Below are 57,671 nucleotides of genomic sequence, written 5' to 3' on the forward strand. Positions count from 1 at the left end.
ATACCGATGTAACGCCCATTCGGCGTGCGTTGTTTGGCGTGGCCAATGGTTGCTCCCTTCATGGGGCCTTTCATGGCGCCAGGGCCGCAGCCGGTGCAAATATCCAAATTACGTAAGCCGAGTTGGTAGCCTACCTCTTTGGTGTAGTCGTATTCGCCGCGGCTGATTGAGTGCCCGCCCCAGCAAACCACTAGGTTAGGGTCTAAGCCTGCGTGCAATAAATTTGCGTTGCGCAGCATGTGGAAGACGGCGTCTGTAATGCCTTCTGTTGTGTCCACATTGAAGTTGGGGTTTTCGTTAATGGCATCGTTGTTGTAAATCACATCGCGCAGCACAGTGAACAAATGTTCGCTAATACCTTTAATCATTTTGCCATCGACAAACGCATTGGACGGCGCATTTTTTAACGCGAGTTTTATGCCGCGTTCTTGCTGAACAATACTGATATCAAAGCTGGCATAGCGTTCCAGTAGTTCTTTTCCATCATCCAAATCGTTGCCGGTATTGAGCACGGCGAGTGAGCAGCTGCGGAATAATTTGTACAAACCACTTTGGCTGGAATCCAGCAATTTAGCGACTTCAACTTTGGATAAAATATTTAATTGGCCGTTAGGCGAAATGATGGCGTCTATGGTGTCGAAACTATGATCGGGCGCAGTTTTATATGGATGATTATGTGACATCGAAACTCTTTAGCACCGCGAGGTGCGCTAGGGATTTAATTGGTTGAGAGATATTTCATCTCGTCATCAAATTGTAGTGTGTTTTACGGAGTTTTGGTCGAGCTTGGGCTGGTCGGGCCCAAATTTGTGCGGTGGTGGAAGTTTTTAGCGTCTCGCAATGGCGAAATTGAGTGAATACTGAGCAACTACAGAATGCGTTTGCGATGCAAAATCGTGAGCGACCCTATGACGGCCATAACCATAAAAAAGATAACCCACCAGAAGCCGGAAGGATCGTCCTGCCCCCAAGGTAATCCACCGGTGTTCATACCAAAAATACCGGTAATTAAATTAATCGGGAGTAGGGTTACAGTCACAATCGAAAGCACATAGAGGTTGCGGTTGGTGGCTTCACTCATGCGTCCCGCGATTTCTTCCTGCAAGAGGCGCGTGCGTTCTTGTACGAGTTCTAAATCCTGAATTGTGGATTCAAGATGTTCAACGGCTTGGCGCAGTTCAGAAATATCGTGTTGGCTCCAGCGTGCTATGTGAGGCAGTGCATGATGCAGGGCCTGCCGGTTCGCGCTTAAATGTCGCCGCAAACGCGCAAGCAAACGGCGAATGCGTCCAAGCTCGCTGCCTTGGTTGTGTAAATGCCCCGCAAGAATTTGGTCTTCGGCATCATCTACGCGTTCATTCTGACTTTTGATGACGGCGTGCATGGAATCCCCAATGTCGTAAATGAGTCGCGCAAACAAATCGATTGAGTTTGCGAAGCTCATGCCTCCGAACAATTCATGGCGCAATCTATCAACTGACTTGAGCGGATGGCCGCGGCCGGTGATGAGCCGCTCGTCATCCAGATACAAGCGCAAGACACCGAGTTCTTCCGGGTCTTCTTTGAAATCGTGAAATAAATCGCCAATGATCAATGCTAAGCTATGGTCAAAATTTTCGCTGCGAATATGAGCATCGCTGTCTAACAGCAGGTCGCGAGCATCCTGCGGAATTAGAGAGCAAGCGTTAATCCACTGAGTGGCACGAGTGTCAGCTAAGTTGAAGTGCAGCCAGTGAGGTTCGTGCGGAAGCTCGCTGCGTTTATCGGCAGCGTATAGAAAAAGTGGTTTGGGTTTTTCGGTGTGGCTTAAGCGAAATCCACAAATCAAACCGCCACTATCCGGTGTGTTAATACTGGGCGTGAAATGCATAGTTTCGCCAGCTTATGACATCCATGTAACAGATTTGTGACAAAACCAAGACGTGTTCCAAAGGAAATCTATGAATTATTTGCCCTGTGAAGAAGTGGAGTCCAACCCTGAGATTAACGCGAGTACAGCTGTGATTTGGTTGCACGGCTTAGGCGCGGACGGAAGTGATTTTGTGCCTCTAGTGGGTGAACTCCATTTGCCGAAGGATAAGAATATCCGGTTTGTATTTCCAAATGCGCCAGTAATTCCAGTCACCGTGAATAACGGTTATGTAATGCCCGCGTGGTACGATATTTTTGAACTGACCTTAGATCGTAAAATTGATACGCCGCAGCTACGGGCCAACGCTGAAAAAATTCACCAGTTAATTGAACGCGAAATTGAGCGCGGCATACCGAGTAACAAAATTGTGCTGGCAGGTTTCTCGCAGGGTGGTGCGGTTGCCTACGAAGCGGCTTTGAGTTATTCAAAACCTTTAGCTGGGTTGCTTTCTCTATCGACTTACTTTGCAACCAGTGCGAGCGTGCAAGTGGATGCTGCAAACAAATGCATTCCAATTTTTATCCAGCACGGATCGCATGATTCTGTCGTGAGTGAAGTTCTTGGTCAGCGCGCTTACCGCGATTTGTCAGATCGCGGTTATGCGGTTCGTTATGAGTCTTACAATATGGATCACACGCTTTGTGCAGAGCAGGTGGATGATATCCGAGCATGGTTGTTGGAACGGTGTTAGGTCAAACACGCCGGATCAAATGTATAACCACCGTTTAACCAATCAATTATTTCCGCACAAAAAGGATTTTGCGGGAATGCGGAATAACGTTTCAACAATTCTGTTTTTTCTTCCACACTCATTTTCGCCAGTCCTTTATCTTGAAGCAGCGATAAGTCCTGCAGCAAAGTCTGAGCTAGGTTTTCGCCACACAGAGCATCAGTAATCTCAGTAAATGTTTTTTCTGGAGCGTAATTATTTTTTTCGCGGTAAGCCCGTGTCAGGCTCGCCAGCGGAATTTGCGATAGCCATGCTTGGTTCATGGGGTTAAGTGCGTGGCCGGACACATTTTGTTGAATCTGGCTGTGCGATTGATTTACAGCACGCAATTGCAAGATGTTTGATTTTGCAGCGCTGTCATTTACGGGATAGTTGTCCCATAAAAAAGGTTTCCTTCCTAAAAGTGCTTCGACGCTATTGAGATGATTTACTGAATATTCAGCGGAGCAAACTTTTTCGCCCGTCCAAAAAATATCGATGTTTTTATCAATGTTCTTATTGAGGTCTTGCCAATAGTTGTCGGGCACCTTGCCAAACACTTTTTCAAGCACGGGATCAAAACTGTAGTAGGTGGGGCAAAAAATAATTCGCTTGGCGGTGCTCACCTCTGCCACTCGGTGCATGTAATCAATTTGCAAATTGGCAAGGTTGGGGATGTCGCCCCGCATATCATCAAATAGCAGGCAGAGTATGTCCGGTGACAACTCATTAATTTGCTTTACCCGCGTGATAAGTTGCGCGTAGCGCTCCGGCGATCGATCCAAATAAATTTCGTGCGGGCTCAGGCCTATACCAAAATCAATTTGTGCTTCGCGGTAAACATTTCGCAACCTAGACAACTGCTGTTTCGTCTCGCTTGGCCAATCTTGCTGCCAGTGTTTGCGCAAATAAATGTCGTCTTTTGGTGCGTAGATGTAAAAATTGAACTCATTTGGCGCAAGAAAATTTGCATAGCTTTCGCGATCAGCCCAAGACCAGCTGCGGCCAAAAAAACCTTCGATAATTCCCAATGCGGGCATGTCTGATTTGTTCACAAAATAGCCTTGTGTTTCGTTTATATTGTTAGCGAGTGTAAATTCTAAAAAAGCCTTATATACCAATGATTTTTTTAGCCGTATTTGCCCGTTTCAGGCCGGCACTTTAATTGACACCCCTAGACCATCTGCCTATCATAGCGGCCTTTTTGCGCCTTACCTATTTCCTTGAAATCGACCCTAAAAACGGTCTTTTGGAAGCGCAAAGCCTTATCCTTATCGCTCAAGGGGCACAGATCGCCTGGCGATGCATCACCACCATAATGGAAATCAACCAATGCGTGCTTGTTATTATCTTTCGGGAGCGATAAATGGCTAATCCACAAACCTTTTCTCGTCCAACTGATTTGCCTTCATGGAGCGCTCTTACCGCTCACGCTCAGCAGCTTAAAACCCGCCATATCAAAGATTTGTTTGCTGAAGATGACGAGCGCTTTAACAAATTCTCGATTGAACTTCCCCGCATTCTGTTTGATTACTCCAAAAACCTGATTACCGACGAAACCAAAGCCGCGCTGCTGGCTCTGGCGAAAGAATCTGATATTGAAAGCTGGCGCAGCAAAATGTTTTCGGGCGAGCACATTAACGCCACCGAAGACCGCGCTGTTATGCACGTTGCTCTGCGTGACAAGTCCAGCAACCCCATTATGATTGATGGCCTCGACGCTCGCCCCGCTATTGATGCGGAGCTTGAGCGCATGCGCAAGCTGTCTGAGAAAGTTCGCTCCGGTGAGTGGAAAGGTTATACCGGCAAGGTCATTACAGACGTTGTCAGCATCGGTATTGGCGGTTCAAACCTTGGCCCCTTGATGGTGACCGAGGCGCTCAAAGTTTACGGCAGCAAGTCGCTCAAAATGCATTACGTATCCAACGTGGATGGCGTGCAGATTGCAGAAGTGCTGGAAGGCTTGAACCCTGAAACTGTGTTGTTCGTGATTTCCTCAAAAACCTTCACCACTCAGGAAACCATGGCTAACGCTAAAACCGCTGAAAAGTGGTTTATGGCAGCGGCAAAAGATCACGGCGCTATCGCAAAACACTTTGTGGCGGTATCGACCAACCGTAAATTGGTGACTGCATTCGGTATTGCCGAAGAAAACATTTTTGATATGTGGGATTGGGTGGGCGGCCGCTTCTCCTTGTGGTCCGCTATTGGTTTGCCCATCGCTCTATCTATCGGTTTTGATGGATTTACCGATTTATTGAAGGGTGCATACGAAATGGATCTCCATTTCCAGCAAGCGCCTTTGGAAAACAACGCACCGGTTATGATGGCTCTGGTAGGTATATGGAACCGCAATTTCCTTGGCTACCCAGCGCAGGCATTGCTTCCGTATGATCAATGCTTGCACCGTTTCCCTGCTTATATGCAGCAAGCGGAAATGGAATCTAACGGCAAGCACGTGAACTGGGCTGGCGAACCTATCAGCTATGGCAGTGTTCCATTGGTATGGGGCGAGGTGGGTATCAACGGTCAGCACGCGTTCTACCAAATGCTGCACCAAGGTACAGACATTATCCCTGCCGACTTTATCGGTTCAGTGACTCCAAATATTCCAGTAGAAGGTCACCACGACGCACTTATGGCCAACTTCTTTGCGCAAACCCAAGCCTTAATGCAGGGTATTGATGCTAACCAAGTGCGCAAAGAGCTGACCGCTAAAGGTGTGAGCGCGGAGCGTATTGAAGAGATTGTTGAGCACAAGGTACACAAGGGCAATCGCCCAACGAATACCTTGCTTTTGCCGCAAGTGGATGCCAAAACCTTGGGTTCATTGATCGCGCTCTACGAACATAAGATTTTTGTGCAGGGTATTATCTGGCGCATCCATTCATTTGATCAGTGGGGCGTTGAGCTCGGGAAAGTATTGGCTTCTGGTATCCAGCCAGAATTGGCTGCAGACGCCAAGATCAACCCAGCGCACGATGCATCGACTCGTCATTTGATCGCGTTTTATAAAAACGCCAAAAAGTAACAGCGGCGGCCTCAAGGTCGCCAAGTCTGCAATCTAATGAGTAATGTCGGGGTCATACAGATCGCGGCATATTTAACCGGCATACAGTGTCGGTTAATTCCGGGCGGTGTCCGGCAATGAAATTTAACCGATGAAAGCATTGATCTGCATTTGTCGGTACAATGCTCCTTCACCGGAGCAATCTGTGGTATTCCAAGGTTTACGCCCTGATGCCCTAGTAATCTCCTCACTGGCGGGCTCGTGCAACCCGAAATGCCAATGAATGAAAGCAGACTAACAACAAGTGGTACGCCATGACTGATTCAAGACTTATCGAAATTACCAAACGAATTATCGAAAAAAGCCGTGATTCCCGCGCAGCCTATATGGCCAAAATACAGAAATCACGTAAGTCTGGCCCCTCTCGTCACCACCTAGGTTGTGCGAATCTTGCCCACGGTTTTGCGGCCTGTAACGACGCCGATAAAACCGCCCTCGCCGAAGGCCAAGCTCCCAATCTGGGTGTTGTCTCCGCCTATAACGAAATGCTCTCTGCTCACGTACCTTACGGTGAGTACCTCGAACCCATCAAAAAAGCAGCTCATGAAGTTGGTATGACAGCGCAAATGGCTGGCGGTGTGCCTGCTATGTGTGACGGTGTGACCCAAGGCTTCCCCGGCATGGACTTGTCCTTGTTCAGCCGCGATGTGATTGCCATGTCTACCGCTATCGCTCTGTCGCACGATATGTTCGATGGCGCATTGTGTTTGGGGGTGTGTGACAAAATCGTTCCCGGCTTGGCGATGGGCGCACTGTCCTTCGGTCAATTGCCCATTATTTTTGTGCCCGCTGGCCCTATGACGCCCGGTTTGCCCAATGCTGAAAAAGCCAAGGCTCGTCAATTATTTGCCGAAGGCAAAGTAGGGCGCAAAGAGTTGCTCGCGGCGGAAAGTGCCTCTTATCACAGCGCTGGAACCTGTACTTTCTACGGTACTGCCAACAGTAACCAAATGCTCATGGAAATCATGGGCCTGCATTTGCCGGGAAGTTCCTTCGTTAACCCTTACACTCCGCTACGCGATGCGTTGACTCGCGAGGCTGTTCATCAGCTAGCGCGTATTTCTGCGGGTGATAACTTCACTCCTATGGCTGAAATTGTGACGGAAAAATCCATCATCAACGGCATCGTAGGCTTATTGGCAACCGGTGGTTCAACCAACCACGCCATGCACATTGTGGCCATCGCCCGCGCCGCTGGTGTGATTATCGATTGGCAAGATCTGAGTGATTTGTCTGATATAATCCCGCTCATGTGCCGCATTTACCCCAATGGTTTGGCGGATGTAAACCGCTTCCAAGCCGTGGGAGGAATGGGTTTCCTGATGCGCGAACTTCTTTCCGTTGGCTTGCTGCATGACGATGTGAAAACCGTTATGGGCTCCGGCGGCTTATCGCACTACACCAAAGAGCCGTTCCTTGATGGCGACAAGTTGGTCTGGCGCGATGCTCCAGCCGAAAGTTTGGATGATTCCGTACTTCGCCCAGCGACCAAGCCCTTCACACCGGATGGCGGCATGCGTTTGTTGAAAGGTAATGTTGGTCGTTCGATCATTAAAGTGTCTGCTGTTAAACCCGAGCACCGCAAAGTGACTGCGCCGGCGATTGTTTTCCACGCACAGGAAGAGATGCAGGCTGCGTTCAAGCGCGGCGAATTGGAAAAAGATTTTATCGCCGTTGTGCGTTTCCAAGGCCCGAAAGCCTGTGGCATGCCTGAGCTGCATAAGCTCACTCCGCCGCTGGGTGTGCTGCAAGATCGCGGCTTTAAAGTAGCCTTGGTTACAGATGGCCGCATGTCCGGTGCGTCCGGCAAAATTCCGGCCGCTATCCATATGTCGCCAGAGGCTTTGGATAATGGTGCGATTGGTCTCATCCAAAACGGCGACATGATTGAGCTGGATGCTGAAGCGGGAACTCTCACATTGTTAGTGAGTGACGAAGAGTTGAAATCACGTCAACACGCAACCGCCGATTTAGCGGCGAGCCACCAAGGTATGGGGCGTGAATTGTTTGCACCTTTGCGTGCAACTGTCGGTAAAGCTGAGGAAGGCGCAACCGTTTTTAGTTGGTAATCTGTGCTTATTTAAAAAAGTATATGGTCGTCAAATGAGCGACATATTTTTTTGAGAAAGTACGAAAACTATTTGAATAGAAAATATTTAGACAAAAAGTATTTACAGGATAACCCTCATGCTTGAAGCCTTTGATTTTGTTCTGTTTGGTGGTGCTGGTGACTTGGCGCTGCGCAAATTAATTCCGGGCTTGTTTCGCGCCCACCGCAATGGCGAATTGCCTGAAGGAACCCGTATTATTCCAACCTTGCGCAATGCGCAAATGGTGCTGGAATACAAAAACAAAGTGCGTGATGCTGCACAAAAACATCTGAACAAAGATGAGTTTGAAGCAACGGCATGGGACAAATTCGCGACAATTATTTTCCCGGTGTTTATCGATATTTCCAAACTCGATGACAAGTGGACCGCGCTCGCAGAATTATTGAACAGTGGCGAAAACCGTCAACGCGTGTTCTATCTTTCAACGCCTCCTTCTGTGTTTAGCGATGCCTGTAAGCATTTGCATGAAAGCGGTTTGATTACCAAATACGCGCGCGTTGTGGTTGAAAAACCGCTTGGTTATGACGCCAAGACCGCTGACGAAATTAACACCAGCATTGCTGAATATTTCAAAGAAGAAGCGATCTTCCGTATTGACCATTACCTCGGCAAAGAAACCGTACAAAACCTCTTGGTCCTGCGTTTTGCAAACGGCATTTTTGAACACTTGTGGGATGCACGTACCATCGACAACGTGCAAATCACCATCTCCGAAACCGTTGGCTTGGAAGGTCGTGCGAGCTTCTACGACGGCGCTGGCGCACTGCGTGATATGGTTCAAAACCACATTTTGCAATTGTTGTGTTTGGTGGCTATGGAGTCGCCCAACAAAATGACAGCTGAGCGTATTCGTTCAGAAAAATTGAAAGTATTAGAAAGCTTGCGTCCGTTGACTGGCAACACCGTTAAATTCAATACGGTGCGTGGTCAATACGTTGCGGGTCAAATGGATGGCCAACAAGTTCCCGGTTATCTGGACGAGTTAGGTCAGCCAAGCAACACAGAAACTTTCGTTGCCATTCGCGCACATATTGATAACTCTCGTTGGGCTAACGTGCCTTTCTATTTACGTACCGGCAAGCGTATGAAATCGCGCTTTGCTGAAATTGTTATCCAATACAAAGATGTTGCTCACCGCGTTTACCCAGAAGCAGCGGGTAATCCAGTACCTAACCGTTTGGTAATTCGCTTGCAACCGGAAGAGAGCATCAAAATCATTATGAATTCAAAAGACTTGGGCAAGCATGAAATGCATTTGTCGCCCGTCGTGTTGAATTTGAATTTTGCTGAAACCTACAAAGATTTCTTTAGCGACGCTTACAAGCGTTTGATGTTGGACGCAGCCGCTAACGACCCAAGTCTGTTTATCCACCGCGCTGAAGTGGATGCTGCTTGGGCTTGGATTGACCCAATTATCGAAGCCTGGCAACGCCCAGAGAACAAACCGCACGGCTATATGGCCGGTAGCTGGGGCCCAATTGCGTCTGCGCAGTTGCTCTCAAGTGATGGCCGTAGCTGGTTTAACCTAGATGAAGTCGGTTCTGATTCAGGGGACAACCACTAATGCTGACTGAGCGTTTGTTTGAAAATCGTCAGGATATGGTTGCTGCATTGGAAGCGGAGTGTGTTGCTGCTTTAACGCAAGCGATCGAAGACCGTGGCGAAGCGACTTTTATGGTATCCGGTGGTAGCACTCCCGAGCCACTGTACAAAAGCTTGAGCAATGTCGATCTTGACTGGGAGTCTGTTTACATCGCTCTGGTTGACGAGCGCTGGGTAGATTTTGCACACGATAAAAGCAATGAAGCCTTTACCGTAAAACACCTTATCCAAAATAAAGCGGCTGTGGCTAATCTGATCGGTATGAAAAATACCGCTGCTACGGCACAGGAAGGTTTGGCCGATTGTGAAGCTGCCTACCAGCAGCTCGCGCAACCCTTTGATATCACCATCCTCGGCATGGGTAATGATGGCCACACGGCGTCCTTGTTTCCCCATGCGAATGGTCTTGAAGTGGCGTTGAATCCTGATTCGTCTGAACTTTGTGCGGCAATTGTTGCCCATCAGAGCGAAGTGACTGGTGCTATCACCGAAAGGATGACCTTATCACTCGCCGGTTTATTGCGTTCCCGCACTTTGGTGCTATTAATTACAGGCGATGAAAAATTAGCCGTGCTTCGCAAAGCCCAAGCGGGTACTGACGTTGCCGAGATGCCCATTCGCGCCATACTGCAACAGGATCGCGTGCCGGTTGTGGTTTACTGGGCGCCTTAAAGACATTTTCAGGCCGGATTAGCCGTTGCTAATCCGGTTTTTGTTTACGCATTAAACGCAAGAATTTCGCAAAGAGGAACACACAGTGGCTTTATCCATAGATCAAATCCTGAAAGTAGCGCCCGTAGTACCGGTAATGGTTGTTGAGCGCATTGAAGACGCCGTACCACTGGCCAAAGCGCTTTATGCGGGTGGCTTGAAGGTATTGGAAATCACTCTGCGTACTCCTTGTGCGTTGGATGCGATCACCGCGATGGTTGAAGCGCTTCCACAAGATGCAGTAATTGGCGCAGGTACTGTTATCACCCCTAAAGATTTGGAAGCGGCCGTAAAAGCAGGCTCTACCTTTTTGGTAAGCCCAGGCACAACGCCTGCGCTCATCGAAGCCGCTAAAGCAAGCCCAGTTCCTTTATTGGCGGGAGTTGCTACACCAACGGAAGCAATGAATCTTTATACTCAAGGTTTCACTCACCAGAAGTTCTTCCCAGCGGAAGCGGCGGGCGGTGTACCTATGTTGAAGTCCATCGGTGGACCCTTACCGCAAATCACTTTCTGCCCAACCGGTGGAATTGATTTAGCGAAAGCACCAAGCTACTTGGCACTGCCTAACGTAGCCTGCGTAGGTGGAACCTGGATGGCGCCAAAAGAATTAATGAAAGCCGGTCGTTGGGATGAAATCGAACGTCTGGCTCGCGAAGCAGCAAGCCTGCCGCGCTAATAAACGACAACGCCCAGTGGCCGAAACCTCTGGGCGAACTTATTTTAAAAGATGAATACCCCGAAGTGGGTACCACAATTGACTTAGGAGCAACAAATGACTATCAGAGTGGCAATTAACGGTTATGGTCGTATCGGTCGCAACGTACTGCGTGCCTTATATGAATCAGGCAAGCGCGAACAAATCCAAATCGTTGGTATTAACGACCTCGGTGATGCACATTTGAATGCTCACCTTACCAAATACGATTCAGTACACGGTCAATTCAACGGTACCGTGAAGTATGAAGGTGATTTCATGTACGTTAACGGCGATGCAATCCGCATTACCGCTGAGCGTGACCCAGCAAAATTGCCATGGGGCGAATTGAACGTAGATGTTGTTTACGAATGTACTGGTATTTTCACCAGCAAAGATAAAGCGGGTTTGCATTTGGCTGCCGGCGCTAAGAAAGTGATTATTTCTGCTCCTGGCACCGACGTAGATGCAACCGTGGTATTCGGCGTAAACAACAATGTGTTGAAAGCGACAGACACCATTATCTCTAACGCATCTTGCACCACTAACTGCTTGGCGCCAATCGCTAAAGTGTTGAACGATAACTTCGGTATCGTGCAAGGTTCTATGACTACCATTCACGCTTACACCAACGACCAAGTGTTGTCGGACGTATTCCACAAAGACATCTACCGCGCACGTTCTGCTACTCAATCAATGATTCCAACCACCACCGGTGCTGCAAAAGCAGTAGGTTTGGTATTGCCAGAATTGAAAGGTAAGTTGGATGGTATTTCTGTTCGCGTTCCAACCATTAACGTGTCTTTGGTTGACTTGAACGTATTGGTTGAGAAAGACGTTTCTGTTGATGCTATCAACGCTGCAATGCGCAAAGCCGCTGATTTGGAAATGCCAGGCGTGTTGGCTTATGTTGACGAGCCTTTGGTGTCTGTAGACTTCAACCACAACGCACATTCTTCAAACTACGATTCGCTGCAAACCAAAGTGTACGGTAAGTGGGTAAAAGTATTGAGCTGGTACGACAACGAGTGGGGCTTCTCTAACCGCATGTTGGATAACACCCTCGCATTGATGTCAGCTAAATAATAAAAGAGAAATCAATCATGTTAAGACGTACCAAAATCGTCAGTACCCTCGGTCCAGCGTCAGAGTCGCCCGAGGTTTTAGAACAGTTGATTCTTGCCGGTGTGAACGTCGTGCGTTTGAACTTTTCGCACGGCTCACCGGAAGACCACAAGCGTCGCGCTGAAATGGTTCGCGAGCTGGCCGCTAAGCACAACAAATACGTTGCTGTGTTGGGCGACCTGCAAGGTCCAAAAATTCGCGTTGCTCGATTTGCGCAAGGCAAAATTCACTTAAATGTCGGTGACAAATTTGTGTTGGATGCTTCGCTCGAGCGCGATGCGGGCAACCAAGATCAAGTCGGTATCGACTACAAAGAATTGCCGAACGATTGTAAGCCAGGCGATATGTTGTTGCTCGATGACGGTCGTGTTGTGCTGAAAGTAGATCGCATTGAAGGCACTCGTATCTACACCACTACTGCTGTTGGTGGTCCTTTGTCGAACAACAAAGGTATCAATCGTCAGGGTGGCGGTTTGACAGCTCCTGCGTTAACAGACAAAGACAAGGCTGACATCAAAACTGCAGCTGAAATCGATGTAGATTACCTCGCCGTATCTTTCCCACGCTCTGCCGAAGATATGAACTACGCGCGTAAATTGATGGAAGAAGCTGGCGGCCGCGCTGGTTTGGTTTCTAAAGTTGAGCGTGCAGAAGCCGTAGCGGACAACGAAACGCTTGATGACATTATTCGCGCCTCTGACGCGGTAATGGTTGCTCGTGGTGACTTGGGTGTTGAGATTGGCGATGCCGCTTTGATTGGAGTGCAAAAACGCATTATCGAGCGTTCACGTGCATTGAACAAAGTAGTGATCACCGCGACCCAAATGATGGAGTCCATGATCAACAGCCCCTTGCCAACTCGCGCAGAAGTGTTCGACGTTGCTAACGCGGTGTTGGATGGTACTGATGCGGTAATGTTGTCTGCAGAGACTGCAGCCGGCAGCTACCCAGTTCAAACCGTAGAGGCCATGGTGCGCATTATTTTGGGTGCGGAAGAACATCCCACTGCAAGTTTTGACAAGTATCGTATGGATGAAGAATTCCAATCCATCGACGAGTCAATTGCGTTGGCGGCCATGTTCACTGCAAACCATTTGGACGGCGTAAAAGCCATCATTTGCTTGACTGAATCAGGCAGCACTCCGCGCTTGATGTCTCGCGTTGGTTCGCAATTGCCTATCTTCGCATTCTCTCGCCACGTAAGCACGCAGCGTAAAGTTGCGCTTTATCGCGGTGTTCACCCTGTCGCTTTTGATACCGCCGGTGGTGTTCCTTGCGCTGAAGATTTTGCGCGCGCTATAGATTTGCTGAAGAAAAAAGGCGTGGTAGAAACAGGTGATTTGGTGATCGTATCCAACGGTGACACCACCGTATTGGGCGGCACCAACACCATGAAGATATTGCGTGTTTCTTAAGTTGTATTTATGCAACTGATGTAAAAAAACGGCAGCTAGTCTGCCGTTTTTTTATGGCCACTTTTTTTAAAGTGTTGCGACGTTTCTTATCTCCATCTAACAGATTTTTTTGCACTTGTTTTCCTAGGATGAGCTTATCTATGAATCAACTTTTCCGTCTTGCGTTAACAGCTTTGATCGCAATTGTGTTTTCACCCATTGTGTGTGCGCTTGACATTAAGGGTGAATGGCAGCAAGGCGCAGTGATCATTGGTCAAGTTCCCAAAGGCACGCAGGTTGAATACAAAGAACGCAAGTTGCAGCTCACGGCGGATGGAAAATTTGTGATTGGTTTAGGGCGCGATGCACCCAACAAAGCAGTCATCACTACCATTACCAATGGCAAGGTGCAGCAACACAGCTTTAGTGTAAAAGCTCGCGAATACAACATTCAGCGTGTTGAAGGCGTCCCTCAAGCCACGGTGGAACCAAATAAAGAACAGGACGAACGTATTGCCCGCGAAGCAGCTCTGGTGTCGCAAGCGCGCAAAGTGGATTTGCCTTTAGATTTCTTTGCACAAAAATTCCAGTGGCCGCTGCTGGGTCCCATTAGCGGTGTTTATGGCAGTCAGCGCGTTTACAACGGCATTCCCAAAACGCCGCACTTCGGTGTGGATATCGCCAAGCCGGTTGGTACCTTGGTGAAAGCGCCAGCGGGCGGCGTGGTGACCTTGGTTCACCCTGATATGTTTTTGTCCGGCGGAACACTCATCATCGATCACGGCCACGGTTTATCGTCCACCATGATTCACCTCAGCAAAATTTTGGTGAAAGAGGGCGATAAGGTCGAGCAAGGGCAAGATATCGCGCTCGTAGGGCAAACGGGCAGGGCATCTGGCCCGCATTTACACTGGGCGATGAACTGGTTTGAGGAGCGCGTTGATCCTCAGTTATTGGTTCCTGCTCAGTAAATGCAAAATCTACCTTTGGTACTAGCGTGTCGTTGCTGCGGAATTGTCGGAATTAGATTTGCGGCCTAAAAACGGCCTAAGTCAGCTGTATAACTCAGCCTATGGCAGCTTTAAGTAGAGACACAGCGAGCGTCAGCGGGTAAGATACCGCCCTTAGTTTAGCTATAGTCCCGAGCTGATTTATGATCGACAAAAAACTACTCAGCATTCTCGTTTGCCCTGTTAGCAAGGGCGCCTTGGAATACTTTCCAGAGCAACAAGAGTTAGTTTGCTGGACAAGCGGTTTGGCTTACCCCATTCGCGATGGCATTCCGGTTATGTTAGAGAACGAGGCCCGCAAGATAAGTCTTGAAGAAAAAGAAAAGCGCCTCGCTCAAAAAGATCAGCATCAGGCAACTAACGCCCATTAACTTGTAGTGGAAGATTTATGAAGAGCGCAGAAATACGCGACGCCTATCTCAAATTTTTTGAATCAAAAGGCCACACCATTGTTCCCAGTAGTTCCCTGATTCCCGGTAACGACCCAACGCTATTGTTCACAAATGCGGGTATGGTTCAATTCAAGGATGTATTCCTCGGCGGTGACAAACGCTCTTACACACGTGCAACCAGCTCACAGCGTTGCGTACGTGCCGGTGGCAAGCACAATGACCTCGAAAATGTTGGCTACACAGCGCGCCACCACACCTTCTTCGAAATGCTCGGCAACTTCAGCTTTGGCGACTACTTCAAGCGCGACGCCATCCTCTACGCATGGGAATTCCTGACCTCCAAAGATTGGTTGAACATTCCCGCCGACAAACTCACCGTTACCGTGTATGCCTCAGACGATGAAGCCTACGACATTTGGCTGAAAGAAGTCGGCGTGCCTGCCGAGCGCTTGATTCGCATCGGCGACAACAAAGGCGCGCCCTACGCGTCAGACAACTTCTGGGCGATGGGTGATACAGGCCCTTGCGGCCCCTGTACTGAAATTTTCTACGATCACGGCGCCGACATTTGGGGTGGCCCACCAGGTTCGCCAGAAGAAGATGGCGACCGTTTCATCGAAATTTGGAACAACGTATTTATGCAGTTCAACCGTACACCAGACGGCGTACTGCATCCGCTTCCAGCACCGTCCGTGGATACCGGCATGGGCCTGGAACGTATCTCTGCTGTTATGCAGCACGTTCATTCCAACTACGAAATTGATCTGTTCCAACACTTGCTGAAAGCCGCTGCTGATGTGACTGGCACCAGCGATCTGGAAAACAAATCCCTGCGCGTTATCGCCGACCACATCCGTTCCTGCTCGTTCCTTGTATCTGACGGCGTCACGCCATCTAACGAAGGCCGCGGTTATGTGCTGCGCCGCATCATTCGCCGTGCTATTCGCCACGGTCATCAACTCGGCCAAAAGCAACCTTTCTTCCACAAACTCGTTAAAGCCTTGGCTGAGGTGATGGGTGAAGCCTATCCCGAACTCGTTAAAAACAAATCGCAAATCGAGCGCGTGTTGCTGGCGGAAGAAGAACAATTTGAAAAGACTCTCGATAAAGGGATCAGCGTTCTAGAAGATGCGCTGACCAAAATTACCGGCTCCGAAATTCCTGGCCAAGTCGTCTTTACTCTTTACGATACCTACGGCTTCCCGGTTGATTTGACCAACGATATCGCCCGCGAAAAAGGCTTGACCATCGACATGTCTGGATACGAAGCGGCAATGGATGAACAGCGCAAACGCGCGCGCGCAGCAGGTGCCTTTAAAGTCGACTACACCGCTGCTGGCCTTGATTTACCCGCAAGTGAATTCTTGGGTTACAGCTCACTTGCGGAGCAAGGTAAAGTCGTTGCATTACTGAAAGATGGCGCGAAAGTTGAGCGATTGAACGAAGGTGATGATGGCGTTGTCGTTTTGGATCAAACCCCATTCTATGCAGAATCTGGCGGCCAAGCTGGCGATACAGGTTACTTGAACGCAGGTTCGGCTCATATCGAAGTACGCGATTGCCAGAAGCAAGGCACAAGTAATTTGCACTTGGTGCGTGTGCTGTCTGGCTCCATCAGTATTGGTGATCAGGTTTCTGCGACTGTGGACGCAAGCGTTCGTCAGGCCACCGCCTTGAACCACTCAGCTACTCATCTATTGCATGCCGCCTTGCGTAAAGTCTTGGGCGATCATGTTACTCAGAAAGGTTCGTTGGTTGATTCGGAGCGTTTGCGCTTCGACTTCTCGCACTTTGAAGCCATTTCCACAGAACAGCTCAAAGCAATTGAAACCTTGGTTAACGACCAAATTCGCGCTAACTCTGCTGTGGCTACTGAGCTATGCAATATTGAAGAAGCCAAAGCCAAAGGCGCTATGGCTCTGTTCGGTGAAAAATACGGCGACAGCGTCCGTGTGTTGACCATGGGTGATGGTTTCTCCATCGAACTTTGTGGAGGTACACACGTTAAGCGCACGGGTGATATTGGCTTGTTCCGTATTACCTCAGAATCTGGCGTGGCCGCAGGTGTTCGCCGAGTAGAGGCGGTTACCGGTGCAACAGCTTTGGCCTTATTCGACAAAGTGGAAGACCTTATTGATAGCAGTGCGCGCGCGTTAAAAGCCAGCCGCGACAATCTGGCTGAAAAGTTGGAAAGTTTGGTGGCGCACAATCGTAAGCTCGAAAAAGAGTTAGCGGCGCTCAAAACCAAGTTGGCGACTGCTGGCAGCGTTGATTTGCTCGGCCAAGCACAAGAAGTCGCTGGAATTAAAATCTTGGTATTGAATTTGGAAGGTGCAGACTCCAAGTCTCTCAGAGACAGTGTTGATCAATTTAAAAACAAGTTGGGCACCGCTGTAGTGTTGTTAGCGGCTGTTGAAGACGGGAAGGTAGCTTTAGTTGCTGGCGTTACTCAAGATGCAACCTCAAAAGTGAAAGCTGGCGATCTTATGCGTTTCGTTGCTGAGCAATTGGGCGGTAAGGGCGGTGGACGTCCTGACATGGCCCAAGGCGGCGGTACTGATGTATCAGCGCTCGATTCTGCCTTGGCATCGGTAGTGCCTTGGGTGAAATCTCAGCTTGGAGCGTAGTGGTTACTAACTTTTCGTATTGAAAAATCCCGAAATCTACTCTTTTTCGTTTTTTTCGGGTTAACTTTTATTGAAAACTGGTGTTTAATTGCCCGCCGTTTTGTGACCTGATCGTTACTAATCGGCATCTAATGACGATGTAGCGTTCACAAGAAAAAGTCCGTTGGGAATCTTCTCCAATCGGCACAGTCTGTAAAGGATAGGTTGTAATGAGCTTATTGGTTCAAAAATACGGTGGCACCTCAGTAGGCTCCATCGAACGCATTGAACAAGTTGCCGATAAGGTAGCGAGCTTCCGTGCTCAAGGCCACGACATGGTGGTGGTACTCTCCGCAATGAGCGGCGAAACCAATCGCCTTATTGCGTTGGCTAATCAAATTCAAGCTACGCCAGATCCACGTGAGCTGGACGTGCTGGTATCTACCGGCGAACAAGTAACGATTGCGTTGTTGTGTATGGCGCTCAAGAAGCGTGGCGTTGATGCCCGTTCATACACTGGTGGTCAAGTACGCATTATGACTGACAGCTCGTTTACCAAGGCTCGTATTCAGTCTATCGACGAAGCCAATATGCGCGCCGACCTTGATGCTGGTCGTGTTGTTGTAGTTGCAGGTTTCCAAGGCGTTGACGAAAACGGCAACATTACCACCTTGGGTCGTGGTGGTTCAGATACCACTGGTGTTGCCTTGGCAGCAGCGCTTAAGGCAGATGAGTGCCAGATCTATACCGATGTGGATGGCGTGTACACCACCGATCCACGTGTTGTTGAGCGCGCTCGCCGCCTCGAAAAAATTACCTTTGAAGAAATGCTGGAAATGGCCAGTCAAGGCTCTAAAGTACTGCAAATTCGCTCAGTTGAGTTTGCCGGTAAATACAAAGTGCCACTACGCGTACTCCACAGCTTTAAAGAAGGCCCTGGAACCCTTATTACCCTCGATGAGGAAGATTCGACTATGGAACAACCTATTGTTTCCGGTATTGCTTTTAACCGTGATGAAGCCAAAGTAACTGTTGCTGGCGTACCTGATGTACCGGGCGTAGCGTCAAAAATTTTAGCGCCAATTGGCGCTGCAAACATCGAAATCGATGTGATCGTGCAAAACGTGTCAGCGGATAACACTACAGACCTGACATTCACTGTGCACAAGAATGATATGCAAAAAGCCGTTGCGGTATTAGAAGGCGTTGCCAAAGAAATAGGCGCGCGCGAAGTTCGCAGTGATGATAAGGTTGCAAAAGTTTCCATCGTGGGTGTTGGTATGCGCTCTCATGCAGGCGTTGCCTCCAAGATGTTTACCGCCTTGGCGGCAGATAACATCAACATCCAGATGATTACCACCTCTGAAATCAAGATTTCGGTGATCATTGATGAACGTTACTTAGAGTTGGCTGTGCGCAGTTTGCACACCGCTTTTGGTTTGGATGCCGAACCAACAGAGAGCCGTGTGAGGGGCTAGGCTCATCCATCTGTTGGTTTAGTTATGGTAGTTAGTCTTCGGTCACTCAGGTTGCCGGAGAAAAATATGCGGGGTTTCTTCCTTTTCACGAAAAGTAGTCAATACTTAGCTAAGCCCAGAGCGACAATGCTTTGGCCGTGACAAGGGTTAGTCGAGAGGCGATGGTGGGCAGGAGCCCTAAGTCGTTCTCTTACAGGATGAGTGAAGGAGATTGAAATGTTAATTTTAACTCGCCGTATTGGTGAAACTTTGATGGTTGGTGATGAAGTCACTGTTACCGTTCTTGGTGTAAAAGGTAACCAAGTACGTATCGGTGTGAATGCGCCAAAAGACATCGCCGTTCATCGCGAGGAAATTTATCAACGTATTCAGCGTGAAAAGCAAAATTCGGACGATCAAAACTCGTTTTAATTTTTTCCAGCCTCGCCGATTGCCACATTAAATTTTCGTGTGAACGTCTCGCGGTAGGTGGTTTAACCACTACCGCGCAGATTCCCGCCTGCTATTTTAATTCGTATGTTCTTCAAACAACTTGTCTATTTAATCGTAGCTTTTAGAAAAACGAGTTTTCCTTTGCTATTAAATTGCGTTTAAGTCTTTGATTTTTTTTGAAGTATGATATTATGCCGCTCCTACTGAAACGGAGCGCTAATCACGCTTTAAGATGTAGTATGTGCGATGACAGGTGGCCGACAAATTTGTCAGGAACAAATTTGGACGTCGCAGACGCCCCGAAGGGGTGAGTCACAGGAAGTGACGAATCAATGGCCGAAGCTTGCTTCGGGCACGAGGAAAACGAGAATAATAAATTATTTATTTTTTTCAGATTTCTCAAAAAACAGAACGGTGAGGTGGCCGAGTGGCCGAAGGCGCTCCCCTGCTAAGGGAGTATACCCTTTAAACGGTATCGAGGGTTCGACTCCCTCCCTCACCGCCATTATTCCAAACAAAAAAGCCCAATCGAAAGGTTGGGCTTTTTTGTTGTGTGTAAAAAATTTCCGTACTGTGGAGAAAATAAAAAGGGATGATTCATCATCCCTTTTTTGCGTAACTAATTACGTCTAAAAATTACAATGCGCTGATCTTTTGGATCTGCTCACGTAATTTTTCTACCGCAATTTTATGATCTGCGACGCGCGCACGTTCTGCCGCAACAACAGCTTCAGGTGCTTTTGAAACAAAAGCTTCGTTACTAAGCTTGGCTTCGGTTTTGGTGATATCCATTTCTAGTTTTGCACTTTCTTTTGTTAGGCGCGCAATCTCAGCATTTTTATCAATGATGCCAGCCATAGGTACTAAAATTTCCATATTGCCTACTAATGCAGTTGCAGACAGAGGTTCTGCATCGCCGGCATTTAACCAGGTTACGCTTTCCAGCGAGGCCAACTTTTTCAAAAATTGCTGATTGTTTTGTAGGCGTTGCTGGTCTTCAGTGGAACCATTTTTGAAAAGCACAGGTAAATCTTTTGCGGGAGAAATATTCATTTCGCCGCGAATATTGCGTACACCCACAACAACTGCCTGCAGCCACTCTACGTCGCTCAATGCTTGTTGATCGATTTTGCTGTCGTCCGCTTCTGGGAAACGAGTCAGCATAATCGTTTCGCCTTTCGCACCACTTAAAGGCTTGATGATTTGCCAAATTTCTTCAGTGATAAATGGCATGAGCGGATGCACCAAGCGCAAAATAGTTTCAAGCACACGAACTAAAGTGCGGCGAGTACCTTTCTTTTGTGCGGTAGTTGCATCTGCGTTGAATAAAACAGCTTTGGTTGCTTCCAGATACCAGCTGCAGTATTCGTCCCATACAAACGAATAAATAGCTTGTGAAGCCAAATCCAAACGATAATTATCCAAGTTTTCTGCAACTGCTTTTTCAGCTAGTTGTAATTTGCTAATAATCCAACGATCGCCCAGCGATAACTCGTAATCTGTTGAACCGGTCGCTCCCGACATCCTGTCTCCCGCGACACTTGTGCTTCCCTGCACATCGTCCTGTCCGCAATCTTGATTTTCACATTGCATCAATGTGTAACGCATTGCGTTCCAGATTTTATTGCAAAAGTTTCTATAGCCTTCAACGCGACCCATATCGAACTTAATGTCGCGGCCTGTTGATGCCAACGAGCAGAAAGTAAAGCGCAGCGCATCAGTTCCGTAAGCTTGAATGCCTTCCGGAAATTCTTTGCGCGTTTGCTTTTCAATTTTCGCTGCGTCTTTCGGATTCATTAAGCCCGTGGTGCGTTTTTGCACAAGGGTTTCCAAATCAATCCCGTCAACGATGTCGAGTGGGTCGAGCACGTTGCCTTTTGATTTGGACATTTTCTGGCCTTGGCTATCGCGTACCAAACCATGAACGTAAACGGTTTTAAATGGAATCTGCGCGCTGCCATCTTCGTGTTTTACCAAATGCATGGTCATCATGATCATGCGGGCAACCCAGAAGAAAATAATATCGAAACCCGTTACCAACAAATCAGTCGGGTGGAATTTCTTCAGGAAATCTGTTTGTTCTGGCCAACCCAGTGTTGAGAAAGTCCACAGGCCTGAGCTGAACCAAGTATCCAACACATCTTCATCTTGGTTAAGCGCAACATCAGCAGCGATTGAATATTTACTGCGCACTTCCGATTCGCTGCGACCTACATACACTTTGCCGCTCGCGTCATACCAGGCGGGAATGCGATGGCCCCACCACAATTGACGGCTGATACACCAATCCTGAATATCGCGCATCCACGAGAAATACATATTCTCGTATTGCTTGGGAACAAACTGGATGCGGCCATCTTCAACGGCAGCAATGGCAGGTTCTGCAAGAGGTTTGGTGCTCACATACCATTGATCAGTCAACCATGGCTCAATTACAACACCGGAGCGATCACCGCGCGGTACTTTCAATGCGTGATCATCAATTTTTTCGAGCAGGCCAGCAGCTTCAAATGCGGCGATAATTTGTTTGCGTGCTTCATAACGATCAAGGCCTGCGTATTCTGCAGGTAATGTGTTATCAACTTCAGTGTTCAAACTGCCATCGATATTAAAGCTTTGGGCGGTTGCTAAAATCGCAGCGTTTTTGTCGAGCACATTAATCAATGGCAAATTGTGGCGTTTGCCAACTTCGTAATCGTTGAAGTCGTGCGCTGGTGTGATTTTTACGCAGCCCGTACCAAATTCGCGGTCGACATAATCATCCGCAACGATCGGAATTAAACGACCAACCAATGGGAGTTCAACGAATTTTCCGATCAGTGATTTGTAACGTTCGTCTTCTGGATGAACAGCAACAGCACTATCGCCCAACATGGTTTCGGGGCGAGTTGTCGCAACGACTAAATAATTTTTGCCTTCCGCGGTTGTGGCGCCATTGGCTAAGGGGTAGCGCAAATTCCAGAGGAAACCTTTTTCATCGTGATTTTCTACTTCCAAATCAGAAATGGCGGTGTGCAGTTTTGGGTCCCAGTTAACCAGTCGCTTGCCGCGATAAATCAAACCGTCGTCATACAAACGCACAAAAGCTTCTTGTACGGCTTTGGACAAACCCTCATCCATCGTGAAGCGCTCACGGCTCCAATCTACTGATGACCCCAAGCGGCGAATTTGGCGAGTAATGGTGCCGCCGGATTGTTCTTTCCACTCCCACACCTTTTTCAGAAATTCTTCGCGACCCAAATCATGACGACTAATGCCTTGCGCAGCGAGCTGACGCTCAACCACCATCTGCGTTGCGATACCGGCGTGGTCGGTACCTACTTGCCATAAGGTGTCGTCGCCTTTCATGCGGCGATAGCGAATCATGGTATCCATTACCGCGTTGTTAAAACCGTGACCCATGTGCAGGCTGCCTGTGACATTGGGTGGTGGAATCATCATGCAATAAGGGGTGCCTTCACCAGCGGGTTTGAAGTAGCCCTTGGCTTCCCAGGTTTCATACCACTGGCGTTCGATAGCATGGGGTTCGTAGGTTTTTTCCATAGCGATAACAAGCTCTATAGGTGCCGCTGGCGGCAAAACAATGACAAAAAATATAGGGGGCGATTATAGCGGGCGCGGGGCTTGTTTGTCTGCGCTCGTGGGCGAGATTTTTGGGGGGCTTTTGGGTATTATGGCGACCAAATTTGCGATCTTGCCTGCGTGTTATTGGTGTAAAACCTCTATGAATATTTTACATATTTCCGGTGTACTTAAATGGGGTGGTGGTGAAAACCATATCCAGAATTTATGTTTTGAATTGGCCCAATCCAATCCGGAAGTTAACAACATTATTTTATGTGTAGAAGGTGGACAGTTTCATCAGAAGCTCACCAAATTAAAGATTAAATTTTTTACCGCAAGGCGTCGTCGCCGCATCGACCTTAAATTTATCTCAACTATTATCAATCTGTGTAAGCAAGAGTCGATTGATTTAATTCATTTGCATGATCCGACCGCTATGCAATTAGCCATTATTGCTGATCATTTTTCCAATCTTCCCCCGTTCGTATTGAGTAAAAAAATATCTTATCCAGTGCGGAAAAATTTCCTGACACTTTATAAATACAATTATAAAAAAATTCAAAAATATCTATGTGTTTCTGAGGAGACGCAGGGGGTCTTGGCTGAAGCTGTTAGAGACAAGGGGAAAATACTGACTTTGTATCACGGTACACGGATTGATAACAAAAGTGATATTACGCTATTTAAATTGCGTGAAAAGTTGGGTATTGCCGAAGGAATTAAAATTGTCGGTAATATTGCCAACCATTATCCGGCAAAAGATTTGTTTACTTACGTGCGTACCCTTAACCGATTGATTAATGAGTATGGACGTAAAGATGTTCATTTTGTGCAGATAGGCTCCCCTGCCGATAAAACGCCCGAAATTATGGCGTTGGTGGAAACTTATAAATTGGAAGCTTATGTCTCCTTCCTCGGTTTTACTGAGGATGCCTCTAATTTCATTCCGCAATTCGACATAGGTTTTATGAGTTCCAAGCTGGAGGGAATTGCGCAATTTCTTTATGAATGCTTTTACCATCGCGTACCTATAGTAACGACTAATGCGGGTGGCGCGGCGGAAATTATCAAGCAGGGTGAGACAGGTTTTATTGCTGAGAAAGGTGATGATGAAGCTCTCGCGCGCCACTTGGTCTACTTGTTAGATCATCCTGACGAAGCAAAACTTATGGCGGATAATGGCAATAAGTTGTTGTATAGCCAATACATTACACCGGTAATGGCGCAAAAGACCTTGGCTGTATATCGCGAGATAATTGGAAGTAAGTGATGACCGAAAAAAAAGACATCAAAAAAATACTAGTCATTCGGTTTCGTCGTGTGGGCGATGCTGTATTGGGTACGTCTCTCTGTACCAGTTTGCGTAAAACGTTTCCCGACGCAGAGATCCATTATTTATTGAATACACCTATTGTACCTTTGTACGACGGGCATCCTGACGTTGATAAGGTTATTTCTTTTGATTCCAAGGATGATAAGAGTTTTCTCCTTTATATTCGAAGAGTTTGGTCTATTGTCCGCGCCAATAAATACGATGTAATAATTGATATGCGCGGCACTTTGAGGACTTTACTGTTTTCGTTGTTTTCCCCCTTCACTGCGTTCCGAATTGGTACTAAGAAGCCATACAGTTTTATAGCGCTCAATCACCCCGTTGATAACCGCGGGGATAAAACCAGTAACATGATTGATCAAAATCTCGCTTTCCTAAAACCATTGGAAAAACTTACTGAAGTTATCTATTGCAGAGATTTTAAGCTGTATGTGACGGATAGCGAAAAGCAAGGTTTTCGGGATTATATGGTTTCATCGGGAATTGATTTCTCGCGTCCCGTAATACTCGCGGTTGTTTCTGCTCGCTTGCAGCATAAAATTTGGGATAAAGAGCGTATGAAGCAAGTGCTTCAACGTATTATCGAAAATTACGATGCACAGATCATTTTTAACTTTGTGAATGCAGAGCAAGAGTTTGCTGTTAGTGTTCATCAGGAAATGAACAATCACGCTAATATCTTCACGAATATTGAAGCGAACTCCTTGCGCGATTTATGTGCGCTAAGTGCTAACTGTGATTTCTTTTTTGGAAATGAAGGCGGCGCTCGCCATCTGGTGCAAGCTTTAGATGTTCCGTCTTTTGCTATTTTTCCGCCGAAAATTGCAAAAAACCGTTGGTTGCCAGCCCAAGGCGATCGGTTTGCTGGGATTAGTCCAGATGACTTTTGTTCCAAACTGGAGCAAAAAGCAATGACCTACGAAGATCGGTTTAATCTAATTACGGTTGACCGAGTGTGGGAAAGTTTGCAGCCAATGCTTGATCGTTACGTAAAAAAATAGCTATTGCACTGTAATAGGTTTGTTAAAGCTGCGAAGCGTAAAAAACTTGTATTTTTTTCTAATTTGAAGTTTTCGTAAAAGATTGAGTGGTTTTCTTTTCAGGCTTTTTTTATCCATACGCAAGAAATTAATGCACGCATCAACAACTCTTTCACTGGAGTGTCCGTCTTTGTAGGGGTGAGTTTCCGCGATAAACTCCTTGATACTATTCATCAGGTCTTCAGGCAGAGTTAGTGCGGTTGTTATCGCTTTTTCCAGGTGCTCGGGCGCTTTTATATCCAACAGATGCTTATCTGGCTTATTGTTATTGAAGGTAACCACTGGCTTTTCTTGTAACAAAAACTCGGCAATTGCCGATGTGGTATCTGCAATCATCAAATCTGCTTGTTTGAACAATGGAATTAAGTCTGTTGTGTCTTTGAATTTTACGTTGACGTTTTCCAATGCCCTGAATTTATCTGCTCGATCTTTATCCATCAATGGATGCATGGTTATCATCCAATCGTAATGGTTTAATTCCATTAATCTTTTTAACTCAGCAATAAATTCGTCGCTGTGTGCTAAGCTTAATTTTGGGGTGAATGTGGACGAAACTAGAATTCTAGGGCGCGCGTTATGTGTTGGCTCAACTGGAAATAAAGGATCTACTTTAGACCAGCCCGTTTCAACTGCTTCAAAGTAGCCTAAATCTTTTGCAATTTTTTGAAAGGGGATTGTAGTTGAGGGGCCTTGCGTGCAATAAAGATCAAAGAATCCGCGTACGCGGAAGTGGCCTTTTTCCGCAGAACGTTTGTTAATTGAAAAGCCGTGAAAGATTTGTACTTTTATACCTGGGAAAAAATCGGGAACTATGTTGGTAGCTGATAAAACTACATGCGGCTCGTAATCAATCACGTCTTGTGGTGTTAACAATAAATCGCCGGAATCGCGCAGCAGGCAACTGCTTTGTTCCATTTCTGAAAACCATTTTACTTCGTAACCGCGTTTTTTTATTTCCTCTTCTAATGGCTTACAAATAGGTAAGCCATAAGCGTAGGTAACATGAAGTAAAAAGCGATACATAAAAGGTCTCGGTAGATCTATTAATTCATTTTGGCGATCAGCGTGTTCCAAACATTAAACGGTTTTATACCATTCATGCAGGGTGGCGTTTCATGGCTATTTTCAGGTAGCCATTTGCATTGCCGTTTGTGGCACGGCATGCAAGATAGAACTTGTTCAAGTTGCAAATTGCTGGTGTGTTTGCCAATTAAGCCGACTTTAATTGGAGATGTTGCACCATAAAGCGCAACTGTGGGGGTTTCCAGTGCGCCGGCTAAGTGTGAAAAACCAGTGTCTAAACCAATAACGCCTGCTGCTTCGACTAGATTTTCCGCAATGGTGGTGATCGACATACGTTGTTGGGGGCGCGTTGCCTTTGGGCAGACAGCAATAATGCTGTCCGCTATGGAGCGTTCTTCTAAGCTACCCCACATTATTTCCACGTCAAATCCTTCTTCGATGGCAATTGCGGTTAATTTTTGCCAGTGAAAGCTTGACCAGAGCTTGGTGACCCAGCTCGTGCCGATAATAAACATTAACTTCCGCGGATTTTTAATAACATGGGAGAAGTTTTGATTGATTCCAAAATTGAGATGCTGCGCAGGTGTATAACCAAACGCATGAGCGAAGAGCTGGCGAGTACGCTCAACTGCATGTTGATTTTTGTCCACGCCGTAGCGCTTGTTATAAAACAAACTTGCTATAGGTTCCCGAGCTGATTTGCTATTGAAGCCTCGAATTTCTTTTGCGTTTGCGCATTTTGAAATTATTGCGCTTTTGAAAAGACCTTGTGCATCAATAACTACATCGTAGTGTTCAGATTTGAGTTGCCTTTTCCACGCACGGAACTCCTGCCAGCTTTTACTGCCACGTTCTTTCATCCAGCGGCGCAGGCTAATAGGAATTGCTTTGTTAATTGCGGGGTGCCAATCAACTATTTCTTTAAAGCCATCTTCAACAACCCAGTCAATTATTGCCTCGGGGTGGTGCGCTTTTAAATCGCTAATAGCGGGGAATGTGTGAAAGATGTCGCCCATAGACGACATCTTCACCAACAGAATTCTAAGCGGAACGGGGGAGTTTTCCATGAAGCTTATTGATAGTCTTTGTAAGATTTTTCTTCGACTAATTCAGAGCCAAATGCGAGATTAATATCTTTTTTAACTTTTGCGCGCTTGTCGTTAGTGACATAAACTGCGCGGGCAAGTTGGATAAATTTATCGCTAAAGTCTTTAGCGTATTCGCAATCGCGAATATCGTCTTCAATAATCCAAAGCTCTTGGTTGATGTCTTTCAAATCTTGCTTAAGAGGTGCAAGTTTGGCAACACCAGCTGCATCTAGCAAGTTATCGACCTTGGCATTAAGTACATTTAATTCATGGGTAACGTTTTTGAGTTTACCTGTATCGCTGATGTTGATTGCTTTAATTTCAAGAATAGTGATTTTATCGATGAGTTCGCCTAGGGATATTGGAGCTTCAATCAGCATAGTTAGGTTCTCTTGGGTATAATCGGGAGATTTTTGAATGGCGGCATCTTAGCAAATTTATGCTGCGCGCGCAGGTGTGCGTGGATGTTAGAAGAATGGGCGCCCCATAGGGTTTTCCGAATGGGGCGCAAAACGGCGTTAGTTTGCGGCTCTCGCGGTAATTTGTGAGTTTCGGAAGGAGGTACAGATTGCCATTAGCGTTCTGCGGCTTTGTTCATCCTCCACTTGGCTGGCCTGCCGTAGAGCTTCGTCAAATCGTTGTTGAATACACAGGATTCTTACGGCTCGAATAATCTCTATGTCGCTCATCGTCATAACACTTCTCCAAATCGTTCTTGAATAAACCCAAAGTCTCCTCTTGCTTGTACGTCGCCCCCGCTAGGCTTTCCGTGTACCCAATTGTGTCCCTCGATTTTAAGTCTATATAGGCTGGCGGCAATCGTCGGGTTAAATAATGAGCTGTTTATACTGTTTGTGAATGAGGGGAATCTTTTGATTTTCGTTAATTATAAATTCAACTTTATGCGACATTGTGGGGCTGGGATTGGGCATGAATCGTATTTTAGGTGCATTCAATTTCTACTGACAGCCTCTGTCAGTTATTGCGATTAAGATACCCTTCGTCAACACACATTAAGGAGAAATCATATGTGGCAAGCTAAATTCCAAACGACTACCGATGTCCCCGCGGAAAACCTTTACCGGGCAATTACCGATTTTAATGCCTGGAACAAATGGGATGAGGGCATTGAGCACACTCAATTGATGAGTGATGCAAAACCCGGTGGTGTTTTTATGCTTAAGCCGAAAGGGGGCCCTGCAGTAAAGATCACCATTGAGAAAATGTGGCCTTACGAGGTCATAGACGTGGCTCACTTACCTTTGGCAAAAATGCGTACCTCCCATAGATATGTGCGAGTAGGAGATACCACGCATATCCATATGGAGCTGCAAATTTGGGGGCCACTGGGGTTTCTCTGGCGTAAAATTATTGGCGAAAACCAGATAAGAGAAGCGGCTGCGCAGACTCAGGCTTTCATTAACTATGCGAGAGCTGCCTGATGAAAGTAAAGTTCACATTGTGCTTATGTATGTTGCTGACCTGTGTCTCGAGTATCGCATCGGAAAATACATCAATAACTCAAAAGGAAACAAAACGAATGGCTAGTACCGCTCCCCAACTAAAGCAGCGCCTTCATATTATTTTGCTCGGCGTAAATGACGTGGCTAAAGCAGCCGCATTTTACGAGGCCTTAGGATGGAAGCGCGCCCCTAGTAGCCATGCGGGATTCGTCAAGTTTGACTTGGGCGGTTTTGCTTTGGCGTTGATCTCCAGGGAGGATTTGGCGAAAGATGCCTTGGAGCCAAGCGCTCATGGAACCGGATTCTCTGGTGTTGCGCTGATTCATTTAGTGCCTAAAGCAGAAGATGTGGCGCTAACCTTGGCTCGCGCAGCGGAAGCGGGAGGGACTCTCGTAAAACCCGCAACCAAAACCCAGTGGGGCACAGCGGGTTACTTTCGCGACCCGGATGGCCACTTGTTTGAAGTCGATCATGAAGATGTATGGGTGTTTGATGAAAAGGATCATCTCGTTGTGCAATAACGAAATCCCAAGTGCGCCCTAAGACTTTGCCGTTAAATATTCCCGCACTAAAGTCCTTGCCCTGTGCAAGCGGCTTTTGATGGCGGGAATATTTTCATTTAAACGTTTAGCAATTTCGCTGAGCGTTAACTCCTCAAAATCGCGCAGTAAAATAATCTGTAAATAGTGTTCGGGTAGCGACTCCAAGGCGGCGACCAGTTCTAACCGCAATTGTGGGTGGGGTTTTGAATCAATAAATTCTGCCCATTCGGCTTCATCAATATGCACATTCAAATGCATGCGGCGAAAAACGGATTGGCAGTGTCGCTTCACAATAGTGAATAGCCAGGCAGAAAATGAAGAAATACTGCGAACAGCCTTAATTTTCCTGCTCATGACCAACAGTGTTTCTTGTACCGCATCGTCAACATAACTAGCCTGACAATGTTTTTGTGCGTAGCGGCGCAAATCCGGATACCAATGTTCCAGCAGCTTTTGTAATGCAAAGGGATCGCCTGTTTGGGCGGCTGTGATTAATCCCGACATTTGATCCCCGTTGTTCACTTAAGCTCCTTAGTTTGATGAGTCTATTTTGCGGCCGCCAATTGCACAGAGCGGGCAATAGCCGAATAATCCCGTTGATGCAAATCCGGCGCATGAAAGGCCCACGATCACGCCCAATGTTGAAGTACCGAAAGCGCTGTAACTGTAAGCCAGTGCGCCCAAACCAGCCGATATTCTTAATACTCGTTCCCAGGTTGGAACATTTTTAACGTACCACATAGTTTTCTCCTAATGATTAAATGAGGCAAGCCCTCATTTCCTAGTGGGTCGGAAATGCCAAAAGGATTCGCCAGAAATAAAAAAGTTATTGATATTGTGAGAGCGGCAGCTCAACTGAGATTTTTTTGAGTGACGCGAATCCTTTTTGCTGTTTTGCGACACTCTTATGAGTGGTACTGATTCACGACATTTTCATTGGGGCGGTGTTCGGGTGTTATTTGATTCGCCTGGCAATCAACTGCCCTTAGATACAGGAATAAATATGCAACAACCTGAATTTCTTTTTCTCGCGGGTTACGGTAACTCAACGGGCGATCACTGGCAGGCCAAGTGGTTTAACGCCTTTCCGAGCAGTATTTGGGTTGAACAAAATTGGGAAAGCCCGAACAGAAATGAGTGGGTAAGTGCTTTGGATATTGCACTAGGTAAAACCTCAAACCCAGTGGTTATTATTAGCCACAGCTTGGGTGGTTTGGCATTTGTTGAATGGGCTAACCAGTATCCAGAACAGCTACAGCAAAAAATTCGCGGTGCCTTTTTGGTGGCTGTACCTGATGCAGACGCGGATTCTTTTCCTGCGGCCATTAGCGGCTTTTCATCCACTCCCGCCCAAAAGATTGCCATACCCGCAATCATGGTGATGAGTTCGGATGACCCTTATTGCACGCTTGAACGAAGCCGTTACTTCGCCAAAGCTTGGGGCAGCGAATTAATAAACATAGGCGCAAAAGGCCACATCAATACCAGTGCCGGTTTGGGTGATTGGCCGGAAGGAGAGCAGCATTTGCATCAGTTTTTGAAGTCACTTTCTTGAGTGATGATTTTAATCGAGAGCAGCCGCAACTTGGTTGTTCCCGCGTATAATGCCGCCTTTTCTGGTTTCACCTAAAAGGCCATTCCATGTCTGAAGTTCGTACCCGTATTGCCCCATCACCCACCGGCGACCCGCACGTAGGCACCGCTTACATCGCTCTCTTCAACCTGTGTTTTGCCCGCCAGCACGGCGGTAAATTCCTGTTGCGTATTGAAGATACCGATCAAACCCGTAGCACGCCCGAATCCGAACAAGCGATTTTGGATAGCCTGCGCTGGTTAGGGTTGGATTGGGACGAAGGCCCAGACGTTGGCGGCCCACACGGCCCTTATCGTCAAAGCGAACGTATGGATATTTACGGCAAATACGCCATGGAACTGGTTGAAAAAGGCCATGCTTTCTATTGCTTCGCCACGGCAGAAGAACTGGAAGAGATGCGCCGCGAGCAAATGGCCAAAGGCGAAACGCCAAAATATGATGGTCGCGGTTTAAAACTGTCTGCTGAAGAAGTACAGGCCAAGCTCAATGCTGGCGAGCCCTACGTGATTCGTATGAAGTTGCCCGAAGAAGGCGTGTGCGAAATTGATGACATGCTGCGCGGCAAAATCGAAATTGAATGGGCGCAAGTGGACATGCAGGTTTTGCTCAAAGCCGACGGCATGCCAACCTACCATTTAGCTAACGTGGTTGACGATCACCTTATGCAAATCACCCACGTGATTCGCGGTGAAGAGTGGATCAGCTCAGCACCTAAGCACCTCAAACTCTATGAATACTTTGGCTGGAAAGCGCCTGTGCTCTGCCATTTGCCATTGCTGCGCAACCCGGATAAATCCAAGCTCAGCAAACGCAAAAACCCAACTAGCATTCTCTATTACAAACAAATGGGTTATTTGCCCGAAGCCATGTTGAATTACCTTGGTCGCATGGGTTGGTCAATGCCAGACGAGCGCGAAAAATTTACATTGCAAGAAATGCAGGCTCACTTCGATCTAAACCGCGTATCTTTAGGTGGCCCGATTTTCGACGTAGAAAAACTCAGCTGGCTAAACAGTTTGTGGATTCGCGAAAACTTCACCATCGAACAACTTGCGGAGCGGATTCACAAATGGGCGTTCAATAAAGAGATGCTGCTGCAAGCCTTGCCGCACGCACAATCGCGCATGAATACGCTGAGTGATTTTGCACCCTTGGCCAGCTTTTTGGTGTCTGGCATGTTGAATATCAATGAAGCCAGTTTCGCCGCTAATAAGCTCGATATTGAAAAGCAAAAAGAGTATTTGCAGTTTGCCCTGTGGCGTATGGAAGCCTTGCGCTTCTGGGAGCGCGATACTATTTTCAACGAGCTTAAACTGCTCGCTGATCAAATGGGTATCAAACTTAAAGATGCACTTGCGCCCATTTTTGTTGCCATTGCCGGTACAACAGCATCTTTCTCTGTGGTGGACTCTATGCAAATTATCGGCCCCGATATGAGCCGCGCGCGTTTGCGTCACGCGGTGAATGCCTTAGGGGGATTTGGTAAGAACAAGCAAAAAGAGCTGGATAAGATTTACGCCAAGCTCGGAGAAGCGGCCGAAACCCCTAGCGAGGGTTAATCCTTAAGCATTTGATAAACCTCGAAAAACGGGAGCTGGCCAAGGATCTTTTCCTTGACACTCCCCAAACCGCTGCATACAATGCGCCCCGCTTCAGGACGAAGCCCAAAGAATTTTGGGGCTATAGCTCAGCTGGGAGAGCGCAACACTGGCAGTGTTGAGGTCAGCGGTTCGATCCCGCTTAGCTCCACCAATAACTCTTTGATTTTCAAAGAAAAAACAAAAAGGCCGACTCGGAAGAGTCGGCCTTTTTGCATTTCTGGGTTAGTTTTGGGTTAGTTTTTTTTGTGGGATTGCTCGCAAAGTATCTGTTGCCAACTTACTCAGCTCGGTAACACTTAGTCCAGTCAGTTTCATAGTATTGCGGTAGGACTGGCGTAGTTCGACCAGTGGACTCAAATCGAAGCGGCGAGTTTTACCGCTCAGTGCATGGAACAGTGCCCATTTGTCGGCAAAATTGAATTCCTGGTCGTTGTGCCAAAAGTCAAACAAAGCCACTGCAATCTTCCCAATCTCCCCACTGGTAGAAGGAACTATTTGGTTGGCAAAAATTATAAAAACCAAGGCGTGCATTGCTGTTGTTAAATCTATCGCCAAAGACTCTGCGAGACCTGGCTCAGAGTCCCAAGCTTGTAGTCCGTAATTCAATAGAAAAAGAACAATGCTGCTAGGGTTTAGTGGTTCGTAAAGTGGAACCGTTTTTTTGTGTGCCGGAGTAATGAGTTCAGTTTGCTTGGCTTTATCGAGCGTAATGGGTTGCAGCTTTGGAATAGAAACAGATTTTGGTGAAAATCCCCTGTGGATGAATACATCCTCTCGTTCACGCTCAGTACTGTTTTGTATTCGTATCTCGCCGTGAGGGGTAACTGCCCAGCCTTTATGCACTTCTCTGAGAATTTCCCATGCCCGTGAAATGGCTTTTTCTATCCCTTCTCTGGCTACTATGACAGGCAAGTCAAAGCAGCAGATATGACAGGCTAGGCGATTGTTAACTAAACAAGGCTCCAACCATTTGGATGCCAGGTTTTGAGTAACCGCATTTAATTCTGCCCGATTGGTCGGGTTGATAGTTCTTTGGCCGTGCCACCAAGCCCCCCAAGTGGATTCTGAGAGTTTGGATGAATCTAGGCCTCGTTCAATTAAGGCATTTCTACAATCTTCAGCGCAAGGAGTAGTACGAGAAGTACCTAATAGATCCAGTTGTAAGTAACGCGTAAAAACACGAGTTCGCAGAGGATTTATTATTTTTGGCGTATTTTTCATCTTAATTCTGTTTTTCATGGTAAAAAACAGAATTTAACAGAATAAAACTTGGCCTCACAAGCGGTAATGTGTCTCCAACACAACAGCACAGGAGGCACTATGACCACCCGCTATCTAACCCTCGATGAAATCAGTCAGCGCCTACACATGGCACCGGGCACGGCTCGCAATCGCATGAGTCGGCACGATCCTATGCCACCCTCGGTGAAAGTTGGTCGTCGTCTCCTTTTTCCAGAAGATAAGTTTAACCAATGGATGGGTGAACGCTTGCGGTGCGAGCAAGGGCAGCAAACGCATGTTTAGTTTGAGCTGTAAGCGCACACGAAATCCTTATATCGTTTATGCACCGGTCGCACTAGTGGTCGCTACTTTGCCTCATCGTGAGGTAAATGGAACGGAGTTTGTTCGCCGCAATGGTCGTCACACTCTTAGTATTCTGGCTCCATCACGTGTGGGGTTGCCTTATGGTGTTATCCCACGCTTGTTAGTGATATGGATAACGACTCAAGCAAAAATCGCTGGTCAGCGTGAAATCAAGTTGGGTGACTCCTGTAGAGCTTTTTTAAAAGAACTGGGTATTCAATCTACAGGTGGGAAAAACGGTTCTATTGGCCGTCTCAGAAAGCAAATGCGTAGCTTACTGCAATGCACAATTAGTATTAGTGAGCATAGTGAAAATCTGGATCAAGAGTGCGGGATGCGTCTTGCAGATCACTCAGCGCTTTGGTGGTCGGGCGATCAGCTGCAGGAAAGTTTTTTACATCTATCAAGTGCATTTTTTTACGATATAACGAAATCAGCATTTCCAATTGATGTGCGCGCAATCCGTGAGTTACGTCAGTCTCCATTGGCTCTGGATATTTACCTTTGGCTCACCTACAGGGTTTACCGATTAACAAAACCATGTGTGATTTCCTGGGCAGATTTGCAAAAGCAATTTGGCACTGACTACGCAAAGCAATGGCATTTTGAAAAAGCATTTACCAAGCACTTGCAACGAGTGAAAAGCGTTTATCCAGAGTTAATTGCACAATGTTCTGCTAAGCAAGGTCTTTACCTACATCCATCAAAAACACATGTGCTTAGCAGTTGTGGATAAGCCTGTTAGTGATGGTAAAGCGGTGCGCATAAATGGTAACCGTAAAAACTCAATGTACGCATAAATGGTAACCGCCGTGCGCATAAATGGTAACCCTGGTGCGCATAAACAGTAACCTTTTTGCGCATAAATGGTAACCGGTAGCGAAAAATTTCGCTGTAAGTATATGATTTTAAAAAAGAATTTTTCGCGATTTTTAGCCCCCTATAGATACCTATAGTTACCTATATATACCTATAGATATTTCAGAGCACCTGTAGGGCTTGTTGATAAGTCGAATAACTAAAAAAGCCAAAAAATTAAGGTAATTATTTCGGTATATCGAAAAATTTGAAGTTCAAGTTAAGTGATCTAATTATGAAAGAAATGTGAGTGAAGCAAATTGAAGTAAAAGGAAGTAAAAAGAAGCAAAGTGAAGTAACTGTTAAAAATATCCGGCTGATTTTTTTGTCACTCAACATCACTAAATCTAATTTTCTATCATTAAAAAATCTTGCAAAAAGCTGTAAAAAAACAGTGAAACAAAAAGAAGTAAAGTGAATTATTTTTTAGGGCAAGATGTGTGAACTAGGCCTACTTCAGCGAGCTGATTTGGCTATTTCACCTTGATTATTTGCACTTTCGTGCTCATAAATTTCAAACAAACGGCTACCGCCTAGGAGAATTACAATGACCGATACCAGAGAACACGCTTTACGTGTATGGGTGACGCCAGAAGAAAAGGCTTTAATTGACCAACACGCAAAGGCAACCTGTATGAGCTGTTCTAGATACCTGCGTACCTTAGGTGTTGGTTATGTTCCCCAAAGTAAGCTTGATGTATTCCATATGCTTGAGCTCGCAAAGGTAAATGGGGGTATGGGGCGGTTAGGGGGATTACTGAAAATGCTGCTAACCAACCAAGAACGGCGTACGCCAGAATTAGATCGTCAGCTCGAAAGTCTTTTAGATGAAATTTCTGTCACGCAAGGAGATTTGTGGGCTATAGCCCAAAAGTTAAAGGAATAGTTTTGGTTGAAAATTAAGCGTTTTTTTCAATGTAATGTGATGTTGTATGTGACGGGATTATCTAATGTTATATTGCGGGTTTGGTTGTGACTCGGTTCACATGACTATTCCAGCATATAACGAGTGTCCAAATGGAATTAATAGACAACATCAATAGCTTGCTTGGCGATAACCTTAAAGCCAGCTTGAATCCTGGCGCAAAGCTTAAGATAGCAGCTTCTTGCTTTTCTATTTATGCCTATGAGGCGCTAAAAGAAGAACTGGAAAAAATTGATTCTTTCGAATTCATATTTACTTCTCCCACCTTTGTAGAGAATGAGGTTACTGATCGGATCAAGAAGGAGCAGCGTGAATTTCATATTCCCAGGGCGGAGCGTGAGCGGAGTTTTTACGGAAGTGAATTCGAGATCCAGTTAAAGAACAAGTTGACCCAAAAGGCTATCGCAAAAGAGTGCGCTGATTGGATCTCGCGTAAAGCACTCTTCCGCTCCAACAAGACGAAAGCGGCCATGCAGCCATTTGCGTGCATTAAGTCTGAGCAGCACGATGCGGCTTATATACCTCTTCATGGATTTACTGCTGTGGATCTTGGATATCAGCAAGGTGATGCCATATCAAACTATGTCAATAAAATAAGTGATTCCGCATTCTCTGCAAATTATCTCAATTTATTCGACCAAATTTGGAATGATGCAGATAAGCTCGATGATGTGACCCAACGATTAATTAACCACATCGCCAGCGTTTACCAAGAAAACTCTCCCGAGAAAATCTATTTTTTAATGCTCTACAACATTTTTAATGAGTTCTTGGAGGACTTATCAGAAGATGTTTTGCCCAACGATTTAACTGGCTATAAAGATTCGCTGATTTGGAGCAAGTTATTCAATTACCAAAAAGATGCAGCAACGGGGATTATTAATAAACTAGAAACCTACAACGGGTGTATTTTGGCCGATAGCGTGGGTTTAGGTAAAACCTTTAGTGCTCTTGCGGTCATTAAATATTACGAGCTGCGCAATAAATCTGTATTGGTGCTTTGCCCCAAAAAGCTGGCAGAAAACTGGACTAACTACAACGGCAATTATGTTACCAATCCCTTTGTAAAAGATCGTTTTAGTTACGATGTTCTTTGCCATACGGATTTACAACGAAATTCAGGTGAATCTTTAGGTATCACCCTTAATAGAGTGAATTGGGGCAACTACGATTTAGTTGTAATTGACGAGTCGCATAACTTCCGCAATAACGACGCCTATAAAGAAACGGAAACGCGCTATCAAAAATTAATGAATAATGTGATTCGCGCGGGTGTTAAAACTAAAGTACTTATGTTGTCAGCAACGCCGGTCAATAACCGCTTCAACGATTTGCGCAACCAACTTGCCTTGGCTTATGAGGGGGAGTCTGAAAAGCTGCAAACCAAAATTGGCACAACCCGCAGCATTGAAGAAATTTTTAAACGGGCGCAGAAAGTGTTTAATGAATGGTCAGAGTTGCCGCCAGAAGAGCGCACTGCCGCGACCATTTTAGAATCGCTAGATTTTGATTTTTTTCAATTGTTAGACAGTGTAACCATTGCGCGCTCACGCAAGCACATACAAACCTTTTATGACACCAAAGATATAGGAAATTTTCCTGAGCGATTAAAGCCTATTTCCGTGCATTGCGCGTTAACTAACCGTAATGATGTTATTGGCTTTAACGAAATCTTCAATCGCTTAACCCTGCTTAATCTCGCTGTATATGCCCCTGTGAGTTACATCCTCGCCAGTCGCTTAGCAAAATATGAAGCGCGGTATGATACTGATGTCAGTACCGGCGGCGCAAAACTAAAACAGGTAGATAGAGAAAAGAGCCTTAAGCGCTTAATGACAATCAACTTGCTCAAGCGTTTAGAAAGTTCAGTGCATTCATTCCGTTTAACGCTTGAAGGTTTGCGTGATAACCACCAACGTACCTTACAAAGTATTATCAGCTTTCAGCAGCAAGGTGACGCAACAGCAGCCAATATTGAAATTGAAGACATTGCCAGTGGCTTTAACAATATTGAGTTTGATGAAGACGAAATGCCCGATATTGATGAGGCATTCTCAACTGGCGGAAAAATCCAAATCAATCTAGCGGATATGGATTTAGTACGCTGGGAACATGACCTAAGTGCTGATTTATGGATCATTGAAGAATTGCTCAATGAAATGCAAAAAGTTAGCCCAGCCGACGACACCAAACTCCAGCACCTTAAAACCCAAATAGAAAGTAAATTGGCATCGCCAATTAATGCCGGCAATAGAAAAGTATTAATTTTTACGGCGTTTGCCGATACCGCCAATTATTTATATGAACAACTCTCTCATTATTTTTTAAATCACAGAAAGCTCCATACCGGTATTGTCACAGGTAGTAGTACACCAAAGTCAACGCTCAGCAAAGCTTATGATTTTCAAAGTTTGTTAACCTTATTTTCGCCGCGCTCAAAAGAAAAAGCGGCGATATTGCCTAAAGAGCTTGGTGAGCTAGATATTTTGATTGGTACTGACTGTATATCTGAAGGGCAAAACCTGCAGGATTGCGATTACCTCATCAATTACGATATCCACTGGAACCCCGTGCGTATTATTCAGCGTTTTGGCCGTATAGATCGCATTGGTTCGCGCAACAAACATATTCAACTTGTGAACTACTGGCCGGATATCACGCTAGATGAATATATTAATTTGAAAGAGCGCGTAGAAAATCGCATGGTGATTTCAGATATCAGCGCAACCGGCGATGATAACGTGCTCAACACACAATCTAACGATGTCTCTTATCGCCGTGAGCAATTACGCCGCTTGCAAGATGAGGTCATCGAAATGGAAGAGCTAAAAACGGGCATTTCCATTACCGATTTAGGCCTGAATGATTTTCGCATGGATTTGCTCAATTACTTGAAGATAAATCCCGATATCTCCAGCGCACCTAATGGCCTTCATGCGGTAGTCCCTGCGGATGCGCAACGCGGTTTGGCACCAGGTGTTATTTTTACGCTGCGCAACCGCAACAACAGTGTCAACATCAATCAGCAAAATCGTTTGCACCCTTACTACCTCATTTACATTAGTGATGAAGGCGAAATAATTGCAAATCAACTTCATGTAAAACAATTGCTCGATAAAGTGCGTGCTGCGTGCAAGGGGAAAAACCAGCCTATAGAAGCGGCTTACAGACCCTTTAACCTTGCCACGCAAGATGGTAAGCGTATGGAGTTTTATTCTGATTTATTAGACTCCGCCATTGCCAGCATGATTGAACTTAAAGAAGAAAAAGACATTGATAGCCTTTTCACGGGTATGCGTACTACGGCGCTAACCAATACTATTCGCGGGCTAGATGATTTTGAGTTAATTAGTTTTCTGGTAGTGAAGGGTTAGCACATGCAATCAAGTGCTACTTCATTTGCGTTTCCTGCAAAGGCGCTCTACGGCAAAAAAGTTGCCAAGGAAAAAATCTATCAATACGCCAGCCCGTCAGTGGCGGTAAAGCAAAAATTCATTCAGCAAATTGAAAAGATTGTATGGCAATACAAATTGGCGCCAGAAACTATCAATCTTCCTGCAACCAAACAAGTGGCAGAAATTCAAATTTTTGACGTGTGGTTGAAAGATAATATTGCGCCAACGGAGTTAGATGACTCGCTACTAAAAGTCATCGATAAAGCGATTAGTATGCCGCTCTACTACCGGCTATTTGCTGGCGAGCAAGTAAAGTTCTGCATGGCTTATAAACGCCCAAGTGAGGCAGATTCAAATAGTTGGGTAGTAGAAACCTATTTTGCAACACCTTGGTTAAATGTAGCTAACGCACTAGCGGCGGCGCAGACCTTGCCTATAGCCATCAATATGCAGGGGTTATATGAGCAGCTGTTGCGAAGCGTTGTTACCGAGCCAGCAAAGCCTAGTGAAACCCTGCAGGCGCAAATGGAACGCTTAAGCCAAGCGCGTAGCCTGACCAAAGCCTTAGAAAGCCTAACTGCTCAGCTAGTGAGAGAAAAACAGTTCAATCGCCAGATAGACATTAATCGGCAAATAAACCAGCTTAAATCACAGCTGGAGCTACTAGCTGGTTAATCGCCCCCAATATGGTACTGATGAGTCCCATATTGGGGGGGGCTTTTTGCGTGCCCTAGGTTTGAAATGAATAATAAAAGGGTCTTGCACACACCCATGTTTGTTTTTTTTGAAATATGGCGGTAGATTGGCTAATTATATTTTATCTTTCTATAACAAGTGCCCTAGAGGCTGCGCCATATCATGCAAGACATAAACATCAACGAAAATAGCGACAACCGCAGCGGTTACTTCCGCAAAACCACCAGCGGCTACAAGGCGTTTTTTCCGCAAAGCCTACCGCCGGAGCCGGTTATCGCCCTAACGGGGCCTTTGCAGCTACAACTGTCAGCGGCAGACCGCGCCCTAGGCGCGCTCAATATGGTGATCAGCGTATTGCCCAACCCAGAGCTGCTAACAGGCATGTTTATTCAGAAGGAAGCCTTACTCAGCTCACAAATTGAAGGCACACAATCATCCCTTGTGGATGTACTCGGCGCTGAAGAAGAACACCCGCCCACCAAAGATGTCGGCGAGGTTCTCAACTACGTGCGCGCCGCGCGCCACGGCCTAAAGCGCCTGAAGGAGGATGACTTACCGCTTTGCCTACGGCTGATTAAAGAAATGCACCAGATTCTCATGGACGATGTTCGCGGCGGCAGCGCAAACCTCACGCCAGGTGAGTTCCGTACCATGCAAAATTGGGTGGGTGGAACCAGCCCCGCCAATGCGCGTTTTGTACCGCCACCGGCGAGTGAGTTGCCGCAGCTGTTGGGCGATTTTGAGCAATACATGAACCTGCACAACGATATGCCGCCGCTGGTGCAATGCGCGTTGCTGCATTATCAATTTGAAACCTTGCACCCCTTTAACGATGGTAATGGTCGCGTAGGGCGTTTGCTCATAACGCTTTACCTTGTCAGCAAAGGTATTTTGGATCAGCCCATTCTCTATTTGAGTGCCTACTTAAAAATTCACCAACAAGAATATTACGACCGCTTGCAACAAGTGCGAACGCACGGCACCTATGAAAAGTGGATTGCCTTTTTTTTAGAAGGCATAGAAGTGGTTTGCCAAATGGTAATAGACACCACGCGCCGTGTGCAGTTGTTAGAGCGCACCGATATAGACTCCATGGTGGCCGCCGGTGCGGGTAGCCAAGGTATAGGTTTTATTCGCTTAATGCTGCAACAACCAGTGGTGCAAGTAAAAGATATAGAGCAAGAACTCAGTGTGTCTTTCAGTACCGCCAACAAAATAATTGCCTTGGCAGAGCAACTGGGCATAGTGCAGCAAATTAGCCAAGGTAAGCGCAATCGTAAGTACATTTATAAAAACTATGTGGATATTTTGGCCGAAGGCACAGAAATTACCCCATTTAATTAATGGCGTGTTTAACGCTCACAGGCCACCCAAATTCAATGAATGAGAACATCATGGAAAAATTAAAAATGCACAGCCCCAATTTTGTAGACCAAAACATTGCCAAAATTGCTGAGCTGTTCCCCAATTGCGTAACAGAAAGCCGCAATGATAAGGGCGAGTTACAAAAAGCCATTGATTTTGATTTATTAAAACAAGAGCTCAGCGCGCAAATTGTAGAAGGCCCACAAGAACGCTACCAATTAAATTGGCCCGGCAAGCGCGAGGCGCTGCTCACTGCCAATGCGCCCATCGCCAAAACCCTGCGCCCCTGCCGTGAAGAAAGTGTGGATTTTGATACCACGAAAAATTTATTTATTGAAGGTGATAATTTAGATGCACTGAAATTATTGCAAGAGACTTACCTTGGCAAAGTCAAAATGATTTATATCGACCCGCCGTATAACACGGGTAATGATTTTATTTATGAGGATGATTTTGCGGAGGATGCTGAAGAATACAAATTGCGCTCGAATGAAAAAGATAATGAAGGTAATAAATTGGTAGCAAACACCGAAGCGAATGGCCGTTTTCATTCGGATTGGTTGACCATGATCTATTCTAGATTGCGACTGGCTAAAAATTTACTTTCGAACGACGGTGTAATTTGTATCTCAATAAGCGATGCGGAGCTCAATAATTTAAATTTGGTGATGAGTGAAGTTTTCGGTAAAGAAAACTACATAAATACGATAAGTGTTTTGGCAAAAGTTTCTGCGGGTGCTTCTGGTGGCGGTGAGGATAAACGACTAAAAAAGAATATTGAATATATTGTGATATATGCAAAATCATTTTTTGAATTTAATACATTATCGCATTTGTATACTGAAAGACTTCTTGTCGATGTTATTGATGAGATGCGAGATGAGGGGGAAAGCTGGAAATATACAAGTATTCTTATCGGTGCCGATGAGAGAGTTTTTTTTAAGACCATAAAAGATGGTGATGGAAATCCTATTGATATATATAAAAGGTCAGGGGTGAAAAGAACTACTATAAACAAAGTCTGCAAAGAGGAGGGAGTCTCTGAAAAAGATGCGTATGATAAATATTTTGATGCGATATTCTCTGATACTAATGCCCAAACAAGCATTCGCGAAAGAGTAATTTCTGCTGTTGGGAATTTGAATGATGACGAGATCCTTGAAGTTGAATATGTTCCTCGTTCGGGGAAAGATAAGAATCAAAGAGTGAAGCATACATATATAAGCAATACTGTTCGCCGAGTAATATGGTTGTACGATGTTGCAGAAAAATCGAAAGATGGGATTGTAAAGAAGGAAAAGCTTGGGACGTTGTGGCAAAACTTTGACTACAATAATGTTGGAAAAGAGGGCGGCATTCCATTTCCTGACGGAAAAAAACCAATTGATTTGTTGAAAACTTGCATAAATTTATATAGTGGCAGTGATGGAATTTTTGTTGATTTTTTTTCTGGATCTTCATCTTTTCCACATGCTGTAATTGATAGAAATTCGATTGACATGGGGGTCAGAAAATTTATTGCTATTCAATATCCAGAGGTGATAAAGGAAAATAACAAGAAGTATGCGGGCGCCATCAGCTTCTATAAAGAAATTTCTTTGCCGTTAGTGATTACAGAGATTAGCAAAGAACGTATCCGTCGCGCCGGTAAAAAAATCAAAGAAGAAAACGCCGATAAAGAAGGCATTGAAAATCTGGATATAGGCTTTCGCGTACTAAAAATCGACACTTCCAATATGGCCGAGGTCTATTACAACCCCGCTGCCAAGAGCCAAGAAGATTTATTCACCCAAGTGGATAACCTAAAGCCAGACCGCACCGAAGAAGATTTATTATTTCAAGTGATGCTCGATTGGGGCGTGGATTTAACCCTACCCATTCGCCGCGAAACCATCGCCAACAAAACCGTATTTTTTGTAGACAAAAATGCGCTAGTCGCCTGCTTTGATAAGCAAGGCACCATTGATGACGACTTCGTAAAAGAACTCGCCAAACACCAACCCGTGCGCGCTGTATTCCGCGATGCCGGTTTTAAAGACGACAGCGCCAAAATCAATGTGGAGCAAGTGTTTAAATTGTTATCGCCCATTACCAAGGTGAAAACCCTTTAAGGATTAGCGCGTAAATGAAATTACAATTTAAACACCAAGCCTACCAAGCAGCCGCTGTACAAGCGGTGATTGACTGTTTTAAAGGTCAATTACCCAATGACCCTGCTACGCGCTATCGCATAGATTTGGGAAAAGTAAAAGCAGGCCAAACGCCAAGCCTTTCCAGTGAAGAGGGGTTTAAAAATGCAGAGCTTCACATTCCACTAACCCAAGTGCTCACCAATATTCAGCAGTTACAGCGCCAGCAAAACTTGCCCCAATCTACCGAGCTGAAAAAAGATAAGGTTTCCAATATCAACCTAGATATCGAAATGGAAACCGGCACCGGTAAAACCTACTGCTATTTAAAAAGCATTTTTGAGCTAAATGCACAATACGGGTGGAGTAAATTTATTATTGTGGTGCCCAGCATTGCCATTCGCGAAGGCGTGTATAAATCACTGGATATTACGGCTGAACATTTTTCCGAAATTTATAAAAAGAAAGCCCGTGCGTTTATTTACAACTCCAAGCAGCTACATGAGTTGGAAAGCTTTTCATCATCTGCCGATATTCAAGTGATGGTGATTAACGTGCAAGCGTTCAATGCCACAGGTGCAGATAACCGCCGCATTTATGAAGAGTTAGACGATTTTCAAACTCGTCGCCCCATTGATGTTATCGCAAAAAATAGGCCTATTTTAATTTTGGATGAACCACAAAAAATGGAGGGTGCAAAAACACTCGCGTCTTTTGCCAATTTCAACCCGCTCTTTATTTTGCGTTATTCAGCTACTCACAAGACCGAATACAACAAGGTCTACCGGTTAGATGCGTTGGATGCCTACAACCAAAAACTGGTAAAGAAAATTGCCGTGCGCGGTATTTCTATTCGCGGCCTTACGGGTACTAATGCGTATTTATATTTTGAAGGTATTGAAATCTCATCCACCAAGCCGCCCTTAGCGCGCTTGGAATTTGAAATAAAACAAAACAACGGCATTAAGCGCATCACCCGCAAGCTCAGCAAGGGTACTAATCTATTTGATGAATCCAACCATTTAGAGCAATACCAAGGTTTTGTGATTAGCGACATTAACGCCAATACCGATGTGGTGACTTTCACCAACGGTGTAGAACTCTATGTGGGCGATGCAACAGGCGATGTGCACGAGCAAGAGCTGCGCCGCATTCAAATCCGCGAAACTATTAAAGCCCATTTTGAAAAAGAGCAGCAGTTATTTGGTCAAGGCATAAAAGTGCTGTCGCTGTTTTTTATCGACGAAGTTGCCAAATACCGTGATTATTCATCGCCCGATGAAAAAGGTGATTACGCCAGAATCTTTGAAGAGGAATATAACCAACACCTGAATGAAATTCTTACGTTGGAGGATACACCTTACAATCGTTACTTAAAGGAAATTGCGGCAGAAAAAACCCATAACGGTTATTTCTCTATTGACAAAAAATCAAAGCGTTTAGTAGACCCCGCCACTGGCAAAAAATCCACTGAAACTGACGACGTGGATGCTTATGATTTAATCCTCAAGGATAAAGAGCGCTTGTTGTCATTTGAAGAACCTACACGCTTTATATTCTCGCACTCCGCTTTGCGAGAAGGTTGGGACAATCCCAATGTGTTTGTAATCTGTACGCTTAAACACAGCGACAACACCACCACGCGCCGCCAAGAAGTAGGGCGCGGTTTACGTTTGGCCGTAAACCAACACGGCGAACGTATGGATAACCCTGCTACTGTTCACGATATTAATTTGCTCACCGTAGTGGCAAGCGAAAGCTATAAAGAGTTTGTAACGGCGCTGCAAAGTGAAATATTAAAAGAATTGACGGAGCGCCCACGTAAAGCGAATGAGGAGTATTTTAAAGGCAAGGTGCTTAATACGCTGAATGGTGATGTAGTTGTAACACCAGCCATAGCTCGCCAAATTTACAAATATCTGCTTAAGAATGACTATATAAATGATGCTGATGACTCAATTAGCGAGGCTTATCACCAAGCTAAAAAGGAGCAGGCACTGGCCTCATTGCCAGTTGAATTAAAGCCCTACGCAGAATCCATTTTCAATTTAATTGATAGTGTATTCAGTCAAGGCAGCTTGCCAACGCCAGATGATGGCCGTCGCCCTAAACAAAACCCACGCAACGCAAATTTTGATAAAAAGGAATTCCAGGCGCTATGGAACCGTATTAACCGAAAAGCAGTTTATACGGTTCAATTCGATACCGGCGAGTTAGTAGGTAAATGTGTAGCGGCACTTAATGAAAAGCCTTTTGTGGAGAAATTGCAGTATACAGTGCACCGTGGTGTGCAGCGTTCAGACACTACCTATGAGCAATTGCAAAAAGGTGATGCGTTTAAAGTGGGTGAGTCTGAAACTGAAACCTACCAAAATGCAGTGCATACATCGGTAAGTTATGACTTGATTGGTAAAATCGGTGAGTACACAAAGTTAAAGCGCTCAACCGTCGCTGAAATATTAAAGGCTCTGCATAACCATATATTTGCGCAGTTTAAATATAATCCTGAACACTTTATTGCGGAAGCATCGCGCATTATCAATGAGCAAAAGGCCACGGTGATTGTTGAGCATTTAACTTACAGCCTTACGGATCAATGTTACAGCACAGATATATTCACCGCTGCACAGGTAGGGCAAGACTTCACCAAGGCGGGTGATAAGCTTCAGCGCCATATTTATGATTATGTTATTACAGATTCTAAAAACGAACGTGACTTCGTGACCGAGCTAGACACAGGAAATGAGGTCATCGTTTACGCTAAGCTTCCTAAAGGCTTCTCAATTCCCACACCTGTAGGCGACTACAACCCTGACTGGGCAATAGCGTTTGATGAAAATAAAATAAAACACATTTATTTTATTGCCGAAACAAAAGGCTCCATGTCATCCATGGACTTGCGGAAAATAGAGGAATACAAAACAGATTGCGCCAAGAAGTTTTTTCTTGAGTTAAACGATAAGCTTGTAGATAACAACGTGCGTTATGAAGTCATAGATAACTACACAACCCTATTGCAAATGGTGAGTTAATGATTAATCGAGTAGACGCTAATATGAATTTAACTAAAGTGAATGAAATTTTGGTGTCTACTCCTTTTTCTGAGTTCTTTCGTAATGCATCATCGCAAGAGAAAAAGCGAGTTTATTTGCGAGTGTTGGAGAGCGTGAGTAAGCAGCAAGAAGCTATTATTAAACAAGCTAGATTATCCACAGTTACTACTCAAACTTAACGTTTAGGAGATTGAAATGGATAGTAGAATCGCGAAATCAGCGTCAGAAAAATTGGATAAGGCATTTCAGGGGCATATCGTTGAAATGTCTCCCGAAGAAGCTATTACCGTTGGTGCATTTGTGGAAACTGCCATGAGTGAAGCGGATGCGCTCGCAAGCTCAGCACACTTGCGTGCCATTGCTAAGCGCCGCGAATTTGTTGAGCAAGTAGAAGCAATTCATAACCTAGAAGGTATGAGTGCGGCAGATGCACCACAATGGTTTCATGAGTTAACGGAAGATTACATATTGGGAAACATAACGGCAGAGACTGCAACTCAACAAGCGTTGGTGCGTATTAAGGCCGGTGATATTTAAGCCTTGGCCTGTGCGTTTGTTTTTCTGGCGTGCTCAGCTTTGTCAAAAGCTTTGGTCATAAAAACTGAGTCGTCCCCAGCTTCTTCAATACAGGTTTCCAAATACAGCGCTATATCTTGATCTGTTTTAAGGTGGCTTGAGGAATCCCAAACATTAAGTTTTGAAATATCCATGTTGTTAACTCAAGGTTTATTAATGCCGGAAAGTCACTAAGCCTGAAAACAGGCTTAGTGCAGGTGTTAATGGATGCAGAACTCTTTTAGTTTGTCTTCAGCGTTTGCACTTTCTATAGTTACTTGGTATTGCGTTAGTTCTTTGATCATCTCGTCTTGAGCTTTTCTAATTTCGAGCTTTTCAGATAAACCATCTACCGTAATTAAAAGTTGACCTTCCCACCCAATCTTATTTCTAAGGCGTTTGAGCTTACCTTCCCATTGTTCACCATGGCTGTAGATATCGTTAATTTTAGCCTGGCCTAAATACAAGGGTTTAATTGCTTTTACGGGCTTCTCGTTAATAACCTGAACTAAAGGCAGCTGAAGAGATACGATATTGGGGTCACCAATATGCTCCTCTTTAAATGGTGCTTTTAACTCAAAGGTTTTAACCAACTCGTAAATTCGCTTAACTAGCTTTTGCTCTGGGCTTTCATTACGCAAAAAACCAAACTCTACATAATGATTAAAAATAGTAGCCAGCTCTTGTTCTGGGTTATCGGTTAGGCGGCCTCTTGGTTCGCTGAATCTAATAATTGCCTCACGCGGGTGAACTGCAATATTAAATGCGTTCAACAGGCTATCTGGAGTGAAGTTGATATTTACTTTTTGCAGACGTTTTAATTCAGCTTCGATGGTATGTACTGCATCGCGATATACGGCATGAGTTAATTCATTAAAGAAATCGGTATAGCGTTTATGCTTTTGAGTTTCGAGCTTGTATATCCAATGGCCTGTTTGAGGGCATACAAGTAGCACACCAATATTGGCAAACTCACCTGTTTCGCTGTAGGGCATAAACTGGATAAGGGCATAGCGACATGCAAATTTTTTCATTCTGCCCTCCAAAAGTCTTCAGTTTGGCAACGTAAAAGCTGATTTCTCAGCCGGTCTATATCTAGTGTAGTAGGAAGCGTTTTTTCTGCGTCAATCCACAACCATTCTTCTGGCATGTTCTTTAGCGCTACATCGAACGCTGGAAGTGCTGCTTCTAACTGCTTTTGAATAGCTAGTCTATTGACCATATCTGACGAAATATTATTCCAATGATGCCCAAAGAGATGGTACTCCTTGAAATTATCGGGGTGGAATTCTGTATCAAACGCTAAGTTATGGTCAATAACTGCAACACGTTGATTTGCACTGTCCCACAAAAGATTGGGGTTTTGCTTGTTCCTATCTTCGTTTCGTATCCACCAGTCAAAAACCAGAATCTTGCGTTTAAGGTCATCGTCAACTTTCTCGATGTTGGCTTCCTCAAACCAGCAAGCCAGCGGCACTTCTTGGGATGCAAATCCTATACAGGCACCTATTGAACGTAACTCGGGCGATGTTACATCTAACAGGTCTTTCGAAACCTCAGCGAGGTAAAAGTTCGGTACGGGTAGGGCTAGGGCTTTGGCAAGGTGCCCGCAAATCCATTCATAGATTGGCGTTGTAGAACCTGATTGGCGACCTTTCACGTAATAGTTAAGTCTATCGTCTCCCACACATAAATATGGTTCTGAGCGCCCCTGCGATGCCAGCTTAGTGATTTCAATAATTTGAACGGTTCTGCCTTCTGTCATCCAGCATCCCTTTAGTCTTCGTTATTTATGCTGTTTTTCCAGCTTGCATCCTATTTGATAGGTTCGATTTTATCCATGTTTTTCTAGGCGGCGCTACGTGTAGGGGCTACCCGATTCACAAAACTCATCAACTTAGCCTCGATCCGTTCTAGGGCATCTCTTAAGTCGTCGGAGTCCGTATAGCCGGTATAGTCATCAGTCACATCTCGCCCTGATAGGTGGTTAAGCAGATCCTTTTTCATTGTGGAGCCTATACCGGCTGCCTCAGCGATACCGGCAAATGTTCTGCGTAGATCATGGGGGCTAATTTGCAGGCCGCTGGCGCGCTTAATATGTTTTGTGATGGCTTTGGGGTCGAATAGAGGAAACAGTCGCCCATCCTCAGTCTGGCTTAGCCGATTTAGGATTATGTCTTTTAATGTTTCTGTAAGCGGTAGGGTATGGTCTAAGCCGTTTTTCGTATTTTTAAACGTGATCGTCCACCGGTGAAAGTTTACGTCCTCTTGGCGCAGTTTTCGGGCTTCAGCGGAGCGGCAACCTGTTAGTAATAAAAATTTGAACAAGTCGCGCTGCAATGGGCATTGTAGCCCTTCTACCGCAGCCCAGAATGCCGGTAACTCTTCTTTATGGACGCGCCTAGTTCTTGGCTTTTGTTCTAGCCACATTTTGAGGCCAGACTTACCCAGGTCTTCTGTAGGCCAACTAGGTAGCATCTGGCTTCGATCAAGTGCACGATTGAAGTTAAGAATGCGGCGCAGTTTTTTCATAACCTCGTTAGCGCCTATGCCGCCTTCACCAGAAATACGCTTGGCTTCATTTCTAGCCAGTATGCCGTTCTTAATGTCTCTGTGAGCCTTAAGTAGGCGAATCGGTGTGCACAGGTCGGCTAAGGGCTTATCGAGGTAATCCGCAAGGTATTTCTCTACGCTTCTGCGACAATGAGTTTTTACTTCAGGCATATTACATGAAGATTCTAAGTAATTATCCAAGGCCTCTTGAAGAGTCACTTTTGAGTTCTTCTTGAGCTTTACCTGATTTGGATTAACTCCGGCGTCGAGCTGTACAATGATCTTGTTTGCTTCTGCTCGAACGGTTTGAATGGACGGCATTGCTTCGTTGACGGAAATCGGGATAGTAACCCTGGCAGCTTTATCTTGCCCTCTAGGGCATTTATAAACGCACAGCTTCACCATACCGCTAGGGTGGTGTATTGCACGTAGATATTTATTATCAGTATCCTTGAACTCGATTCTTTTTTCTGGCTTTGTTGCGGTCAATTTGACCAGCCAATCCTTCGAAAATTTAACTGAATTTTTCATATCGGGGTTAGTTCTGGGTTAGTTTTCAGTGAGATTTAACGTGATGCCAGATTACTACCCATTAAATTTAAATCAATAAAAATCCTTTGTAATCAATAAGATAGTTACATTGTGTGACATATCGTGAGGTAACATTATTTGGGCTTGAGGGCTCTGGCAGTGTTGAGGTCAGCGGTTCGATCCCGCTTAGCTCCACCAAATTAAAATGAAAAACCCCGTATGCCTTAAGGCATACGGGGTTTTTCATTTTCGGCTTCGCTGGCTCTTAAGCGGGCTCGTTCTTTAGCTCGGTTCACTAATTTGCCTGGAGCAAATTAGCACAGCGGATGCTGCCCTCAGGGCGAGACGCAGGAAGCGTTGAGTGACTAATTCAGGACAGCCGTTTTGCACAGCGAAGCTGCCCGAAGGGTGAGGCGCATGGATGCGCCGAATGCATCCCGCTTGGTGATCGCTACACAATTTAAGTCCATGTTAAATTCAAAAGCCATTTTTTAGGCCTTGCTGATTTATTTCCTCGATATTTTTTAAATCCCCATTCACTACTTTTTTAATTTTTCTTGTCACAGCTTTCTTTCAGAGCTAAAAGCTGGATCCCGGCTTCGCGAGGATCACGAATCCCATATATTAATTGCAGTATGTCCAAGATTTAAATCTCCAACACAATTTCGTCCTGTTAAGAAATGCTTATCCGGTAGTATCAACACCACCTCCTATTTATACTCGAGCCGTTGTCCCATCTCACCGTGATATCGGGGTTTCTGTCACGCTATCACACAAATAGTTAGCAAGAAAAAGGGGATCTCCATGAACGAAAATGATAATAACAATTCACGTCGGCTATTTCTTAAAACGCTTTCGGGCGCTGCTGTGTTAGCAGCCACTTTACCGCGATCTGCATTTGCGAATATCCAAAAATCGGCCAACGATAATATCCAAGTTGCTGCAATTGGTGTTGGCATTATGGGTCTTAAAAATTGTGCGACTACCGTGACTGTGCCGGGTGTAAAGCTGGTTGCTGCTTGCGATCTTTATACGGGTCGACTTAAGCGTGCGAAAGAAATTTACGGAAAGCAGTTGCACACCACAGCGCATTTTGAAGACATTTTGGATAACAAATCCATTGATGCGGTAATCATTTCTACCAGTGATCATTGGCACGACAAAATTGCCATGGCGGCAATGAAAAAAGGTAAGGCTGTTTATTGTGAAAAGCCGATGGTTCACAAGCTTGAACAAGGCTTGCCAATGATTGATGTGCAAAACCAAACGGGTCGCGTATGCCAAATAGGTAGCCAGCGTGTTAGCTCTGCAACTTATTTAAAAGCGAAAGAGTTTTATGAGGCGGGTGCAATTGGTCAATTAGTCTTGGCGGAAGCTTTTTGGGATCGCCAATCCGCGAATGGTGCTTGGCAATATTCTATTCCTCGCGATGCGTCACCTAAAACAGTTGATTGGAAGCGTTTTCAAGGTGATGCACCGCCACACGATTTTGACCCGGTGAGATTTTTTCGCTGGCGTAATTATCAGGATTACGGCACAGGTATAGCGGGCGATTTGTTTGTACATTTATTTTCTGGCTTGCATTTAATTACCAATGCTTTGGGGCCAACGCGTATTTATGCATCCGGTGGTTTGCGCTATTGGAAAGACGGGCGCGATGTGCCCGATATTATTACCGGTGTTTATGATTACCCTGAAACTAAAGAGCACCCCGCATTTAATTTACAAGTGCGTGTGAACTTTATTGATGGTGGCGGTGGTGGCGAACAAATCGCGCTGGTGGGTACCGAAGGAAAAATGATTGTGCGTGGTAGCTCTGTTGAAGTGATTCGCAATAAAATGCCGCAAGCACCGGGGTTTGATGGTTGGGATACTTACAGCACCTTTGATAAAAAGAGTCAGGAGGAGTTTGTGAGATGGTACGAAAAATACTACGCGGGACAATCAACACAAAAAGAAACGAGCCGCATGGAATGGAAAGCGCCCGCAGGTTACAGCGACCATTTCGATCATCATTCCAATTTTTATAACGCGATTCGCACGGATGGAAAAGTAAAAGAAAATGCTGAATTTGGTTTCCGTGCTGCAGCGGCTGCACTTTCAACAAACAAGAGTTTGTTTGAGCAAAAGATTATCAATTGGGATCCAATTGCTATGAGATTGGTTTAGCCACTGTTTTCACAAATTTAAACCAATAAAAAAGCCGCGCTTTACACGCGGCTTTTTTATTCAAAAAACGAATTATTTTTCCAGCGAAAACGGATCAAACCACAAACTCTTATCATCTAGCGGAGTATTTTTTGGTAAGGTTGGATTTTGTAATTTAATCACGGTGCGATTCTTCAAATTTGCATTTGCGATTACATCCTTCACTGTTGGGTCGTTCATAAAATATTGTTCAAAGCTGCCGTCTTCAATGGCGATACGCAAGCCTTTCTCAACATTTCTGGCGAGTTCGGTATTATTTTTGTTGACGAAGAAATAGAACGGGTTTGGGTAAACCATAAGTATATTTTTTTCTACGTCCAAATCGAGTTGTGGATATCGTTTCATTTCCGACCAAGGCTCATGCGCTCCACGCGGAAAAGCATCAAAACGGCCGCCATCTAACATGAAAAACATGCCTTCGTATTTGAGCACTTTTACAACGTTCAGGTTGTTGGCAGTGAGCACATCCGTATCTGCCCAAAAACGACCTGACCCGAGTGATACACGCTTGAGGTCATCTATGGTTTTAATGCCATCAAACTTTGATTGCGTCCCCTTTTTTATCATCAAAATTCGGTAACCAAGTAAGCCGCGGTACATCGGAATTCTGATAGGCAACATGCGCTCTTCAAAGTCATTTGTGGTTGCGTACCAACAAATATCGAGTTGGTTTTCCACCACCATCTGTGTAATCCGGGCTTCCGTATTGGTGGGGGTTGTATCGTCCCATTCATACTTTTCAGGGATTTTCGATAGCGCCAGTTTGAGTAGCCCCTTTGCGTAGGTAGGGATGCTTCCGTCTCCCGCGACCATGCGTAGGGGTTTGGCGTAGGACGATAAGGGAGTGATAAGTAAGCCGAAAAAGAGTCCCAACACGCTGAGTTTGGTTAGACGGCGGGTGAAATCAGAGAAGCGGGTCATTCGTTTTTACCTTATTTGGAATTGCTCCCCTAACTTTAGCTCAAAATAGAATAAATGCATGGCGCATTTTTCAGCTTATATGGCCAATTAAAGCTTGCCGGCCTGGGAGGATGACTTGGTCATTGCAAGTGCGTAAGATCAGCCTCAGCCAGGATATTGGCACTTTAGGAAGGCTTAATCACAAGAATAGGAGGATGACTATGTTTAAAAGGATGGTGTCTATCGCGTTGGCTCTTTTGCTAGCTGCCTGTGGAGGCGGTGGTGGATCGCAAAGCCCGACCAATCAGAACGCAAGCTCTACCTCACCAATTGTCGATTCCATTGTTCCTGCGACTCTCGTTGATACCAAAATCACGCTCGTTGATACCGAAATACAGGAGTTATTAACAGGTGTGAAAACAGCATCGGTTGATAAAACTATTCTTACCTTCGACAACCAAAGACTGGTTGTTCATTCATTGGACGGAAGAACTCTTCCCTCAATCTACGGCTATAGCTTTATAAAAAATGGCTCGGCTGCTTGGGTAACCACTACCAAAGGCGGTGATACCTACGCGATTAAGTTAGCCTTTAACGATAAATCATCCGGTACATTCCAAGAAACCTATACCGGTTTTGATGGCGTGCAAAGTTTATTTCGTAGTGGAAATTTCACGCTCGAAAATAAAAGCTTTTCTCTTACACCGGAAAGCATTATTAACACCGCATTTCATTTGAACTTTAAAACAGCGTCTTCTATGTTGGAACCCGAAGAGAGTCCTGTGGTGGGCGAGCGTTTTAAATTGAGTTTTCAAAAAAATAATGCAGTGCTTGTTGAGCCCTCGAATTTATCGCCGGCGAAGCTTGACGCTAATTATTCCGTAAATGCCAGTGATAATTTTTCGCTTGAGTTAAGGGGCGTATATGCAATAACAAAGCATACTTTCAAGCTTAATCTACGCTTCGATACGCTCACGTCCGGCACATTTACTTTGGATATTGGCGATGGAAAAGCTAACGCGACAGGTGATTTTGACACGATAAAATTTACACCTATCGATAAATTCGCAATGAAAGGACGTTTTGTGGGTGCATCAACCATTACGTCTTCTAATACAAAAATAACCTATGGGTATGAGGTTTACCTTCCTCCCGACTATCAAACGTCCGGGAAAAATTATCCTGTCATCTATGCTACGGATGGACAATGGTATACAGACTTCGCCTATTTACTCGATAAAAAATCTAAAGATGTAATTATGGTTGCAATCGACGAAGGCCCGAAAGATCGAAGGATGAAAGATTTTCTACCGGAGGGAAGCCCGCTTTACACCAAATTTTTAAAAGAAGAATTTATTCCACTTATTGAATCTACCTACCGAACAAATTCGGAGCGTACTTTTGTGGGTGTATCCGCCGGCGGATTGTTAGGCGCTTATTTGCTGAGCGTTGAGCCGGTTGGTGCCGCCTATTTTAAAAATTATATCTTGATTGATGGATCTATGTTTGGTGTGACTACCGCTATTATTGCCGCCGAAGAAGCTCGGTATAAATCGAACAACTCTTTGCCGCTAAATGTGCTCTTGGCTGCAACACCTCAAGGTAATGGCTGGTTTGTAAATGAATTTGCACAACGTTATCTCAGCCGACGTTACACTAATTTCAGTATTTCGAATCAAGAATTCCGTGTAACTCATGATGAAATGGGGCCGCTAGCGTTTGATGCGTTGATCGACAAGCTTTATTAAATGTAAGCCTGCTGCGCACTTTTTAAGATTATAATCGCACGCGATTTTATGGCCCGTACATCATTACCAAGAACCTTAACTATGCAGACTAAAAACTCACCGTTCCGTGTCCTATTCGCCAGCTTGATTGGCACCACCATTGAATTTTTTGATTTTTATATTTACGCAACGGCTGCTGTATTGGTTTTCCCCACCTTATTTTTTCCACAAGGTGATGCAACTATCGCAACTTTGCAATCATTAGCAACCTTCGCATTGGCATTTTTCGCGCGCCCTATTGGTTCTGCGGTTTTTGGCCATTACGGTGATCGAATCGGGCGAAAAGCAACCCTTGTTGCTGCATTGATGACAATGGGGCTTTCTACCGTTTTTATCGGCTTACTACCGTCCTATGAGTCCATTGGCATTACGGCAACATTACTCTTGTGTTTGTGCCGAATTGGGCAAGGAATTGGTTTGGGGGGAGAGTGGGGCGGTGCTGTGCTCTTGGCCACGGAAAACGCACCGGAAAACAAGCGCGCACTTTACGGTATGTTTCCTCAGCTTGGCGCCCCTATCGGATTCATTTGCTCCACGGGAGTGTTTCTGGCATTAACGCACAATTTAAACGATGCAGATTTTTTTAGTTGGGGGTGGCGTATTCCGTTTATCGCTAGTGCGCTATTAGTTATGGTTGGTTTATACGTTCGATTAAGCATTGAAGAAACGCCCGCCTTTAAAGAGGCAATTGAAACTGACAAGCGCGTTCGTGTTCCTATGTTGAACGTTCTTACACAATATACGCGTGTCATGATATTGGGCGCGTTTTTAGCAATCGCCGCGTTTGCGGTGTTTTACATCACCACCGTATTTTCTCTTGGTTGGGGCACCAGCAAATTAGGGTATACGCGCGAAGATTTTCTCATCTTGCAACTGTACGCTGTGCTTGCGATGGCGCTTACCATTTGGTTGTCGGCTTTGGTTGCAGACAAGATCGGTCGTCGCACCATGCTAATGATTGCGGGCGTTGCTGTTGTAGCATTTGGATTAGGTTTTGCGCCTCTGTTGAGTTCCGGTTCGACCATGGGTGTGTTAATCATGCTAAGCCTTGGCTTTGGTGTTATGGGTTCTACTTATGGTGCATTGGGTACAGCATTGGCGGAAATATTTCCGACGGAAGTTCGTTATACAGGAGCTTCACTGAGCTTTAATTTAGCGGGCATTATTGGCGCATCGTTGACACCTGCAATCGCCAGTTGGTTGGGTGTCCACTACGGTCTTGCTTCGGTTGGTTATTATATTTCTGTTGCAGGCTTACTCACTTTTTTAGCGGCGTTCTTATTAGGGGGCGCACTAAGGAAATAAGTGGTATGTTGCAATGTCGCGTATAAAAAAATGGGCTAAAAAATTAAAGCAGCAAACGTTGGTTGTTTACTTCGCTGCACGCGATCCTCGGATGCCATTGGTCGTACGCTGTCTCGCCTTAGCGGTGGCAGCCTACGCATTAAGCCCAATAGATTTGATTCCAGATTTTATTCCGGTGTTGGGTTATTTGGATGACCTGATTATTGTGCCCTTGGGGCTGATGTTAGTGTTGCGCCTAACACCAGAAGAAGTTTTGGAAGCTTCGCGTGAAAAAGCACAAGCAATTATGGATAAACCCGTTAGTCGTGCGGCAGCGATAATTATTGTTGGGATTTGGATTATTTCAGGTTCAGCAATGGGCGCCTGGGCCTATCTTTCATTGACGCGTTCATCGTTTAGCTTTTAGTTAAGCTTAAACAAAAATCTGCATTTCCTCGCCAATTTTTTTGCGCATTTCCATTAGCTTAATTGCGGTGGCATGTTGCTGTTTATCTTCCTCTGTTTGCGGAGTCCATTCTGGAACTTTTACGGGTTGGCCCGACTCATCCACGGCCACCATAATTACGATGCAATGGGTAGTGAGTCTGCGATTCAGGGATTTTGGATCACAGGCATTAACTTCAATCGCAATGTGCATGGAAGATTTGCCGGTATAAATTATCTTTGCGCTAACTTCTACCAAGTTGCCAACATGTACCGGCGATACAAAGCGAATACCACCGGCATAGACCGTTACGCAGTAGCGGCTGCTCCAACCCGCGGCACAGGCGTAAGCAGCGAGGTCAATCCATTTCATGACGGCGCCGCCATGTACTTTGCCACCAAAGTTCACGTCTTGGGGTTCAGCTAAAAAGCGGAGAGTGATATCGCGTTGAGGGCTGCTCATAATTTATTCTTGCTTAGACGCTAATTCTTCTTCAATAAAGTTAAGCGCTTCATCAATCAGCAACAGCATGGAATGTTTCGCACGTTCTGGATTACGGTTTTTAATCGCATTAAAGACTTTGGCGTGATCTTCTACTATACCCTCGTGGTTACCTTTCATGGGGCTAGTGTGGCTAATACTTACACGGAGCGCCGTTTTGATGAAATCACGTAGGCGGACGTAGAAACGGTTATTGCTCGCGTAAAGAATGCTAATGTGGAAGGCGATGTCCGCATCCAAATCTTCTTGCGAATTTTCTTCTGCGTTTTTCATTCTTTCCAGTGCGGCTTCGATTGCATCAATTTGGTCTGCAGACGCATAACGCGCTGCTAAGGCAGCTGCTTCTGGTTCAATGGCGATGCGAACCTGAAGGAACTCTTTGAGCACCTTCATCGAGGGTTTGCT

At 45.5% G+C, this 57,671-nt stretch carries 51 protein-coding genes and 2 tRNA genes (2 of these 53 cut by a window edge); 36 read left to right on the forward strand and 17 right to left on the reverse strand.

What is annotated here, in order from left to right; all coding sequences use genetic code 11:
• Both ppnN and U1F02_RS05630 read right to left on the reverse strand, forming a co-directional pair.
• Positions 1-683, reverse strand: the start of a protein-coding gene (gene ppnN, locus U1F02_RS05625; RefSeq protein WP_409989387.1) for a nucleotide 5'-monophosphate nucleosidase PpnN. 724 nt of this gene lie to the left of the window's left edge; the window shows 683 of its 1,407 coding nt (coding positions 1-683); it begins with the start codon at positions 681-683; its stop codon lies beyond the left edge, outside the window.
• A 185-nt stretch (positions 684-868) separates the two neighbouring features.
• Positions 869-1,870 (reverse strand): CorA family divalent cation transporter, encoded by a 1,002-nt coding sequence (locus tag U1F02_RS05630; protein WP_409989388.1) that lies wholly within the window; start codon positions 1,868-1,870, stop codon positions 869-871.
• Between the two features lie 70 nt (positions 1,871-1,940).
• On the opposite strand from U1F02_RS05630, the gene U1F02_RS05635 reads away from it, so the two are divergent.
• Positions 1,941-2,603, forward strand: a complete 663-nt coding sequence (locus U1F02_RS05635) for an alpha/beta hydrolase (protein ID WP_409989389.1) — start codon at positions 1,941-1,943, stop codon at positions 2,601-2,603.
• On the opposite strand, the gene U1F02_RS05640 is transcribed toward U1F02_RS05635, so the two are convergent.
• Entirely contained in the window at positions 2,600-3,676 is a 1,077-nt protein-coding gene (locus U1F02_RS05640) for a beta-N-acetylglucosaminidase domain-containing protein (protein ID WP_409989390.1), read from the reverse strand. The genes U1F02_RS05635 and U1F02_RS05640 overlap by 4 nt on opposite strands.
• A gap of 311 nt (positions 3,677-3,987) precedes the next feature.
• On the opposite strand from U1F02_RS05640, the gene pgi reads away from it, so the two are divergent.
• The 13 genes from pgi to U1F02_RS05705 all read left to right on the forward strand — a co-directional run bounded on the left by pgi (position 3,988) and on the right by U1F02_RS05705 (position 19,754).
• Positions 3,988-5,652, forward strand: coding sequence for a glucose-6-phosphate isomerase (gene pgi, locus U1F02_RS05645; protein ID WP_409989391.1), 1,665 nt, complete (start codon positions 3,988-3,990; stop codon positions 5,650-5,652).
• Between the two features lie 293 nt (positions 5,653-5,945).
• A complete protein-coding gene (gene edd / locus U1F02_RS05650) occupies positions 5,946-7,760 on the forward strand; it encodes a phosphogluconate dehydratase (protein WP_409989392.1) in 1,815 nt (604 codons plus the stop codon).
• Between the two features lie 118 nt (positions 7,761-7,878).
• The gene (gene zwf, locus U1F02_RS05655) at positions 7,879-9,366 is read left to right on the forward strand and encodes a glucose-6-phosphate dehydrogenase (protein ID WP_409989393.1); all 1,488 of its coding nucleotides are present in this window, start codon (positions 7,879-7,881) and stop codon (positions 9,364-9,366) included.
• Entirely contained in the window at positions 9,366-10,076 is a 711-nt protein-coding gene (pgl, locus tag U1F02_RS05660) for a 6-phosphogluconolactonase (RefSeq protein ID WP_409989394.1), read from the forward strand. Before zwf ends, pgl begins: the two co-directional genes overlap by 1 nt.
• A gap of 85 nt (positions 10,077-10,161) precedes the next feature.
• On the forward strand, positions 10,162-10,794 hold the full coding sequence (locus U1F02_RS05665; RefSeq protein ID WP_409989395.1) for a bifunctional 4-hydroxy-2-oxoglutarate aldolase/2-dehydro-3-deoxy-phosphogluconate aldolase: 633 nt from the start codon (positions 10,162-10,164) through the stop codon (positions 10,792-10,794).
• A gap of 96 nt (positions 10,795-10,890) precedes the next feature.
• A complete protein-coding gene (gene gap, locus U1F02_RS05670) occupies positions 10,891-11,898 on the forward strand; it encodes a type I glyceraldehyde-3-phosphate dehydrogenase (RefSeq protein WP_409989396.1) in 1,008 nt (335 codons plus the stop codon).
• A 17-nt stretch (positions 11,899-11,915) separates the two neighbouring features.
• Entirely contained in the window at positions 11,916-13,352 is a 1,437-nt protein-coding gene (gene pyk, locus U1F02_RS05675; RefSeq protein ID WP_409989397.1) for a pyruvate kinase, read from the forward strand.
• Positions 13,353-13,492: 140 nt separating this feature from the next.
• The gene (locus tag U1F02_RS05680; protein WP_409989398.1) at positions 13,493-14,302 is read left to right on the forward strand and encodes a M23 family metallopeptidase; all 810 of its coding nucleotides are present in this window, start codon (positions 13,493-13,495) and stop codon (positions 14,300-14,302) included.
• 182 nt (positions 14,303-14,484) lie between these two features.
• Complete coding sequence (locus U1F02_RS05685; RefSeq protein WP_409989399.1) at positions 14,485-14,712, forward strand: Trm112 family protein; 228 nt, start codon at positions 14,485-14,487, stop codon at positions 14,710-14,712.
• A 17-nt stretch (positions 14,713-14,729) separates the two neighbouring features.
• Entirely contained in the window at positions 14,730-17,360 is a 2,631-nt protein-coding gene (gene alaS / locus U1F02_RS05690; protein ID WP_409989400.1) for an alanine--tRNA ligase, read from the forward strand.
• Positions 17,361-17,569: 209 nt separating this feature from the next.
• The gene (locus U1F02_RS05695; RefSeq protein ID WP_409989401.1) at positions 17,570-18,817 is read left to right on the forward strand and encodes an aspartate kinase; all 1,248 of its coding nucleotides are present in this window, start codon (positions 17,570-17,572) and stop codon (positions 18,815-18,817) included.
• A gap of 216 nt (positions 18,818-19,033) precedes the next feature.
• Positions 19,034-19,228: a carbon storage regulator CsrA gene (csrA, locus tag U1F02_RS05700; protein ID WP_189415848.1), complete on the forward strand. Its 195-nt coding sequence runs from the start codon at positions 19,034-19,036 to the stop codon at positions 19,226-19,228.
• A 434-nt stretch (positions 19,229-19,662) separates the two neighbouring features.
• A tRNA-Ser gene (locus U1F02_RS05705) sits at positions 19,663-19,754 on the forward strand.
• A gap of 131 nt (positions 19,755-19,885) precedes the next feature.
• Here the strand turns inward: U1F02_RS05705 and U1F02_RS05710 are convergent.
• Positions 19,886-22,792 (reverse strand): valine--tRNA ligase, encoded by a 2,907-nt coding sequence (locus tag U1F02_RS05710; protein ID WP_409989402.1) that lies wholly within the window; start codon positions 22,790-22,792, stop codon positions 19,886-19,888.
• 40 nt (positions 22,793-22,832) lie between these two features.
• On the opposite strand from U1F02_RS05710, the gene U1F02_RS05715 reads away from it, so the two are divergent.
• A complete protein-coding gene (locus tag U1F02_RS05715; RefSeq protein ID WP_409989403.1) occupies positions 22,833-24,083 on the forward strand; it encodes a glycosyltransferase family 4 protein in 1,251 nt (416 codons plus the stop codon).
• Positions 24,083-25,147 carry a glycosyltransferase family 9 protein gene (locus tag U1F02_RS05720; protein ID WP_409989404.1) on the forward strand — a complete coding sequence of 355 codons (1,065 nt, stop codon included), beginning with the start codon at positions 24,083-24,085 and terminating at the stop codon, positions 25,145-25,147. The genes U1F02_RS05715 and U1F02_RS05720 overlap by 1 nt, the downstream gene beginning before the upstream one ends.
• On the opposite strand, the gene U1F02_RS05725 is transcribed toward U1F02_RS05720, so the two are convergent.
• From U1F02_RS05725 to U1F02_RS05735, 3 genes are read right to left on the reverse strand one after another with little or no spacing between them, the layout of a single operon-like run.
• Positions 25,148-26,209, reverse strand: coding sequence for a CDP-glycerol glycerophosphotransferase family protein (locus U1F02_RS05725; protein ID WP_409989405.1), 1,062 nt, complete (start codon positions 26,207-26,209; stop codon positions 25,148-25,150).
• A 20-nt stretch (positions 26,210-26,229) separates the two neighbouring features.
• Entirely contained in the window at positions 26,230-27,276 is a 1,047-nt protein-coding gene (gene waaC / locus U1F02_RS05730; RefSeq protein ID WP_409989406.1) for a lipopolysaccharide heptosyltransferase I, read from the reverse strand.
• 5 nt (positions 27,277-27,281) lie between these two features.
• On the reverse strand, positions 27,282-27,677 hold the full coding sequence (locus U1F02_RS05735) for a DUF6165 family protein (RefSeq protein WP_409989407.1): 396 nt from the start codon (positions 27,675-27,677) through the stop codon (positions 27,282-27,284).
• Positions 27,678-28,325: 648 nt separating this feature from the next.
• On the opposite strand from U1F02_RS05735, the gene U1F02_RS05740 reads away from it, so the two are divergent.
• The gene (locus tag U1F02_RS05740; RefSeq protein WP_409989408.1) at positions 28,326-28,739 is read left to right on the forward strand and encodes an SRPBCC family protein; all 414 of its coding nucleotides are present in this window, start codon (positions 28,326-28,328) and stop codon (positions 28,737-28,739) included.
• 98 nt (positions 28,740-28,837) lie between these two features.
• Entirely contained in the window at positions 28,838-29,281 is a 444-nt protein-coding gene (locus U1F02_RS05745; protein WP_409989409.1) for a VOC family protein, read from the forward strand.
• 18 nt (positions 29,282-29,299) lie between these two features.
• Here U1F02_RS05745 and U1F02_RS05750 read toward each other — a convergent pair whose 3' ends face one another.
• Both U1F02_RS05750 and U1F02_RS05755 read right to left on the reverse strand, forming a co-directional pair.
• Complete coding sequence (locus tag U1F02_RS05750) at positions 29,300-29,824, reverse strand: RNA polymerase sigma factor (RefSeq protein ID WP_409989410.1); 525 nt, start codon at positions 29,822-29,824, stop codon at positions 29,300-29,302.
• 9 nt (positions 29,825-29,833) lie between these two features.
• Positions 29,834-30,043 (reverse strand): DUF2892 domain-containing protein, encoded by a 210-nt coding sequence (locus tag U1F02_RS05755; RefSeq protein ID WP_409989411.1) that lies wholly within the window; start codon positions 30,041-30,043, stop codon positions 29,834-29,836.
• A gap of 166 nt (positions 30,044-30,209) precedes the next feature.
• Here U1F02_RS05755 and U1F02_RS05760 point away from each other — a divergent pair, with 166 nt between their 5' ends.
• The 3 genes from U1F02_RS05760 to U1F02_RS05770 all read left to right on the forward strand — a co-directional run bounded on the left by U1F02_RS05760 (position 30,210) and on the right by U1F02_RS05770 (position 32,648).
• Positions 30,210-30,857 (forward strand): RBBP9/YdeN family alpha/beta hydrolase, encoded by a 648-nt coding sequence (locus U1F02_RS05760; protein ID WP_409989412.1) that lies wholly within the window; start codon positions 30,210-30,212, stop codon positions 30,855-30,857.
• Positions 30,858-30,943: 86 nt separating this feature from the next.
• Entirely contained in the window at positions 30,944-32,455 is a 1,512-nt protein-coding gene (gltX, locus tag U1F02_RS05765; protein ID WP_409989413.1) for a glutamate--tRNA ligase, read from the forward strand.
• Between the two features lie 117 nt (positions 32,456-32,572).
• A tRNA-Ala gene (locus U1F02_RS05770) sits at positions 32,573-32,648 on the forward strand.
• Positions 32,649-32,719: 71 nt separating this feature from the next.
• On the opposite strand, the gene U1F02_RS05775 is transcribed toward U1F02_RS05770, so the two are convergent.
• On the reverse strand, positions 32,720-33,736 hold the full coding sequence (locus U1F02_RS05775; protein ID WP_409989414.1) for a hypothetical protein: 1,017 nt from the start codon (positions 33,734-33,736) through the stop codon (positions 32,720-32,722).
• Between the two features lie 81 nt (positions 33,737-33,817).
• Between U1F02_RS05775 and U1F02_RS05780 the strand changes: the two genes are divergently transcribed.
• The 11 genes from U1F02_RS05780 to U1F02_RS05830 all read left to right on the forward strand — a co-directional run bounded on the left by U1F02_RS05780 (position 33,818) and on the right by U1F02_RS05830 (position 47,039).
• On the forward strand, positions 33,818-34,021 hold the full coding sequence (locus U1F02_RS05780) for a helix-turn-helix domain-containing protein (protein ID WP_409989415.1): 204 nt from the start codon (positions 33,818-33,820) through the stop codon (positions 34,019-34,021).
• Positions 34,014-34,817, forward strand: coding sequence for a replication protein RepA (locus U1F02_RS05785; protein ID WP_409989416.1), 804 nt, complete (start codon positions 34,014-34,016; stop codon positions 34,815-34,817). Before U1F02_RS05780 ends, U1F02_RS05785 begins: the two co-directional genes overlap by 8 nt.
• A 372-nt stretch (positions 34,818-35,189) precedes the next feature.
• Complete coding sequence (locus U1F02_RS05790; RefSeq protein ID WP_409989417.1) at positions 35,190-35,357, forward strand: hypothetical protein; 168 nt, start codon at positions 35,190-35,192, stop codon at positions 35,355-35,357.
• Positions 35,358-35,486: 129 nt separating this feature from the next.
• Positions 35,487-35,825 (forward strand): plasmid mobilization protein, encoded by a 339-nt coding sequence (locus tag U1F02_RS05795; RefSeq protein ID WP_409989418.1) that lies wholly within the window; start codon positions 35,487-35,489, stop codon positions 35,823-35,825.
• Between the two features lie 131 nt (positions 35,826-35,956).
• Positions 35,957-39,238: a helicase-related protein gene (locus U1F02_RS05800; RefSeq protein ID WP_409989419.1), complete on the forward strand. Its 3,282-nt coding sequence runs from the start codon at positions 35,957-35,959 to the stop codon at positions 39,236-39,238.
• A gap of 3 nt (positions 39,239-39,241) precedes the next feature.
• Positions 39,242-39,934: a DUF4391 domain-containing protein gene (locus U1F02_RS05805; protein ID WP_409989420.1), complete on the forward strand. Its 693-nt coding sequence runs from the start codon at positions 39,242-39,244 to the stop codon at positions 39,932-39,934.
• A gap of 183 nt (positions 39,935-40,117) precedes the next feature.
• Positions 40,118-41,299: a Fic family protein gene (locus tag U1F02_RS05810; RefSeq protein WP_409989421.1), complete on the forward strand. Its 1,182-nt coding sequence runs from the start codon at positions 40,118-40,120 to the stop codon at positions 41,297-41,299.
• A 50-nt stretch (positions 41,300-41,349) separates the two neighbouring features.
• On the forward strand, positions 41,350-43,431 hold the full coding sequence (locus tag U1F02_RS05815; RefSeq protein ID WP_409989422.1) for a site-specific DNA-methyltransferase: 2,082 nt from the start codon (positions 41,350-41,352) through the stop codon (positions 43,429-43,431).
• 14 nt (positions 43,432-43,445) lie between these two features.
• Positions 43,446-46,481 carry a type III restriction-modification system endonuclease gene (locus U1F02_RS05820; protein WP_409989423.1) on the forward strand — a complete coding sequence of 1,012 codons (3,036 nt, stop codon included), beginning with the start codon at positions 43,446-43,448 and terminating at the stop codon, positions 46,479-46,481.
• Positions 46,481-46,681 carry a hypothetical protein gene (locus U1F02_RS05825; protein ID WP_409989424.1) on the forward strand — a complete coding sequence of 67 codons (201 nt, stop codon included), beginning with the start codon at positions 46,481-46,483 and terminating at the stop codon, positions 46,679-46,681. Before U1F02_RS05820 ends, U1F02_RS05825 begins: the two co-directional genes overlap by 1 nt.
• Before the next feature lie 16 nt (positions 46,682-46,697).
• Entirely contained in the window at positions 46,698-47,039 is a 342-nt protein-coding gene (locus U1F02_RS05830; protein ID WP_409989425.1) for a hypothetical protein, read from the forward strand.
• Here the strand turns inward: U1F02_RS05830 and U1F02_RS05835 are convergent.
• From U1F02_RS05835 to U1F02_RS05850, 4 genes are all read right to left on the reverse strand, one after another.
• Positions 47,036-47,212: a hypothetical protein gene (locus tag U1F02_RS05835; RefSeq protein ID WP_409989426.1), complete on the reverse strand. Its 177-nt coding sequence runs from the start codon at positions 47,210-47,212 to the stop codon at positions 47,036-47,038. The two genes, U1F02_RS05830 and U1F02_RS05835, sit on opposite strands and share 4 nt — an antisense overlap.
• Positions 47,213-47,278: 66 nt before the next feature.
• Positions 47,279-48,091, reverse strand: coding sequence for a DUF3037 domain-containing protein (locus U1F02_RS05840; protein WP_409989427.1), 813 nt, complete (start codon positions 48,089-48,091; stop codon positions 47,279-47,281).
• Positions 48,088-48,822, reverse strand: a complete 735-nt coding sequence (locus U1F02_RS05845) for a HipA family kinase (RefSeq protein ID WP_409989428.1) — start codon at positions 48,820-48,822, stop codon at positions 48,088-48,090. Before U1F02_RS05845 ends, U1F02_RS05840 begins: the two co-directional genes overlap by 4 nt.
• An 83-nt stretch (positions 48,823-48,905) precedes the next feature.
• Complete coding sequence (locus U1F02_RS05850) at positions 48,906-50,141, reverse strand: tyrosine-type recombinase/integrase (RefSeq protein WP_409989429.1); 1,236 nt, start codon at positions 50,139-50,141, stop codon at positions 48,906-48,908.
• Positions 50,142-50,945: 804 nt separating this feature from the next.
• On the opposite strand from U1F02_RS05850, the gene U1F02_RS05855 reads away from it, so the two are divergent.
• Positions 50,946-52,310, forward strand: a complete 1,365-nt coding sequence (locus U1F02_RS05855) for a Gfo/Idh/MocA family protein (RefSeq protein ID WP_409989430.1) — start codon at positions 50,946-50,948, stop codon at positions 52,308-52,310.
• 72 nt (positions 52,311-52,382) lie between these two features.
• Here the strand turns inward: U1F02_RS05855 and U1F02_RS05860 are convergent, their stop codons facing one another.
• Positions 52,383-53,270, reverse strand: coding sequence for a diguanylate cyclase (locus U1F02_RS05860; RefSeq protein WP_409989431.1), 888 nt, complete (start codon positions 53,268-53,270; stop codon positions 52,383-52,385).
• Between the two features lie 200 nt (positions 53,271-53,470).
• Between U1F02_RS05860 and U1F02_RS05865 the strand changes: the two genes are divergently transcribed.
• From U1F02_RS05865 to U1F02_RS05875, 3 genes are all read left to right on the forward strand, one after another.
• Complete coding sequence (locus tag U1F02_RS05865) at positions 53,471-54,997, forward strand: alpha/beta hydrolase (protein WP_409989432.1); 1,527 nt, start codon at positions 53,471-53,473, stop codon at positions 54,995-54,997.
• A gap of 81 nt (positions 54,998-55,078) precedes the next feature.
• Complete coding sequence (locus U1F02_RS05870) at positions 55,079-56,341, forward strand: MFS transporter (protein ID WP_409989433.1); 1,263 nt, start codon at positions 55,079-55,081, stop codon at positions 56,339-56,341.
• Between the two features lie 13 nt (positions 56,342-56,354).
• The gene (locus U1F02_RS05875) at positions 56,355-56,747 is read left to right on the forward strand and encodes a YkvA family protein (protein WP_409989434.1); all 393 of its coding nucleotides are present in this window, start codon (positions 56,355-56,357) and stop codon (positions 56,745-56,747) included.
• Positions 56,748-56,753: 6 nt separating this feature from the next.
• Here U1F02_RS05875 and U1F02_RS05880 read toward each other — a convergent pair whose 3' ends face one another.
• Together U1F02_RS05880 and U1F02_RS05885 are read right to left on the reverse strand one after the other, a co-directional pair.
• A complete protein-coding gene (locus U1F02_RS05880; protein WP_409989435.1) occupies positions 56,754-57,227 on the reverse strand; it encodes an acyl-CoA thioesterase in 474 nt (157 codons plus the stop codon).
• A gap of 3 nt (positions 57,228-57,230) precedes the next feature.
• Positions 57,231-57,671: the 3' portion of a FadR/GntR family transcriptional regulator gene (locus U1F02_RS05885; protein ID WP_409989436.1), read on the reverse strand. It continues 273 nt past the right edge of the window; 441 of the gene's 714 nt are visible here — the last part of the coding sequence; its start codon lies beyond the right edge, outside the window; its stop codon occupies positions 57,231-57,233.

Origin of the sequence: Cellvibrio sp. (assembly GCF_046347455.1) — a bacterium.
Lineage (GTDB): Bacteria > Pseudomonadota > Gammaproteobacteria > Pseudomonadales > Cellvibrionaceae > Cellvibrio.

What these genes read in the sequence shown, in the direction of transcription:
- U1F02_RS05630 (WP_409989388.1), bottom strand. Translation starts at nt 1,870, where the DNA reads ATGCATTTCACGCCCAGTATTAACACACCGGATAGTGGCGGTTTGATT.
- U1F02_RS05635 (WP_409989389.1), top strand. Translation starts at nt 1,941, where the DNA reads ATGAATTATTTGCCCTGTGAAGAAGTGGAGTCCAACCCTGAGATTAAC.
- pgi (WP_409989391.1), top strand. Translation starts at nt 3,988, where the DNA reads ATGGCTAATCCACAAACCTTTTCTCGTCCAACTGATTTGCCTTCATGG.
- edd (WP_409989392.1), top strand. Translation starts at nt 5,946, where the DNA reads ATGACTGATTCAAGACTTATCGAAATTACCAAACGAATTATCGAAAAA.
- zwf (WP_409989393.1), top strand. Translation starts at nt 7,879, where the DNA reads ATGCTTGAAGCCTTTGATTTTGTTCTGTTTGGTGGTGCTGGTGACTTG.
- pgl (WP_409989394.1), top strand. Translation starts at nt 9,366, where the DNA reads ATGCTGACTGAGCGTTTGTTTGAAAATCGTCAGGATATGGTTGCTGCA.
- gap (WP_409989396.1), top strand. Translation starts at nt 10,891, where the DNA reads ATGACTATCAGAGTGGCAATTAACGGTTATGGTCGTATCGGTCGCAAC.
- pyk (WP_409989397.1), top strand. Translation starts at nt 11,916, where the DNA reads ATGTTAAGACGTACCAAAATCGTCAGTACCCTCGGTCCAGCGTCAGAG.
- U1F02_RS05680 (WP_409989398.1), top strand. Translation starts at nt 13,493, where the DNA reads ATGAATCAACTTTTCCGTCTTGCGTTAACAGCTTTGATCGCAATTGTG.
- U1F02_RS05685 (WP_409989399.1), top strand. Translation starts at nt 14,485, where the DNA reads ATGATCGACAAAAAACTACTCAGCATTCTCGTTTGCCCTGTTAGCAAG.
- alaS (WP_409989400.1), top strand. Translation starts at nt 14,730, where the DNA reads ATGAAGAGCGCAGAAATACGCGACGCCTATCTCAAATTTTTTGAATCA.
- U1F02_RS05695 (WP_409989401.1), top strand. Translation starts at nt 17,570, where the DNA reads ATGAGCTTATTGGTTCAAAAATACGGTGGCACCTCAGTAGGCTCCATC.
- csrA (WP_189415848.1), top strand. Translation starts at nt 19,034, where the DNA reads ATGTTAATTTTAACTCGCCGTATTGGTGAAACTTTGATGGTTGGTGAT.
- U1F02_RS05710 (WP_409989402.1), bottom strand. Translation starts at nt 22,792, where the DNA reads ATGGAAAAAACCTACGAACCCCATGCTATCGAACGCCAGTGGTATGAA.
- U1F02_RS05715 (WP_409989403.1), top strand. Translation starts at nt 22,833, where the DNA reads ATGACAAAAAATATAGGGGGCGATTATAGCGGGCGCGGGGCTTGTTTG.
- U1F02_RS05720 (WP_409989404.1), top strand. Translation starts at nt 24,083, where the DNA reads ATGACCGAAAAAAAAGACATCAAAAAAATACTAGTCATTCGGTTTCGT.
- U1F02_RS05725 (WP_409989405.1), bottom strand. Translation starts at nt 26,209, where the DNA reads ATGTATCGCTTTTTACTTCATGTTACCTACGCTTATGGCTTACCTATT.
- waaC (WP_409989406.1), bottom strand. Translation starts at nt 27,276, where the DNA reads ATGGAAAACTCCCCCGTTCCGCTTAGAATTCTGTTGGTGAAGATGTCG.
- U1F02_RS05735 (WP_409989407.1), bottom strand. Translation starts at nt 27,677, where the DNA reads ATGCTGATTGAAGCTCCAATATCCCTAGGCGAACTCATCGATAAAATC.
- U1F02_RS05740 (WP_409989408.1), top strand. Translation starts at nt 28,326, where the DNA reads ATGTGGCAAGCTAAATTCCAAACGACTACCGATGTCCCCGCGGAAAAC.
- U1F02_RS05745 (WP_409989409.1), top strand. Translation starts at nt 28,838, where the DNA reads ATGGCTAGTACCGCTCCCCAACTAAAGCAGCGCCTTCATATTATTTTG.
- U1F02_RS05755 (WP_409989411.1), bottom strand. Translation starts at nt 30,043, where the DNA reads ATGTGGTACGTTAAAAATGTTCCAACCTGGGAACGAGTATTAAGAATA.
- U1F02_RS05760 (WP_409989412.1), top strand. Translation starts at nt 30,210, where the DNA reads ATGAGTGGTACTGATTCACGACATTTTCATTGGGGCGGTGTTCGGGTG.
- gltX (WP_409989413.1), top strand. Translation starts at nt 30,944, where the DNA reads ATGTCTGAAGTTCGTACCCGTATTGCCCCATCACCCACCGGCGACCCG.
- U1F02_RS05775 (WP_409989414.1), bottom strand. Translation starts at nt 33,736, where the DNA reads ATGAAAAACAGAATTAAGATGAAAAATACGCCAAAAATAATAAATCCT.
- U1F02_RS05780 (WP_409989415.1), top strand. Translation starts at nt 33,818, where the DNA reads ATGACCACCCGCTATCTAACCCTCGATGAAATCAGTCAGCGCCTACAC.
- U1F02_RS05785 (WP_409989416.1), top strand. Translation starts at nt 34,014, where the DNA reads ATGTTTAGTTTGAGCTGTAAGCGCACACGAAATCCTTATATCGTTTAT.
- U1F02_RS05795 (WP_409989418.1), top strand. Translation starts at nt 35,487, where the DNA reads ATGACCGATACCAGAGAACACGCTTTACGTGTATGGGTGACGCCAGAA.
- U1F02_RS05800 (WP_409989419.1), top strand. Translation starts at nt 35,957, where the DNA reads ATGGAATTAATAGACAACATCAATAGCTTGCTTGGCGATAACCTTAAA.
- U1F02_RS05805 (WP_409989420.1), top strand. Translation starts at nt 39,242, where the DNA reads ATGCAATCAAGTGCTACTTCATTTGCGTTTCCTGCAAAGGCGCTCTAC.
- U1F02_RS05810 (WP_409989421.1), top strand. Translation starts at nt 40,118, where the DNA reads ATGCAAGACATAAACATCAACGAAAATAGCGACAACCGCAGCGGTTAC.
- U1F02_RS05815 (WP_409989422.1), top strand. Translation starts at nt 41,350, where the DNA reads ATGGAAAAATTAAAAATGCACAGCCCCAATTTTGTAGACCAAAACATT.
- U1F02_RS05820 (WP_409989423.1), top strand. Translation starts at nt 43,446, where the DNA reads ATGAAATTACAATTTAAACACCAAGCCTACCAAGCAGCCGCTGTACAA.
- U1F02_RS05825 (WP_409989424.1), top strand. Translation starts at nt 46,481, where the DNA reads ATGATTAATCGAGTAGACGCTAATATGAATTTAACTAAAGTGAATGAA.
- U1F02_RS05830 (WP_409989425.1), top strand. Translation starts at nt 46,698, where the DNA reads ATGGATAGTAGAATCGCGAAATCAGCGTCAGAAAAATTGGATAAGGCA.
- U1F02_RS05835 (WP_409989426.1), bottom strand. Translation starts at nt 47,212, where the DNA reads ATGGATATTTCAAAACTTAATGTTTGGGATTCCTCAAGCCACCTTAAA.
- U1F02_RS05840 (WP_409989427.1), bottom strand. Translation starts at nt 48,091, where the DNA reads ATGAAAAAATTTGCATGTCGCTATGCCCTTATCCAGTTTATGCCCTAC.
- U1F02_RS05845 (WP_409989428.1), bottom strand. Translation starts at nt 48,822, where the DNA reads ATGACAGAAGGCAGAACCGTTCAAATTATTGAAATCACTAAGCTGGCA.
- U1F02_RS05850 (WP_409989429.1), bottom strand. Translation starts at nt 50,141, where the DNA reads ATGAAAAATTCAGTTAAATTTTCGAAGGATTGGCTGGTCAAATTGACC.
- U1F02_RS05855 (WP_409989430.1), top strand. Translation starts at nt 50,946, where the DNA reads ATGAACGAAAATGATAATAACAATTCACGTCGGCTATTTCTTAAAACG.
- U1F02_RS05860 (WP_409989431.1), bottom strand. Translation starts at nt 53,270, where the DNA reads ATGACCCGCTTCTCTGATTTCACCCGCCGTCTAACCAAACTCAGCGTG.
- U1F02_RS05865 (WP_409989432.1), top strand. Translation starts at nt 53,471, where the DNA reads ATGTTTAAAAGGATGGTGTCTATCGCGTTGGCTCTTTTGCTAGCTGCC.
- U1F02_RS05870 (WP_409989433.1), top strand. Translation starts at nt 55,079, where the DNA reads ATGCAGACTAAAAACTCACCGTTCCGTGTCCTATTCGCCAGCTTGATT.
- U1F02_RS05875 (WP_409989434.1), top strand. Translation starts at nt 56,355, where the DNA reads ATGTCGCGTATAAAAAAATGGGCTAAAAAATTAAAGCAGCAAACGTTG.
- U1F02_RS05880 (WP_409989435.1), bottom strand. Translation starts at nt 57,227, where the DNA reads ATGAGCAGCCCTCAACGCGATATCACTCTCCGCTTTTTAGCTGAACCC.